At 62.5% G+C, this 55,419-nt stretch carries 58 protein-coding genes and 3 tRNA genes (1 of these 61 only partly in view); 21 read left to right on the forward strand and 40 right to left on the reverse strand.

Going from position 1 to position 55,419, the window contains the following annotated elements; all coding sequences use genetic code 11:
• Positions 1-181: 181 nt before the first annotated feature.
• The 5 genes from F561_RS0106090 to F561_RS0106110 all read right to left on the reverse strand — a co-directional run bounded on the left by F561_RS0106090 (position 182) and on the right by F561_RS0106110 (position 3,407).
• Positions 182-1,057, reverse strand: coding sequence for a menaquinone biosynthetic enzyme MqnA/MqnD family protein (locus F561_RS0106090; protein ID WP_019009064.1), 876 nt, complete (start codon positions 1,055-1,057; stop codon positions 182-184).
• A gap of 106 nt (positions 1,058-1,163) precedes the next feature.
• Positions 1,164-1,520 carry a nuclear transport factor 2 family protein gene (locus F561_RS0106095; protein ID WP_157451612.1) on the reverse strand — a complete coding sequence of 119 codons (357 nt, stop codon included), beginning with the start codon at positions 1,518-1,520 and terminating at the stop codon, positions 1,164-1,166.
• Positions 1,507-1,674 carry a hypothetical protein gene (locus tag F561_RS28695; protein WP_157451613.1) on the reverse strand — a complete coding sequence of 56 codons (168 nt, stop codon included), beginning with the start codon at positions 1,672-1,674 and terminating at the stop codon, positions 1,507-1,509. Before F561_RS28695 ends, F561_RS0106095 begins: the two co-directional genes overlap by 14 nt.
• Before the next feature lie 59 nt (positions 1,675-1,733).
• Entirely contained in the window at positions 1,734-2,870 is a 1,137-nt protein-coding gene (mqnE, locus tag F561_RS0106105; RefSeq protein WP_019009067.1) for an aminofutalosine synthase MqnE, read from the reverse strand.
• Positions 2,871-2,909: 39 nt separating this feature from the next.
• Entirely contained in the window at positions 2,910-3,407 is a 498-nt protein-coding gene (locus tag F561_RS0106110; RefSeq protein ID WP_157451614.1) for a hypothetical protein, read from the reverse strand.
• Positions 3,408-3,457: 50 nt separating this feature from the next.
• On the opposite strand from F561_RS0106110, the gene F561_RS0106115 reads away from it, so the two are divergent.
• Positions 3,458-5,884: a glycoside hydrolase family 31 protein gene (locus F561_RS0106115; protein ID WP_019009069.1), complete on the forward strand. Its 2,427-nt coding sequence runs from the start codon at positions 3,458-3,460 to the stop codon at positions 5,882-5,884.
• 15 nt (positions 5,885-5,899) lie between these two features.
• Here the strand turns inward: F561_RS0106115 and F561_RS0106120 are convergent, their stop codons facing one another.
• Both F561_RS0106120 and F561_RS0106125 read right to left on the reverse strand, forming a co-directional pair.
• The gene (locus tag F561_RS0106120; RefSeq protein WP_019009070.1) at positions 5,900-6,868 is read right to left on the reverse strand and encodes a ParA family protein; all 969 of its coding nucleotides are present in this window, start codon (positions 6,866-6,868) and stop codon (positions 5,900-5,902) included.
• The gene (locus F561_RS0106125; protein WP_019009071.1) at positions 6,868-7,329 is read right to left on the reverse strand and encodes a peroxiredoxin; all 462 of its coding nucleotides are present in this window, start codon (positions 7,327-7,329) and stop codon (positions 6,868-6,870) included. The genes F561_RS0106120 and F561_RS0106125 overlap by 1 nt, the downstream gene beginning before the upstream one ends.
• A 234-nt stretch (positions 7,330-7,563) precedes the next feature.
• On the opposite strand from F561_RS0106125, the gene F561_RS0106130 reads away from it, so the two are divergent.
• From F561_RS0106130 to chrA, 3 genes are all read left to right on the forward strand, one after another.
• The gene (locus F561_RS0106130; protein ID WP_019009072.1) at positions 7,564-8,658 is read left to right on the forward strand and encodes an acyl-ACP desaturase; all 1,095 of its coding nucleotides are present in this window, start codon (positions 7,564-7,566) and stop codon (positions 8,656-8,658) included.
• Between the two features lie 97 nt (positions 8,659-8,755).
• The gene (locus F561_RS0106135; protein ID WP_019009073.1) at positions 8,756-9,433 is read left to right on the forward strand and encodes a DUF4291 domain-containing protein; all 678 of its coding nucleotides are present in this window, start codon (positions 8,756-8,758) and stop codon (positions 9,431-9,433) included.
• Between the two features lie 121 nt (positions 9,434-9,554).
• On the forward strand, positions 9,555-10,751 hold the full coding sequence (chrA, locus tag F561_RS0106140; protein ID WP_019009074.1) for a chromate efflux transporter: 1,197 nt from the start codon (positions 9,555-9,557) through the stop codon (positions 10,749-10,751).
• A 42-nt stretch (positions 10,752-10,793) separates the two neighbouring features.
• Here the strand turns inward: chrA and F561_RS0106145 are convergent, their stop codons facing one another.
• The 5 genes from F561_RS0106145 to F561_RS27790 form a co-directional block, all read right to left on the reverse strand.
• Positions 10,794-11,675, reverse strand: a complete 882-nt coding sequence (locus F561_RS0106145) for an acyltransferase (RefSeq protein ID WP_040380002.1) — start codon at positions 11,673-11,675, stop codon at positions 10,794-10,796.
• Positions 11,676-11,838: 163 nt separating this feature from the next.
• Positions 11,839-14,043 carry a hypothetical protein gene (locus F561_RS0106150; RefSeq protein ID WP_019009076.1) on the reverse strand — a complete coding sequence of 735 codons (2,205 nt, stop codon included), beginning with the start codon at positions 14,041-14,043 and terminating at the stop codon, positions 11,839-11,841.
• Positions 14,044-14,089: 46 nt separating this feature from the next.
• The gene (locus F561_RS0106155; RefSeq protein ID WP_019009077.1) at positions 14,090-15,043 is read right to left on the reverse strand and encodes a prepilin-type N-terminal cleavage/methylation domain-containing protein; all 954 of its coding nucleotides are present in this window, start codon (positions 15,041-15,043) and stop codon (positions 14,090-14,092) included.
• Positions 15,036-15,434, reverse strand: coding sequence for a type IV pilus modification PilV family protein (locus F561_RS0106160; protein ID WP_019009078.1), 399 nt, complete (start codon positions 15,432-15,434; stop codon positions 15,036-15,038). The genes F561_RS0106155 and F561_RS0106160 overlap by 8 nt, the downstream gene beginning before the upstream one ends.
• The gene (locus tag F561_RS27790; protein ID WP_040379988.1) at positions 15,424-15,924 is read right to left on the reverse strand and encodes a pilus assembly FimT family protein; all 501 of its coding nucleotides are present in this window, start codon (positions 15,922-15,924) and stop codon (positions 15,424-15,426) included. Before F561_RS27790 ends, F561_RS0106160 begins: the two co-directional genes overlap by 11 nt.
• A gap of 475 nt (positions 15,925-16,399) precedes the next feature.
• Here F561_RS27790 and F561_RS24910 point away from each other — a divergent pair, with 475 nt between their 5' ends.
• From F561_RS24910 to F561_RS0106180, 3 genes are all read left to right on the forward strand, one after another.
• A complete protein-coding gene (locus F561_RS24910; protein ID WP_019009080.1) occupies positions 16,400-16,996 on the forward strand; it encodes a glycerol-3-phosphate acyltransferase in 597 nt (198 codons plus the stop codon).
• Complete coding sequence (locus F561_RS0106175; RefSeq protein WP_245556443.1) at positions 16,993-19,131, forward strand: tetratricopeptide repeat protein; 2,139 nt, start codon at positions 16,993-16,995, stop codon at positions 19,129-19,131. Before F561_RS24910 ends, F561_RS0106175 begins: the two co-directional genes overlap by 4 nt.
• A gap of 160 nt (positions 19,132-19,291) precedes the next feature.
• Entirely contained in the window at positions 19,292-21,076 is a 1,785-nt protein-coding gene (locus F561_RS0106180; protein ID WP_019009082.1) for a hypothetical protein, read from the forward strand.
• Between the two features lie 99 nt (positions 21,077-21,175).
• Here the strand turns inward: F561_RS0106180 and F561_RS0106185 are convergent, their stop codons facing one another.
• From F561_RS0106185 to F561_RS0106195, 3 genes are all read right to left on the reverse strand, one after another.
• A complete protein-coding gene (locus tag F561_RS0106185; protein ID WP_157451615.1) occupies positions 21,176-22,033 on the reverse strand; it encodes a 4-(cytidine 5'-diphospho)-2-C-methyl-D-erythritol kinase in 858 nt (285 codons plus the stop codon).
• A 131-nt stretch (positions 22,034-22,164) separates the two neighbouring features.
• The gene (locus tag F561_RS0106190; RefSeq protein WP_019009084.1) at positions 22,165-22,905 is read right to left on the reverse strand and encodes a ribonuclease HI; all 741 of its coding nucleotides are present in this window, start codon (positions 22,903-22,905) and stop codon (positions 22,165-22,167) included.
• A gap of 363 nt (positions 22,906-23,268) precedes the next feature.
• Positions 23,269-23,475, reverse strand: a complete 207-nt coding sequence (locus F561_RS0106195) for a helix-turn-helix domain-containing protein (RefSeq protein ID WP_019009085.1) — start codon at positions 23,473-23,475, stop codon at positions 23,269-23,271.
• 50 nt (positions 23,476-23,525) lie between these two features.
• Between F561_RS0106195 and pyrE the strand changes: the two genes are divergently transcribed.
• From pyrE to F561_RS0106220, 5 genes are all read left to right on the forward strand, one after another.
• Positions 23,526-24,098 carry an orotate phosphoribosyltransferase gene (gene pyrE / locus F561_RS0106200; protein ID WP_019009086.1) on the forward strand — a complete coding sequence of 191 codons (573 nt, stop codon included), beginning with the start codon at positions 23,526-23,528 and terminating at the stop codon, positions 24,096-24,098.
• 411 nt (positions 24,099-24,509) lie between these two features.
• Positions 24,510-25,541: a LacI family DNA-binding transcriptional regulator gene (locus tag F561_RS0106205; protein WP_026298633.1), complete on the forward strand. Its 1,032-nt coding sequence runs from the start codon at positions 24,510-24,512 to the stop codon at positions 25,539-25,541.
• 68 nt (positions 25,542-25,609) lie between these two features.
• Positions 25,610-26,623, forward strand: coding sequence for a sugar ABC transporter substrate-binding protein (locus tag F561_RS0106210; RefSeq protein ID WP_019009088.1), 1,014 nt, complete (start codon positions 25,610-25,612; stop codon positions 26,621-26,623).
• A gap of 145 nt (positions 26,624-26,768) precedes the next feature.
• Positions 26,769-27,749 carry an ABC transporter permease gene (locus F561_RS0106215; protein WP_019009089.1) on the forward strand — a complete coding sequence of 327 codons (981 nt, stop codon included), beginning with the start codon at positions 26,769-26,771 and terminating at the stop codon, positions 27,747-27,749.
• A gap of 3 nt (positions 27,750-27,752) precedes the next feature.
• Complete coding sequence (locus F561_RS0106220; protein WP_026298634.1) at positions 27,753-28,580, forward strand: ATP-binding cassette domain-containing protein; 828 nt, start codon at positions 27,753-27,755, stop codon at positions 28,578-28,580.
• Positions 28,581-29,199: 619 nt separating this feature from the next.
• Here F561_RS0106220 and F561_RS0106225 read toward each other — a convergent pair.
• From F561_RS0106225 to F561_RS0106250, 6 genes are all read right to left on the reverse strand, one after another.
• A tRNA-Thr gene (locus F561_RS0106225) sits at positions 29,200-29,274 on the reverse strand.
• 42 nt (positions 29,275-29,316) lie between these two features.
• Positions 29,317-29,392: transfer RNA gene (locus F561_RS0106230), tRNA-Phe, on the reverse strand.
• Between the two features lie 23 nt (positions 29,393-29,415).
• Positions 29,416-29,491: transfer RNA gene (locus F561_RS0106235), tRNA-Asp, on the reverse strand.
• Between the two features lie 135 nt (positions 29,492-29,626).
• Positions 29,627-30,400: a metallophosphoesterase gene (locus F561_RS0106240; protein ID WP_026298635.1), complete on the reverse strand. Its 774-nt coding sequence runs from the start codon at positions 30,398-30,400 to the stop codon at positions 29,627-29,629.
• 82 nt (positions 30,401-30,482) lie between these two features.
• Positions 30,483-31,088 carry a hypothetical protein gene (locus F561_RS0106245; RefSeq protein WP_019009092.1) on the reverse strand — a complete coding sequence of 202 codons (606 nt, stop codon included), beginning with the start codon at positions 31,086-31,088 and terminating at the stop codon, positions 30,483-30,485.
• 159 nt (positions 31,089-31,247) lie between these two features.
• Positions 31,248-32,165, reverse strand: coding sequence for an alpha/beta fold hydrolase (locus F561_RS0106250; RefSeq protein ID WP_019009093.1), 918 nt, complete (start codon positions 32,163-32,165; stop codon positions 31,248-31,250).
• A 161-nt stretch (positions 32,166-32,326) separates the two neighbouring features.
• On the opposite strand from F561_RS0106250, the gene F561_RS0106255 reads away from it, so the two are divergent.
• Entirely contained in the window at positions 32,327-32,572 is a 246-nt protein-coding gene (locus tag F561_RS0106255; RefSeq protein ID WP_019009094.1) for a hypothetical protein, read from the forward strand.
• Between the two features lie 12 nt (positions 32,573-32,584).
• Here the strand turns inward: F561_RS0106255 and F561_RS0106260 are convergent, their stop codons facing one another.
• On the reverse strand, positions 32,585-33,160 hold the full coding sequence (locus F561_RS0106260) for a hypothetical protein (RefSeq protein ID WP_019009095.1): 576 nt from the start codon (positions 33,158-33,160) through the stop codon (positions 32,585-32,587).
• A 181-nt stretch (positions 33,161-33,341) separates the two neighbouring features.
• On the reverse strand, positions 33,342-33,887 hold the full coding sequence (locus F561_RS0106265) for a hypothetical protein (protein ID WP_019009096.1): 546 nt from the start codon (positions 33,885-33,887) through the stop codon (positions 33,342-33,344).
• A gap of 267 nt (positions 33,888-34,154) precedes the next feature.
• Between F561_RS0106265 and F561_RS0106275 the strand changes: the two genes are divergently transcribed.
• The 3 genes from F561_RS0106275 to F561_RS0106285 all read left to right on the forward strand — a co-directional run bounded on the left by F561_RS0106275 (position 34,155) and on the right by F561_RS0106285 (position 37,304).
• Positions 34,155-34,397 (forward strand): hypothetical protein, encoded by a 243-nt coding sequence (locus F561_RS0106275; protein ID WP_019009098.1) that lies wholly within the window; start codon positions 34,155-34,157, stop codon positions 34,395-34,397.
• Positions 34,398-34,926: 529 nt separating this feature from the next.
• Positions 34,927-36,423 (forward strand): APC family permease, encoded by a 1,497-nt coding sequence (locus tag F561_RS0106280; RefSeq protein WP_026298636.1) that lies wholly within the window; start codon positions 34,927-34,929, stop codon positions 36,421-36,423.
• A complete protein-coding gene (locus F561_RS0106285) occupies positions 36,420-37,304 on the forward strand; it encodes a universal stress protein (RefSeq protein WP_019009100.1) in 885 nt (294 codons plus the stop codon). The genes F561_RS0106280 and F561_RS0106285 overlap by 4 nt, the downstream gene beginning before the upstream one ends.
• A gap of 86 nt (positions 37,305-37,390) precedes the next feature.
• Here F561_RS0106285 and purF read toward each other — a convergent pair whose 3' ends face one another.
• The 6 genes from purF to purC form a co-directional block, all read right to left on the reverse strand.
• Positions 37,391-38,848 (reverse strand): amidophosphoribosyltransferase, encoded by a 1,458-nt coding sequence (gene purF, locus F561_RS0106290; protein ID WP_019009101.1) that lies wholly within the window; start codon positions 38,846-38,848, stop codon positions 37,391-37,393.
• Positions 38,848-41,094, reverse strand: coding sequence for a phosphoribosylformylglycinamidine synthase subunit PurL (gene purL, locus F561_RS0106295; RefSeq protein WP_019009102.1), 2,247 nt, complete (start codon positions 41,092-41,094; stop codon positions 38,848-38,850). Before purL ends, purF begins: the two co-directional genes overlap by 1 nt.
• The gene (locus F561_RS0106300) at positions 41,091-41,582 is read right to left on the reverse strand and encodes a DinB family protein (protein WP_019009103.1); all 492 of its coding nucleotides are present in this window, start codon (positions 41,580-41,582) and stop codon (positions 41,091-41,093) included. The genes purL and F561_RS0106300 overlap by 4 nt, the downstream gene beginning before the upstream one ends.
• Complete coding sequence (gene purQ, locus F561_RS0106305) at positions 41,579-42,262, reverse strand: phosphoribosylformylglycinamidine synthase subunit PurQ (protein ID WP_019009104.1); 684 nt, start codon at positions 42,260-42,262, stop codon at positions 41,579-41,581. Before purQ ends, F561_RS0106300 begins: the two co-directional genes overlap by 4 nt.
• Entirely contained in the window at positions 42,259-42,561 is a 303-nt protein-coding gene (gene purS, locus F561_RS0106310) for a phosphoribosylformylglycinamidine synthase subunit PurS (RefSeq protein WP_019009105.1), read from the reverse strand. Before purS ends, purQ begins: the two co-directional genes overlap by 4 nt.
• 120 nt (positions 42,562-42,681) lie before the next feature.
• Entirely contained in the window at positions 42,682-43,425 is a 744-nt protein-coding gene (gene purC, locus F561_RS0106315; protein WP_019009106.1) for a phosphoribosylaminoimidazolesuccinocarboxamide synthase, read from the reverse strand.
• 453 nt (positions 43,426-43,878) lie between these two features.
• Here purC and F561_RS0106320 point away from each other — a divergent pair, with 453 nt between their 5' ends.
• Positions 43,879-44,835, forward strand: coding sequence for a DUF1152 domain-containing protein (locus F561_RS0106320; RefSeq protein WP_211214796.1), 957 nt, complete (start codon positions 43,879-43,881; stop codon positions 44,833-44,835).
• Positions 44,836-44,838: 3 nt separating this feature from the next.
• On the opposite strand, the gene F561_RS0106325 is transcribed toward F561_RS0106320, so the two are convergent.
• From F561_RS0106325 to F561_RS0106375, 11 genes are all read right to left on the reverse strand, one after another.
• A complete protein-coding gene (locus tag F561_RS0106325) occupies positions 44,839-45,081 on the reverse strand; it encodes a hypothetical protein (RefSeq protein ID WP_019009108.1) in 243 nt (80 codons plus the stop codon).
• Positions 45,082-45,125: 44 nt separating this feature from the next.
• A complete protein-coding gene (gene prmC / locus F561_RS0106330) occupies positions 45,126-46,004 on the reverse strand; it encodes a peptide chain release factor N(5)-glutamine methyltransferase (protein WP_019009109.1) in 879 nt (292 codons plus the stop codon).
• A 5-nt stretch (positions 46,005-46,009) separates the two neighbouring features.
• Positions 46,010-46,600, reverse strand: coding sequence for a Jag family protein (locus tag F561_RS0106335; RefSeq protein WP_019009110.1), 591 nt, complete (start codon positions 46,598-46,600; stop codon positions 46,010-46,012).
• A gap of 43 nt (positions 46,601-46,643) precedes the next feature.
• Positions 46,644-47,147 carry a low molecular weight protein-tyrosine-phosphatase gene (locus F561_RS0106340; protein WP_157451617.1) on the reverse strand — a complete coding sequence of 168 codons (504 nt, stop codon included), beginning with the start codon at positions 47,145-47,147 and terminating at the stop codon, positions 46,644-46,646.
• A gap of 287 nt (positions 47,148-47,434) precedes the next feature.
• The gene (locus tag F561_RS0106345) at positions 47,435-48,016 is read right to left on the reverse strand and encodes a peptidylprolyl isomerase (RefSeq protein ID WP_019009112.1); all 582 of its coding nucleotides are present in this window, start codon (positions 48,014-48,016) and stop codon (positions 47,435-47,437) included.
• Between the two features lie 94 nt (positions 48,017-48,110).
• Positions 48,111-49,376, reverse strand: coding sequence for an aminopeptidase (locus F561_RS0106350; RefSeq protein WP_019009113.1), 1,266 nt, complete (start codon positions 49,374-49,376; stop codon positions 48,111-48,113).
• A gap of 109 nt (positions 49,377-49,485) precedes the next feature.
• The gene (locus F561_RS0106355) at positions 49,486-49,962 is read right to left on the reverse strand and encodes a tRNA (cytidine(34)-2'-O)-methyltransferase (protein ID WP_019009114.1); all 477 of its coding nucleotides are present in this window, start codon (positions 49,960-49,962) and stop codon (positions 49,486-49,488) included.
• Complete coding sequence (ispF, locus tag F561_RS0106360; protein WP_019009115.1) at positions 49,959-50,450, reverse strand: 2-C-methyl-D-erythritol 2,4-cyclodiphosphate synthase; 492 nt, start codon at positions 50,448-50,450, stop codon at positions 49,959-49,961. The genes F561_RS0106355 and ispF overlap by 4 nt, the downstream gene beginning before the upstream one ends.
• 149 nt (positions 50,451-50,599) lie before the next feature.
• Entirely contained in the window at positions 50,600-51,244 is a 645-nt protein-coding gene (locus F561_RS0106365; RefSeq protein WP_019009116.1) for an IMPACT family protein, read from the reverse strand.
• Positions 51,241-51,864, reverse strand: coding sequence for an NUDIX domain-containing protein (locus F561_RS0106370; protein WP_019009117.1), 624 nt, complete (start codon positions 51,862-51,864; stop codon positions 51,241-51,243). The genes F561_RS0106365 and F561_RS0106370 overlap by 4 nt, the downstream gene beginning before the upstream one ends.
• Before the next feature lie 104 nt (positions 51,865-51,968).
• Entirely contained in the window at positions 51,969-53,669 is a 1,701-nt protein-coding gene (locus tag F561_RS0106375) for an AfsR/SARP family transcriptional regulator (RefSeq protein WP_019009118.1), read from the reverse strand.
• Between the two features lie 282 nt (positions 53,670-53,951).
• On the opposite strand from F561_RS0106375, the gene F561_RS0106380 reads away from it, so the two are divergent.
• From F561_RS0106380 to fmt, 4 genes are all read left to right on the forward strand, one after another.
• The gene (locus F561_RS0106380; RefSeq protein ID WP_157451618.1) at positions 53,952-54,188 is read left to right on the forward strand and encodes a hypothetical protein; all 237 of its coding nucleotides are present in this window, start codon (positions 53,952-53,954) and stop codon (positions 54,186-54,188) included.
• A 1-nt stretch (position 54,189) separates the two neighbouring features.
• Complete coding sequence (locus F561_RS29465) at positions 54,190-54,327, forward strand: hypothetical protein (RefSeq protein WP_019009120.1); 138 nt, start codon at positions 54,190-54,192, stop codon at positions 54,325-54,327.
• A gap of 245 nt (positions 54,328-54,572) precedes the next feature.
• A complete protein-coding gene (gene def, locus F561_RS0106390; protein ID WP_019009121.1) occupies positions 54,573-55,199 on the forward strand; it encodes a peptide deformylase in 627 nt (208 codons plus the stop codon).
• Positions 55,196-55,419, forward strand: the beginning of a protein-coding gene (gene fmt / locus F561_RS0106395; protein ID WP_019009122.1) for a methionyl-tRNA formyltransferase. 739 nt of this gene lie beyond the right edge of the window; the window shows 224 of its 963 coding nt (coding positions 1-224); its start codon is at positions 55,196-55,198; the stop codon falls past the right edge of the window. The genes def and fmt overlap by 4 nt, the downstream gene beginning before the upstream one ends.

Here is a 55,419-nt window from a genome sequence, read left to right on the forward strand (position 1 = left end):
TGGATCGTGGATCGTGGATCGTGGATCGTGGATCGTGGATCGTGGATCGTGGATCGTGGATCGTGGATCGTGGATCGTGGATCGTGGATCGTGGAGATGTGAAATTAGTCTTTAGGTCTGTTGCCAAAGTTCTAAGGTCAATATCTCTAGCGGCCTTGCCCACCTGCGCTTTTCCCACGTTCTACGATCCACCCACCACGTTCATCACCCTCCCCGGCTTCGGCCCAAAGCGCAGCGGCGCGTGTCCCGGCACCGCCTTCAGCGCAAATTCGGTGAGGCCCAGCCGGTCAGGTTCTTCGAGGTGATACCGGAAATTCCAGAGGTAATGCTGCACCACCCGTTCGGGCAGGCCCAATTTCTGGGCGTGTCGGCGGGCCACCTCTGCCAGATGCCCCAGCCCTTCCCGCCGCGCCTCGCGCATGGCCTGCACCAGCTCTGGCGGGGGCGGATAGCCTTTGCGGTAGGCCCACACCGCAAACACGAACGGGTGTCCGGTGATGGCAAACCATTCCTCAGCCAGATCGGTGACGTGTACCGTTTGCCCGCCTGCGCGTCCGGTGTGCGGCAGAGAAGTCATGGTGGTTTTGGGCGTCAGCGGCCCCACGGCGGCGTACCACTCGCGCAGGGCGCTGTCCCCGATTCTCAGCACGCCGTCGAAGCCCGTTGCCAGCAGCGTTTCTGGTGTGCCCTCGGCCCGCTCCAGCACAGGCGTCAGCCCATGCTCCTTCAACACCACTTCCAGCAGCGCCACACTGGTCGCGCTCTGGCTGGTCAGGGCAATTCGCTTCAGCGCATGCAGCGGCGCAGTATGAAATAAATTCACCGAATACACCGGCCCCAGCACACTCACCGAAAAATCGGGCAGGGCTTCGAGGGTATCGGCGTTACGGATAAATTCCACCACGCTGATATTGGCGATGTCTACTGTGCCGTCCAGCAGCGCAGCGTTCATCTCGGTGGGTACGCCCGTGATGGCCGTTACGCCATCTGGCAACTGCAACGAATCCAGAATCGGCGCAACGTTGGTGAAGTGAATCCAGCCTGCGCGGTAGGTCATAGACGCCTCCGGCGGGGGGAAGGTTGTGGGTTGTGGGTTGTCGGAAGGTCAAGGGCATGGGGCTGCGCTTTTCCCACCCCCCACATCCCACCGCCCACAGCCCCTGTCACGGCACCACCTGCACACTCACCGCTTGCCATTCTCCATCCCTCCGGGCATACACGCGCAGAAAACTTTGTACCCGCTGGCCGCCCGCGTACAGCGTGCCACGCGTGATGGCCGCGTCGCCGTACACCCGCGAGGCGTGGCGCTCGAACACCAGTGCCGCCGCTGGGTTATTCACCATTTCGCGCAGCAGGTCGGCCCGGAACACCACCTGTCCATCCGGGAAGAACGCCATCCAATCATGGGCCAGCACGCGGGCCATCCGCTCGGGGTCGCGGTGATGATAGGCCGCGTTCCACAGGTCGTCGAGCCGCAGCACGGTGTCTAGGTCTGATGCTGTCTGGTCAGTAGGCGGCACGGTAGCTCTTTTGCTTCCAGATCAGATCGGCCAGAATCAAGCCCGCGCAAATCAGGAGCCATGCCCAACGCAGGGCCGCCAAGCCTGCCAGCCAACGTTCAGGAAGCCCCACAGCTATCACCTGCCGCAGCCCGAGCCACAGAAGCAGGGGCACCAGCAATAGCCCCCAGCCCCAGTATCCCCATCGGCTCAGGCTTTGTCGGCGCGGTCTGTTCAATCGGCGGCCTCTGGGTTCAGCCCCACTTTGGGAAAGACTTCCAGTTCGTTGTAGTAGGCGTCGCGCAGCACGGGCGTCCGGCCCGCGTGCTGGATCATCCTGACCATTCCGGCCTGACTGAGCGCCATGGGGCTGGTCGCGCCCGCTGCGTGGGCAATGTGCTCTTCCTGAATCGTGCCGTCGATGTCCGACACGCCCCAGTCGAGGCTGACCTGCGTCAGTTCCGAGCCGATCATGACCCAGTAGCCCTTGATGTGCGGGAAATTGTCGAGGTAGATGCGGGCCACGGCCAGATTTCGCAAATCATCCAGGCCCGTGGTGAAGTCGGTTTTGCCCAGATTCTGCGCCAACGTGTTGCCCAGCGGCTGAAACGCCAGCGGAATAAAGGCGTGGAAGCCGCCCGTCTCGGATTGCAGGTCGCGCAGGCGGTGCATATGGTCCAGCCGTTCTTCCAGCGTTTCGATGTGGCCGTACAGCATGGTCGCGTTGGTTCGCATGCCCAGCGTGTGGGCCTCGCGGTGAATTTGCAGCCACTTGTCGGCCTTCACCTTGTTTTTGGCAACTTGCAGGCGCACCCGGTCTGCAAAAATCTCCGCGCCGCCCCCCGGCATGGCGGCCAGCCCAGCGGCCTGCAATTCGCGCAGGATATCCAGCGTGGGCCGCTTGCCAATTTTGCTGAGGTGCTCGATTTCTGCCGCCGTGAACGCCTTCACCTGAAGGTCGGGAAACGACTCGCGCAGTTGCCGTACCATCGCCGGGTAATACTCCCACTTGTGGTTGGGGTGGTGGCCGCTGCTCATGTGCAGTTCGGTAATACCGGGCAGGTAGCGCCGCCGCACCTGCTCTACCACCTGTTCGGGCGAGTAATCCCACGCCCGCTCCTCGTTTTTGTGCGCGGCAAAGGCGCAGAAGGTGCAGCCCACATAGCAGATGTTGGTAAATTCCAGCCGCATGGAATGCACAAAATAGGTTTTGTCGCCGTGCAACTGCTCGCGCCGGGTGTTGGCAAGGCGCATCAAGGCGTTCAGGTCGCGGGTGTGGTAAAGCCGCAGCCCCTCATCAAACGACAGCCGCTCGCCCGCGTCCACCTTTTCCACAATGGGCGCGAGGAGTTGGTCACGAAGCCACTTCATGGAGATAGCGTAGCGCGGGGCGGGGTGGTGAAGTGTCCCTTATTGCTTCTGGACGGGAGACCAAACAGAAAGAAGATCGGCTGTGGTCTCAGAAATGGGCAGACCAAGCTCCACAACACGTTGAGTCTCGGTCAAGAGGGCATCAATCAGGGCATGTACCGAAAGCTCGTGACCAGCACGCACGTACGGCGTCATGCTGATCATGACAACGACGTAGGCATGTCCCAAACCCACTTCGCGCAGAATTCCAGAGCTATCTCCGGGTCTGAGCAGGTGGCTGGAGTAAGTCCCAGATTGGCTGGGACTTCTGCTGCCGTCCCGTGAACTGAAGGTGAAGCCCCCAGTCTGAGGCCAGAAACAAGCATTGACATTCCAGACATCGTTGCGGTCTGCCTGATCATATTCAGCCAATCCTTCTTGTAGCGCACTCATAAGAGTTTTTTGGGCTTCAGGCATTTGCTTTTCAAGCCATGTCACAATTTTAGAGGAATGCTTGACAAGACGTGAATCAAGTGCGTCCATTGCTTTTTTTAGCACGGCAACAATTTTTCTCTTTGCCCCACCGACGCGCTACCCTGAATCTCAGCATGAGACTTGATCATTTTGCCGCAGAGGGTTCAACCGTTCGCGTATGGGGAGAAACCGATGTGGTGGTGATCAGCGTTCCCTTCCCCGGTGTGTTGCGGCTGCGGCTGGCCCCCGAAGCGCGGGCGGGCACCTATACCTTTCCGAGGCTGCCGCCCAAGCCTTCGTTCGCGGTGCGGCCCGATCTGGTGGCCCCCGAAGCCGTGCAGGTCTGGGAAGCGGGCGCAGAAGTGGTCGTTCAGGGCGGCGGCCTGACCTGTCTGCTGAACCGCGAGACCGGAGCCTGGCGAGTGCTGGACGGCGGCGCAGACAGTGAACGGGTGTTGGCTCAGGCGCAGCTCTGGTCCGGAGAGGCCCCCAATGCCCGCGCCGCACTGGACGCCGAGGTCTTCGATCTGCACCGCACCCGCCTCACGCTGAATGCCCCGCACGGCGCGGCCTATCTGGGCTTTGGCGAGCGCGTCGGCCCCATCGACAAGCGCGGCATGCACCTGACCTTCTGGAATACCGACTGTTTTCCCCACCACACCGATACCGATCCGCTGTATGTGTCGGTGCCGTTTACCACCGTCGTGGACACGGCGGGGCAGGCGCACGGCGTGTTTGTGGATGAGCCGTGGCGCATGGAAGCCGATGTGGCCCGCAGGCGTCCAGACGCGCTGACCTTCGCCTCGGCGGGGCCGGAACTGGACGTGTATGTGCTGGCAGGCCCGCGCCCCGCCGATGTGCTGCGCCGCTACGCCGACCTGACCGGGTACGCGCCCATGCCGCCGCTGTGGGCGCTGGGGGCCGCCCAGAGCCGCTGGGGCTACAAAACCGCCGACGAACTGCGGGCCATCGTGGCAGGCTACCGGGAGCGCAATTTGCCGCTGGACGCCCTGTACGTGGACATCGACTACATGGACGCCTACAAGGTCTGGACGGTAGACCGCCACCGCTTTCCCGATATGAAGGGGTTGGTGGCCGAGATGCTGGAACAGGGCGTTCATCTCGTGCCCATCGTCGATCCGGGCGTGAAGGCTGAACCCGGCTACGATGTGTACGAGGAAGCCCTGGCCGGAGATCATCTGGTTCGCACGGCACGCGGCGACACCTTGGTCGGGGAAGTCTGGCCCGATCCCGCCGTGTTTCCCGATTTCACGCGCTCCGAGGTGGTGAACTGGTGGGCAGGCCGCCACAGGCTGTTTGCCCAACTGGGAATTTCCGGGCAGTGGAACGACATGAACGAACCCGCCTGCTTTTCGCTGAAGCAGCCGCGCACCACCGAGGGCAAAACCCTGCCCTACGACGCTCGGCACGGCAACCGCCCCCATATCGAGGTTCACAACGCCTACGCCAACGGCATGAGCGAGGCTTCGCGGGCCGGATACGCCAGATTCAGCCCCCACCTGCGTCCGTGGATTCTGACCCGCGCCGGATACGCCGGAATTCAGCGGCACGCCACCGTCTGGACCGGAGACAACACCGCCACCTGGAGCCACCTCGCCCTCAGTCTGCCCATGATTCAGGGCCTCGGCCTCAGCGGGATTCCGCTGGCCGCCGCCGATGTGGGCGGCTTTGCGGGCGATACCACCGGGGAACTGATGGCCCGCTGGTATCAGGCGGCAGTGGGCTACCCATTTTTACGAAACCACGCGGCCAGCGGCACGGCGGATCAGGAACCCTGGCGGTTTGGCGAGTCCTTCCTGAACGCCATTCGCACCGCCCTGCACCTGCGGATGCAACTGCTGCCGCACCTGTACACGCTGGCGCACGAGGCCACCCGCAGCGCCCTGCCCGTGATGCGCCCGCTGGCCCTGCACCACGCCGCCGACGAGGACGCCCTGCGCGAGGACACCCAGTATCTGCTGGGCGAGGGATTGTTGGTGGCTCCGGTGCTGCGGGCCGCCCACAACCGCCGCCTCGTGTATCTGCCGGCGGGCAGCGAATGGGCCGAGGTCTTCAATCTGGCCGAATTCGGCCCGGTTCATGCGGGCGGCACCTACACGGTGGCCGACGCGCCCCTGAACGTGCTGCCGCTGTACCTCAAGGCGGGGCACGCCATTCCCCTGGCCGAGGCCGCGATTCATACCACCGGTGCCCAGTGGCCGCGCCTGTCGTGGTTGGCCTTCGCGGGCGCGGACGGCTTTGTCGGTCAGGTCTATGAGGATGCCGGAAACGGCCCCGCCGATGCCGCCTCCCGCCTGACCCGGATCGTGGGCGAGCGGGAAGGCCACACCCTCACCATTCGCCGCCAGAGCGCAGGCGACCTGCCCAACTTCGAGCAGCGCGAAACCCTGCACCTGATGGGCCTGAAGTCGGTCAGCAGCGTGCATGGCGCGGCCAGCCACACCTATGAAGATGGCCTGTTGCGCCTGTCGTTGCCCGCCCAGTGGACAGAAATCCAGATCAAGGAAGAAGACAGCAGTGAACGACTCAGCACGCCCTGAAGTGACCGCAGCGGGCTAGGTCAACTGTTCCAGGCTGTCCTGTAGATCGTTAAATTGCAGTAATTCCTCGATTTCATCGGCCAGGTCGGTGCCGTACTTGTAGGCCGCCTGCCCGCCCACCTGCCCGGTCCCGTATTTGTCCCGGTAGGTGGGCACGACGCGGTCATAAATAACGGCCTCGGCGGTGTTGTTGCTCTGCGGAAGCCGGGTGTTGAGGATCGGCGGTGTGGGTTCGCCGCGCCGCGCAAAGGCGGTTTCCAGATCGGCGGGCAGGCGTTCCAGGCCCTCCTTGTGGGTTCGGCTGTTGCTCTGGTACTTGGTCACGATCACGCCCAGGCAGCTGATTTTCAGGTTGCGCTTGGATTTCACTTCCGCAATTCGGTTCACGATCTGCGGCACGCCGTAGGTGCTGAGGCGGTCTGGAATGGTAGGAATCAGATAATGATCGCTGACTTCCAAGCCGTTGAGGGTCACGAAGCCCAGGTTGGGCGGGCAGTCGATCAGCACGTAATCGTAGGCGGCAAACAGCGGCGATACGAAGCGCCGAACCACTTCCATGGGACTCAGGGAAAAAATGCTGCGGTTGCTGATGTCTTGCAGGCGGTCTTGCACGTCGATCAGACGGATGGAACTGGGCAACAGATCCACCCGCCCGTACTGAAGGCCGTCAGGCAACTGATCCATGATGTCGTGATTGATCAGGTTCAGGTTGCTGGCCCCCCGGATCACGGCGCGGGCTGGATCGAAAACCCGCGTATCGTTGAGTTGATCCATAAACAGGTGTGCCAGCGTCTGCCCCGCGTCATCGGCCCTGATCCAGCGTTCCTCACCGATCAGGGCCAGGGTCGCGTTGGTCTGAGGGTCGAGGTCAAGCACCAGCACCCGCTTTTGCCGCATGATCGCCAGCGTATCGGCTAGCATCACGGCGGTGGTGGTCTTGGCAACACCACCTTTCAGGTTGATGAAACTCAGAACTTTGGTCATCAAACAGAGAGGGCTTTGATCTGGTTCAGGACCACTTCGGGCCGTACCGTGTACTCTCCGGTGGCCTTTTCTACGTGTTCAAAGCGCACCACGCCTTCTTTATCGATCAGAAACACGGCGCGGGCGCTGATGCCGCGTTCGTCGATCGCCACACCGTACAGGCGGGCCACGGCCAGGGTCATATCGGCCAGCAGCGGCACTTCTATGCCGTATTCGGCGGCCCAGGCGCGGTGGGCATGCACGCTGTCTCGGTTCACGCCCAGAATCACGGCTCCGGCATCGGCAAAATCATCTTGCCGCCCGCTGTATTCCGGCAGTTGCATGGAGCAGACCGGGCTGAAGTCCAGCGGATAGAACACCAGCACGACGTGCTTCTGGCCCCGGTAGCTGCTGAGGGTCACGGGGTCACCGACCGACGACGGCAGGGTGAAATCGGGGGCAGATTGTCCAAGCAGGCTCATGGCTCCGAGTCTAGCGGGCGGGGGCGGCGGGCGGTGCGGGAATCTGCCCAATCAGGAGTTCAATCAGCAGTCCGGCCACCCGGCAGGCGGCCCAATAGTACGCGTTCCCCCTTTGAACTGCGTCCCATTTTCCCGTTGTGTTCGCGGCGCTGGCTTAGGATGAACCAGTACCGTCCCCACGATGTCAGCACGATATCCGGTCAGTTTCCGGTGGGCGGCGCAGGAGGATTCCCGATGGCTGAAGTGATGCCCCCCAATATGCTGAACGACCGCCCGCGTACCCCCGCCGGGCTGCTCAGCAATGCCGAAAAAGACCGCTTGATCGAACGTGGATTCCTGGGGCTGTACCGCTGGTACACCGCCCGCAGCCAGGAAACGCGCAACTGGAACGCCGACCGCAGCTTTGACTGGCGCTCCATGAACCAGAACCTGCCCCCCGAACTCATCACGGTTATTCAGGGCTTTTTTGCCGTGGAGCAGTACGCCCCCGACTTCACCTCCAGCCTGATTCATCTGGTTCGGCGCTCGCATGGCCGCAGCCACTTTCAGATGCGCTGGGGCAGCGAAGAGGAAAAGCACGCCGACGCGTGGGAAAATGCCGTGCTGTTCAGCGGTCAGCGCTCTCCTGCATGGATCGAGGACTACAAGCACCGCCTGAAGTCTCAGACCTGGGAACTGCCTTTCCCCGACGCCATCCATAACCTCGTGTACACCGTGTTTCAGGAGCGGGCCACCCAGCTCAACTACCTGAACATGATGAAAATCGCGCAGGGCAAGAGCGAAAAACCGCACCTGAGGGGCATCGTCGATCCGGTGCTGGCCAAGGTCGCGCAGACCATCGCCGTGGATGAGGCCGCCCACTACAACTTCTTCCTCGAAGGCGCACGGATGTACCTGTATTACTACCCGGAACGCACCCTGGAAGCCATCCGGAACGTCATCGGCATGTTCTCGATGCCCGCCGCCACCCTGATTCCCGACTGGCGCGAATTCTCGGAAACGGTGTACCGCGCAGGCATCTACGGCCCCCGCGACTTTAACCGCGACGTGATGCAGGTGGCCTTCCGCAACCTCGGTATCGAGAGCCGCAAGTCGCTGGAAGAAGGCATCCGCAAAACGCGTGAGGTGCCGGATTTCGAGGGCGGCAACTTTGCCACCACCGCCATCTGGGACACCTTCGATTACGGTCAGGTCGAGGGCGACGTGAAGCGCCTGCACGTCAAGATCGAGGAATACGAGAAGGGCATTGGCTTTGACCTGTACGACCCGACCACGTTTATCGAGAATCCTGCCGTGCCCAAAAAGGACGGACAGGCCGCCGACGACTGATCTGGGGTTGTAGGGCGTAGGAAAAACTTAAATACATTGGATGGCCTGCGGCAGAGTTCGCGGGCCATCTTGTTTTGGCAGGCCGCACAATACGGGGATGCAACTGACCATTGCTCCTTACCTTGAACAGTCCCCGCGTTGGCCCCAGACAGGCCGCCCGATTCTGGCGCAGTGGGACGAATCTACGGTATGGGTGTATCAGGCGTTCCGGCCCGCCATCGGGCAGTTTGCGGCAGCACACGGCAAATTTGGCGGCGAATACAGCTTTGGCCGCATGAGCTGGATCAAACCCAATTTTTTGTGGATGATGTACCGCTCGGGCTGGGGCACCAAAGCCGATCAGGAGGTCACGCTGGCCCTGCGCCTGAAGCGGGAAGGCTTTGAAACGCTGCTGGCCGGGGCGGTGGCGTCGTCTTTTGCAGGGTCGGGCTATGGCGTGCAGGCCGACTGGCAGGCAGCGGTGGCAGATTCGGACGTGCGCTTGCAGTGGGATCCGGACCATGACCCACACGGGCGGCTTCTGCCCCGGCGTGCGCTGCAACTGGGCATCCGGGGGCCAACCTTGCGGCGGCTGAATGAAGAATGGCTGGTAGAGGTGCAGGACATCACCGCCTTCGTAGAGCAGCAGCGGGGGCTTTTGCAGGACTGGGCGCGGCTCCAGACCCCACTGGAAACGCCTTATCCCCTGCCCGATTCAGAATTGGCCCGCAGAATCGGTGCCGACCATCAGGATGCGGTTTGGAGAGGAACAGAGCCGCCCACTGCTGGCTCATGAGGGCGTGTCATCAGGGCTGGGCAGGGAAGATGAGGCAGAGTTCGCAGGCCAGCTTTTCTGCTGCTTCCACCCTCTACGGTCCACACTCCACCACCCTCCCCACCCGCTACCCTGAATCCAGATGCCGCCCCGCGCACCCAACACCCCGGCCCAAATTTTCCGCGTCTTCCTGCGCCTCGGCCTGACCTCTTTCGGCGGGCCGGTGGCACACCTGGGCTACTACCGCGCCGAATTCGTGACCCGGCGTGGCTGGCTCACCGAGGCGCAATACGCCGATCTGGTGGCGCTGGCGCAGTTTTTGCCGGGGCCTGCCAGCAGTCAGGTGGGCCTCAGCGTGGGCTTGCTGCGCGGTGGCGGGTGGGGGCTCTTGGCCGCGTGGCTGGCCTTCACCGGGCCAAGTGCGGCGCTGATGTTCGCCTTTGCACTGGGCCTCAGCCGCGTGGGTGACGTATCCGGCGCGGGCTGGCTGCTGGGCCTGAAGGTGGCGGCAGTAGCGGTGGTGGCGCAGGCGGTGGCGGGCATGTGGAGCAGTCTGGTGGCAGAACAAGGCAGGCCCGGACAGATCAAGGCGGGGTTGGCCCTCGGCGCAGCGGCGTTGGTGTTGATCTGGCCGGGGGCAGCGGCGCAGATGCTGGCGCTGTTGCTGGCGGGATTGGTAGGTTGGCGCGGGTTGGTGGGCAACGGGGCCGTGCAGGTGGGCCAAGCCCTGAGCCTCCCCCTGACCCGGCGCGTGGGGGCGGCGCTGCTGGGCCTGTGCGCCGCGCTCCTGCTGCTGTTGCCGCTGCTGTCTGTTCTGGGGCCAGCCTGGGCCTTGGCCGATACCGTGTACCGCGCTGGCGCACTGGTCTTTGGCGGCGGCCATGTGGTGCTGCCGCTGCTTGAGGCAGGTCTGGTGCCCACCTTTTTGCCCGCCGAAACCTTCGTGGCTGGATACGGCGCGGCCAATGCGGTGCCGGGGCCGCTGTTTACCTTTGCCACCTATCTGGGCGCGGCCCAAACGGTGCTGCCCGCGTGGGCTGGGGCGCTGATCGCCACGGTGTTTATCTTCCTGCCCGGTGCGCTGCTGATGGTCGGCGCGTTGCCCTTCTGGGCCACTCTTTCTGCCCGCCCTGCCGCCCGTGCTGCCCTGTCGGGCGTGAATGCCGGGGTCGTGGGCCTGCTGCTGGCCGCCCTCTACGATCCGCTGTTTACCTCGGCCATCACGGGGCCGCGCCCGTTGGCCCTGGCACTGCTGGCCTACGCCGCCCTGACCGCTGCCCGCCTTCCCGCGTGGGCGGTGGTGGGCGGGTGCGCGGTGCTGGGGGCGGCGGCGTTGTAGGGGCGAGGTGCAAGAGGCAACCCCTCAGTCCTGTTTAGACCCTCAGACTTTTTCGCCACTCCCCGGAATTCGCGTCTGGTTTGGCGTCGGTTCGGGAAACTGCGGGTTGGCCTTGCGCCCGGCGTCGCGGGGATGGGTGCGGGCGTCTATACCGTATTCCTGCCCGTCTGGGCGCACCTTGAAGCGCGTGACTTTGGCGGGCACGCCCATCGCGATGCCGTGCGGCGGAATATCGGCCCGCAGCAGGGCGTGGGTGGCAAGCATGGCGTCATCACTGACGATGCTGCCCGCCAGCACGGTGGAATGGTAGGTAATTCGCGCCCCACGACCGATGATGGTGCGGCGCAGGGTCACGTCAGGGCCGTCCAGCACGCTATGAGTGTGGCTGTAGATATTCACGTAATCGCTGACCGAAGCCCCGTCGTGCAGTTCGATGCCACCAATATCGTCAAGCAGGACATGGCGGTGAACGACCACATCGTCGCCCACTTCCATGTTGTAGCCCACGCTGAATTCCACGTTTTGCCAGCATTTGAAATCGCGGCCCACACGCCTGAAGATGTGGCCTGCCAGCACCCGCCGCACCGGAATGCCCAGCACCGGGTTTTGTCCGATGGGCGTCAGATCAAGGTTCTTCCAGAGCCACAGCAGCGGCTTGACCGCCTCAAATTTGGAGCTGTCGGTCGCCATGTAGTACTCGGCCTCGAAGGTGATGTTGCGCGAATCCAGATTCAGGGCGGCCAGCGGCGCGTCCGAGAGAAGTTGCCCGTAATCGCGTCCGTACATGGCCTGCGCCAGTACCTCGCGGACTAGCACCGGGCGCTCGGTGGCGGGGTCGGCCAGCTTCGCCTCCAGATCCCCAATGAAGGCGTTGAACGTGTCCTGCGCGTTCGATTCTATGTTTACCGGCTTGAGCCACGTCACGTCTGCCACTGTACCGCGCAAACCGCTTTAAGAAGAAGGGTGGAAACGTGAATCTATCGCAGGGAGCGTGACTGACTGAGGAACGCCGGGAAGCATGACCCATCAAAAGTGGCCCCAGCGACATCCAGAGTCACGGGGCCACGATCAAAGAGAATTTAAGGTGTCAGGGCTGCTCGAACGACCGAGAGAAGTTGTCTTGCTTCAGGTACACGAACCGGGGGGAAAGGGGAGGAAGCTTGGCCGCGTCACGGAAGTTGTCTTCAAAGCTCCACTGGCGCAGGGGCGGGTTGTAGAAGACGTAGAGGTCGCCGTCGTTCAGAGTGTTTGTACCGTTTTTGAATGTAGCCAGTTGGAAGGCGCCGATGGCGTGGAGCGGCTGGTTCAAACTGACCAGAGAGCCACGGTAGGTATAAGGGATGATACCGGCGGGGTTATAGCCGTTGCCTCCCCATTCCTCGTGAAAACGCATCATATTGTGTACGCCGCCGCTGTTGGGGGCCACATCCAGTGAACCCTCACCATTGAAGGTAGTGGAGGTACCGCTGGAACTGGTATTTGCCAGAATAGCTGCGTTGATGGTAGTAGGTGCAGCGTTTCGGCACCACAGAGGTAAACTGGACTTATCGTCTCCACTGTAGGTGTCTATCTGGGCCAGTGTCGCTGCTGAACTGGTATCCGGGTAGTAATACCACCGTGTAGTGTTGACGGTGGTCGGTGCGCCGCTGGGTGTACTCACATACAACTGCGTCCCTGTATTGTTAGTGGTCGTTGTGTCTATAACACTGCCATTGATATTGCGTAGGCGTTTATGACTCACGAAGTAGTCCGTACCGCCAATGTCTACTTTGCACTGGGTGGGTGTCGCCCAGCCCTGAGACAATACGTTGATCGTATCGGACATGACCGCAGTAGGAATCCAGGTATTGGCAACAGAATTGAAATTGCCCTGAATAAAGGCGGCCTGATCGGTCACGAAAGTAATGCCTCTGGGAATGCGGCTCGAAGGATTGTTGGAGCGTAATGTGTCGCCGTTCTTTAAGCGAACCGCGTAATTGTTGGGACGCCCCGGAGTCGTCTGAGAGATAGCTCCATTATTTCCATTGCCCCAAGTAGGATTCATATTGTTCATGGTGCTGGTCGCCGTGGTGTCGTCTATGGTCATGAAGATCACCAGACCGCCCTGTGAGGTATCGGCCAGACCGTTTGGTAGGCCCAGTGAGACTGGGTTCAGATCCATACAGGTCAGCAACTGGCGCACATCTACGTCGAGCATCACTCGCTTCACACGAGTTGGATCTACTCCAGTCCAGTACTGCGCTTCACGGTTATCTTTAAAGTTGATGGCAGGACTCAGCCCCGTTCCCAACGGACAGGTGACCGTAATAGGCAGGCCAGACTGGGTAACAAACTTGGCCTCCCAGCCAGCGCTCACACGCTTGAGCACAATGCGAACATCAGCTTGATCCCAGTATTGTGCCCCAATTCTAGGCTGTAACTGTTCTATGGAGGGAACTTCAAGTTCTCCCAATCTGTCTTTGACCTGACCACCGTAAATGTTCAGGGCTGTACCCGTTCTTTGGGTGCGTGACGTGCCAGTGCAGGCCATCGTCTGGAGTACGGTGCTTGCATCGGCAATCTTGACTGTACCGCCGCAACTGTTGGCGTGCTTCCAACCCCGGTAGATGTTGTTGGCCGCCGTCACCTGACCCTGAATGGTCAGTGCCGTGCCGCTGCCCGCGCCTGAATCCAGGAACAGATTGCCGTTGGTATGCACGGGGCCGCTCAGGTTCAGGGTGGCAGTGTTGGTAAACTCCAGATCCTTGTCGAAAAAGACGGCGAACTGAAACAAAGGCACGAGACGGCTGTGAAAGGTCAGGCTGGTAATGGCCTCGGGGGTATTGTTGGGGCCGATGGCCTGACCTGACACCGTGAAGTTGGTTTCCTCGGCGATCAGATTCTCAAACAGTTCCCCAGCAGGAATTTTTTTAGTCTCGGAATCGCCCTCAGTCACGTAGCTGACCGTTTTACGTTCTCCCACAATGTCTGTTTTGCAGGCATAGTCTCCTGATCCAGAAGTCACGTTGGGCAAGCAGGTCGTGGGCGTCGTGCCGCTCGGCGTTTCAAACCCTTTAAACTTGGCCCGGATCTGCTCGGCGCGGGCATTGAGCGCAGCTTCGGCGGCATAAAAGCCTGCGCTGGAGTTGGCACTGCTGCGGCTGGTTCTGGTATTGCCGACCGTCACCAGAGAATAGGTGGTCAGGACGACAGCCAGAATAGCCACCAGGCTCAGGGCGACCACCAGTGCGTAGCCGGAATCGCGGCCCTGCATGGCGCGGGGTCGGGCGTATAAGGAAGCAGGTTGGTTCATGCGGCTCCTAAATTTCTGAGTGGTCCGGAGGGTGAGGGTGAGTGAATCACGGCGTACCTGTACCTGCGCTACGAGCCTGTTCAATGTTGCGAGGAAACACTGTTGCAGTCAGTGCGCGTGGCTTATTGGTGCCCTGCCCGGCACTGCCAGAGGTCAGGGTTACATCAACAGAGCGGATGCGTGCCCAAGGGCCGTCTGCAGCTAAGCTGTTCACCGTGGCAGGAGGGTTGACCAAAGTGGCGACTGCACTTAGATCTGTGATGCCGTAAGCCACCGCCTGTGCTTCTGTAGCGGTCTGAAGGTTGAGAGCCAACATTAAATCGCTGCCCACTACCTTGTACTGGCGTTGTTCGATAGGGACCAGCAGGCTGCCATTGCCGCTATAGCCGGAGGGGGGTGCTCCGCTGAGACTGACACTCACTCTGTAGCTCGACCCAGTACCGGAAGAACTCAGTACGGTAGTAATACCGACCACATCGATTTTCACAGGCGTGCTGCCACTGGCCGGTCGGTAGAGGAGGGCCATCTGGGGCTGCCCGTTCAAAGCTGTGAAATAAGACCGCCAGGCCACGATATTTACAGGGTCGGTTCCGGTGGGTGGGGTTGCATAGGTGCAGGCATTCGTACTGACTGTGGAACCGACTGGAGGGCCAACTATCTGAATATTATTTCCGCTGATCGCGCAGACTGGGACGCGGTTCAGAGCTGCGATGCCTCGGCGTACACTCAATGTCTTGGTTGCACTATCGAATGTCAGACCCGACACACCTATGTTCAGCGACAGATCTTCACCCGCCTGCCTGATATCGGCGTTCAGGATATCGAGTGCCGATTGTACGTTCTGGCTTGCCATCACGCGCCCGGTATCAGCCTCAACCAGTTTGTTGCTGCTGGAAAAGGCATTGAAAGCAATGGTCAGGACCACCAAAAACAGTCCCATTGCTACCAACAGTTCCACCAGGGTAAAGCCAGCAGTCCTGGCCGTCTGAAAATTATTCACTGCCGAACGACGTGTAATAGGTGTCTGCCCGGTGCAAAACCTTGTTGCCATATTTCACCTCCACGCGGATATAGACGGCGCTGCCGCTGCACACCATGCTGCTAGGAGCGTCATTGGGACAGAAGGTAGAGACGGTGTTGAAGGTGGTACCGCCACTGGTGACGGTGCTGGTTTGCATGGTTCTGAGAGATCCGTAATCGCCCGATTGCCGGTAGCCTTCCAGTACGGCTTCGCTGACCTTGACAGCCTCGGCACGGCGGCTGACATCAGTGTTCAGCGCAGTATTGGAGAGCATGGCGCTCAGCAAGGCGGTCAGAGCGATCCCCAGCACGACGAAGGCCACCAAGACCTCAAGCAGGGTCAGGCCCGCCGTGCGCGAATCAGGAACCACTGGTCTTCACCCCGCCGCCGAGTGCCACGTCCACGTTAAAAGTCCGCGTACCCTCTTTCAATATCAGGCGTCCGGTCGCCGCTGCCAACCCACGAGAGTTGAAACAAACCACCACAGGATTGGTTCCCGGCGTGGTTGTCGACAACTGGACTGTCCGGCCATAGGCGTTCAGAGTCAGGGGAATCGTACCCAGATCTGTCCACTTGCTGGCATTGGTCTCGCTGCACCGCACGGCACTTTGCATCACAAGCTGCTGGCTGCTGTTGAGGATCATGCGGCGTGCCTGCGTGTTTGATATTGCATTGCTGCGTAACTGGAAGAGAGTGGAATGAACTGTACGAGCAGCGTCGCGGGCAGGGTTACGGGTCGAGAGATAGCTTTGAACGCCCAATGCGGTCAATATTCCAACAATAGCCATAACAATCAGGAGTTCGATGGCGGTAAATCCTGCTGCCTTTCTAACCGGGTGGGATTTTAATTGTAATTCCATTACTTTTCTCCCCAGGCGCTGCAAATTCTTCGATAAGCTATCCTTTGGGTACTAGCTCGACTTGATGTCGTAGCATCGCGTATAACCTCTTACAGATATCTGCTGTGGCCATCTCAGGACATCACCTTGCGTGAACTACTCTTCCTGACAACGTAGAGTGAGAGAAAGGCAATAAAAAGCACCCAGATGGGTGGATTCAGATTCTTCATTAATAAGTGATTAACGCAAGCAGCCAACATGGATCGAAACTTGACATTTTGTGTGTGAGATATTCTACAGGTACATGGATGTATGCTTTTATGAGAATCCTAGATAGATAATGACAGACATGTCATTTAAATAGCTGCCAACTCTTAATCCAGATGACAGATACAAGGCCAGCGAGGAACTGAAGCGACTAAGGCAGGTCTGGTCAGGCGGGCAAGGGACACCGCCGCATCAGCCTTCTCCGCGCTTGTTCTAGAATGCAGGCGTTATGCCCGTCCTTATTGCCGCCGTCGCCTATCTGCTGGGGTCGCTGGTGGCCGGAATTCTGTATTCGCGTGCCCTCGGGCAGGACATCCGTGACCGTGATCTGCCGGGCGGGAGCGGCACGGTGCGGCAATATGGGCGCTTGGCGGGCCTCGCTGTCACGTTGGCCGATATGTTCAAGGCAATTCTGGCTGTCTGGCTGACCAGTCTGGTGGCCCCCGACTGGACCTGGCTGGCCGCCTTTTTCGTAGTGCTGGGACACTGTTATCCCGTGTTTTTCCGCTTTCGGGGCGGAGTGGGTATCGCGCCGTTTATGGGAGCGCTGTTGGTGGTGGCCCCGATCACTATTCTGGGTATTTTCGGCATGGGTCTGGTCATCATCCCGCTGTACAAAGCCACGTTGCAGGCCCGTATCAAGCTGAATGCCGTGCCGGTGGCGACCGTGGTGGTCGTGCCGCTGGGAGTGCTGCTGGCGCTACGCTACGGCGGCCTCCCCGAACTGCTGGCGGGTGCGGCGGCCATGACCATTCGCACCGTTCATCTGATGATCGCGCCGCCTGTGCGCCCCGGCGGAGCCGTAGCCAGCGAGACCAAAGCGTGACCCGACGCCGTTTGCGCCTCGCGCCTCTATATGGGCTGCTTGCCCTTCTCACGTTGCCCGGTCTGGCCGGAGCCGACGCCGTGCTGGAAGGGCGTACCCTGCGTTATGAAGATGGACCGCGCCTGTTGTGGCAGCGCACCTATCCGGCAAGCCTGGGCGACCTGACCGGGCCACTGAACGTGGGCAACCTGACCTACCTCGGCGTGGGGCCAGAGGTGTACGTGCTGAATGCAGACAGCACAGTGCAGGCCCGCATAGACCTGCCCGGCACGGTCACGTCGCTGGATTCCAGCAGCGGCACGGTGCGCGTGACCACGCAGGGCGACGGCTACACCGAGAGATTCACGTTGGGCGACCCCGCGCAGGGTGCACCGCTGCAGGAGCGGGCGGTCCCCCCACCCAATCCGGAAATAACCGGTTGGCTGGCCCGTGCCGCCGACGTGGTGCCTCAATCCGAACTGGCACAGGCGGGTACACAGGACCCCACCAACCCCTTTATTGCGCTGCGTCAGGCCAAGCTCGCCAACATTCAGGGCGATACCTTTTCGGCGCTGAGTGCGGTGCGGCGTGCCCTGAGTGTTCAGATGCCCTTTCCGGCATGGGTGATGCTGGCGGCCCGGCTGGACAGCGCGGGTTTTCCGGCGGCGGCCAATCTGGCCCTCGACCGGGCGCGGCGTGACGCTGCCGAGCGCGGCTTCGATCCTGAAGTCAGCGTGAGCCGCAGCACCCTGAGCGCCTACGGGAATCCCAGCGGCTACGTGGGCACCTTGCTGGCCCAGAACCGTCTTACACGGGCGGGCGCGTGGCTGGCCTACCTGCGCGAACTGCATCCCCGCTTCGAGGGCGGCCCGGCCCTGTACCTGCGCTACGCCAACCTGCTGGAATCCCAGGGGCGCGGCGGAGAGGCCGAGGAGTGGCGGCAATTTACCCGCACCCTGCGGGCAGGCACGCTGTACAACCTGGGGCCGGACGGCACGGGGCAGGTGCGGGACGCGGCCCGGTTGGTCACGCTGGCGCTGCTGCTGGCGTTGGCAGCCTCTTTTGTAGCGCTGGTGGCGCGGGCGTGGCGGGTTCAGGGCGAAGATACCCGCCCGTTGGGGGGCCGCTGGCGTTCCCTGCTGCGCCGTCCGTTGTCTCGGGCGCGGCGCACCACGCTGGCCTACGCCTCGTTCGGAGAGCGGCTGGCGCTGGTTGCGCTGTCACTGGGGCTGGTGGCCGCAGTGGGCGGCTGGCAGTGGACGAACCACACCGGGCAGGGGCTGAGGGCGGCGGCGCTCACCTCGGGCACCTACGGCGGCGGCTGGGTCACGGCCCGCCTGAGCGACCTGAACCTGCGCCCCAGTTCCGACGCGGCGCTGTTGGCGGGCCTGTCTGCCCAACTGGACGGAGACGACAGCGTGGCCCGCGCCCAGTACACCCGCGCTCAATCGATCGGCGCTGGGCCAGATGCCTGTGCCCTGAACAATCTGGGCGTGATTGCGGCCCAGCGCGGCGACGTACCCCAATCCCGCGAAAGCTACCGCGCAGCGCTGGCGATCCGGCCTGATCTGGCCGCCGCCGCCTTCAATCTGGGCCTGAATCCGGGCACCCCTGGCACGGCCTTTCAGCAGCAGTACCGCCCCGGCCAGCCCCGGCTGTGTTACCCCGACCAGCGCAGCCTGGCCCGCGCCGTCAGCGGCGACCTGAGCGTCACCCTGCGCCAGGATCTCGCGCAGCCCCTGGCGCTGCTCGGCGATAGCCCCGGCCAGAGCGCCCGCCTCGGCGCGGCACTTCTGGGGGCGCTGGCCCTGCTGGCCGCCATTGCCTTTACCCTGCTCATTCCCCGCGCCGCCACCGATGCCCGCCTGCGCCGCCCCGCCGCTTACCGCGTGCTGGCGCTGCTGTTGCCCGGCGCTGCGCTGCTGGAAGGTGCCTGGGGCGGCGTGTTGCTGCTGGCCTGGGGAGCCACATTGGCGGCGCTGGCTCCGCTCACCGGACTGATTTCCTATGCCCAACTGCTCAACCCTGCCCAGGTGACGACCCGGAATCTGCTGCTGGCCGTCCTGATCGGTGTCTATGCCCTGAACACGCTGGCCTTTGCCCTGATCGAACTGCGCCACGCCCGTATCAAGCGCAGCGAGCGGGCAGAGCGGTAGAAACCAGCTCCGGGCGTCTGGGCTGAGCGTCCGGGCGACTGCATTTCCGGCCCTGCCCTGCACCTGCTCTCCTGACCGGCCTTCACCATTTCTCCAGTGATTGGGGGCAGCCGGGACACCTCGGCAGATACGCGTCAGCTTGGGCGGGCATACTCGCGTGATGCCTGTGGTCACCCTGCCTTTTCTCCGTCTCGTTCCGCCACACCGCCGACGAACCCACACCCTGCTGGCCGCCCTGACGCTGTCGCTTGCGCCGCTGGCCTCGCCCGCTTTTGCGCCCGTTTCCGCCGCCTCGGTGGGAGCCGCACAGTTGACCGTAACCACCGACCAGACCGCCGCCTACCTGAACGGCGAAAGCACCAGACTGGTCAATTCTCCGCGCCTGATCGGGGGGCGCACCATGCTGCCCCTGCGCGAAACGGCGGCGCTGTTGGGGCAACCGCTGACCATCGGCACCGGGCAACTGCAACTGGGCAGATTGGTCATCGATACCCGCAGCAACGCGGCAACCCTGGGGGGGCAGCTTCAGCCCGAAGGCAACGTGGTCAGCTCGGCAGGCACGCTGTATGTCACGGCCCGCCTCATTTCGGATGCCCTCAATGCCAATATGAGCGTGGACGATTCGGGCCGCACCCTGACCCTGACCGCGCTGCGGGGCGGCGGGAATCCACTGGCCCCTCAAGCCCGCTTTTCGACCGACAAGAACGTGTACGCGCCCGGCGAACGGGTCGTGTTTACCGAGTATCCCTTTGATCCAGATGGCTCCGATATCGTTGCGCGGCGCTGGACCGGGCGGCAGGAAGCCTATTTTCAGCCCGGTACGTACACGGTGGGCCTGCAGGTGACCAATGCGCGGGGGCTACAAAGTACGGCCTTTACCCGCACCATCCGGGTCGAGGGGCTGCCGATAGATTCGCCCCTTACCTACGCCCTGAAATATGCCGATCCCGGCGAGGCTTTTCCCGATCCGGGAGTGGTGAACTACCCGGTGGTGACGCCGCAGGTCGTGGACGGCCCCAGCATTCCGCTGCTGTTCAGTGACAGTCCCGAAGCCCCCACCCAGAGCGGCGTGCTGTACCAGGACAGCGTGGCAGGCCGTGCCCGCCTGCTGGCCTACCACCTGAACGCGCTGGGCAAACCCGCCCGCCTGTACGTGCTGGCCCGCAACACCGAAAACCGCCCGGTCGAGGTAAGAACCGAGCGGCTGGGCGAAACTGCGCCGACCCGCATCGAGGGTCTGCTCGGACAGGTCACGCTGCTGGATTACTTTGCCCACACGGGCAGTCAGACCCTCACGCTGTCCCCCGGTCAGAGCGCGGCGGTCTACGCCAGCCCCACGCTGGGCATGGGCAGCGGCGTGAACCTGATGCAAGACGTCGTGACCACAGGCCGCGTAGAACTGACGTTCCTGATGGTCGAGGACACCCTGCCGGTCAGCGGCCAACTGGTGCAGCAGCTTCCGTATCTGCCCAGCGATGGCCGCCATGTGCGCGGCACTTTCCCCGAAGCGGTGCGAACCCTGCGGGTCAACCTGACCAGCCTGCCCGCCCGCATCGTGATCGGTGACGGCATGCTTGATCCAGCCATCACCGGCACCGACATGCTGACCGGCCAATCGGTGCGCCTGATGGGCAATTACGGCGTGCTGTACGACCTGGAAGTCAACGGCGCGGCGGGAACGGCAGTGGCCCTCAGCCCACGCGGGGGCCTGTACCGTGGGGCCATGAACGTGACCGACGGCCCGCTGGTGCAGACCATCAAGTTGCCGCGCACCGGGGCGGCCCTCATGCCCAACCAACCCGTGATGCTGTGGCGGCCCCAGACAGACCGCCTGAATATTGATTTCGTGCCCGCCAGTGGCAGCAATCTACCCATCAGCCTGGTGTTTTACAACGCGAAAGTGCAGGGCGGCTTCGGGGGGATTATCAAGACGTATCAGCCGTAAAACTGTAAGTGGTCAGTAGGGAGTGGGAAAAGCGGGGCGTGCCTGGAAACTGTCCGGCCTGCTCCGCTTTTCTCTTTTTCCACTGACCACTGACTTCTTTTACAGCGTTCCCGTCGTCTGCACCCACCACCCCGGCTGCCGCTTTGCAATGGCCCGCGCCGCGTCGTGCGCCTGATCATCGCTGGCAGCGAGGGCAAAACAGGTGCTGCCCGACCCGCTCATCAGCGGCGAGTGCAGGCCCGAGTCGGCCAGCAGAGTCAGCGCTTCCCGAATGGGGGAATGGCGCAGGGCCACGTGGGGTTGCAGGGCGTTCAGGTACGGCACGGGGCGTCCGGTGGTCAGGGCGTCCAGAATGGCCTCCACGTCCAGGGCAGGCGAGAATTCCTCCTCGTCATCCAGCCAGCGGTAGGCGTCGGCGGCACTGACCTCCACGCCCGGATTGACCAGCACCAGCGGCACACGCGGCACGGGCAGCGGCGTCAGGATCTCTCCCACGCCCCCGGCAATGGCGGCCTGTCCGATCAAAAAGAACGGCACGTCGGCCCCCAGTTTCAGTGCCAGGGCGGGCAGATCCACTCCCGCCGGATAGAGCCGCGCCAACGCCATCAGCGTGGTGGCCGCGTCGCTGCTGCCTCCGCCCAGGCCCGAGGCGAGGGGCAGCCGTTTGGTCAGGGTAATCTGCGCTCCTGTGTGCAGGCCCGCCGCATCCAGGTAGGCGCGGGCAGCCCGGTACACCAGGTTTCTGGAATCGGTGGGTAGGTTCGCACCCTCGACCGACAGTGTCAGTGTCGGCGCGGGCTGAATCTGGAGGTCATCGCCCACGTTCAGCGGCACCATGATGGTGTGCAGTTCGTGGTAGCCGTCGGCCCGCAGCCCGCGCACGCTGAGGCCCAGATTCACCTTCGCCGGGGCGAAATAGGTGGTGGGCTGGGTGCGGGTGGGGGCAACTTGGGTCATCAGGGGCAGCATCCCATACCGGGGCGGGCGTTGAAAGGGGAGGGTTAGAGGGGTTGCTTCATGAGGATTGAGGGAGGATTGAGGGCCGGGCATTCATCCTGCGGCCACCCCAGTCCTGTTCATTCCTGGCCCTAGCCCACCCCCTGAAACTGCACCGACACCCCCTGCCCGTCTGCGGTCTGCCGCGCCTGGGTCAGTTGGGTGTGTGCGCCCACCAGCAGGGCGCGTTCGGGCCGTTGCCACAGCGCCTGAGCGATCTTGCTGGCCCGGCGGACCAGCAGCGTTTCGCCGGGCAGGGCCAGGGTCACGGCGGCCAGGAGTGCCTGTGCGCTGGGCGGTACATCCGACAGGAGATCGAGATTGACGTGAGCGGTCACGCGCTCATGCCCCCGGCGCAGGCTGACGCGGGCTTCGGGCACGCTGTGACGCTGTTCGATCAGCACGTCGGCGTGCGGCGAATCCAGCCCCGGCGTATTCAGGCCGCGCCGGGCATCGTTGGCGAGGTGGTGGGCGTCTTGCATGTGCCGCCGCGTGCGGGTCACGTAGTCCACGCGCAGAGAAATCGCACGTGCTTCGGCCTCGTCCTGCACTTCCCGGGCGGCGTCGGCCAGCAGCCACGGCCCCCGCCCCCGCGCCACAGAGGCGATGACGGCTTCGTTGTCGGTGTGTACGCTGAGAGGTTGACCCTCCGGGGCATGCCGCAGGGCTTCCAGCACGGCCCGCAGTTCGGCGGCGTTGTTGTCGGGCGCTTCCAGTTGTCCCTGAAATCGGGCGGGCAGATCGCCGGGCCTCAGCAGCACCAGGCCCCAGCCGCCCACACCGCGCCCATCAGGTAATTCGTGCCAGCTGGCATCCACGAACGCATGGTTCATCAGGGTTGTCCTTTGGGGAAGAAAATGAAAAACAACTTGAGTGGGCCGAAATTTATCTGGAGATGAAGTGGGCAAAGCGGATTTCCTGAACAGGACGCAGGATCGGGAATGAACTCGTAGACCTGCGGAGCAGAGCAGTTTCGGTGCCCTTCCACAATGCAGATACACAACGTAAACGGGTGAATTCTTCTTGCTTAGAACTCGAAGTTTAGAGCGTGCGATGCGGCCCGGTGGCGTATCCCGCCTTCATCATGATCCCGAGTCAGACAGTCCCGAGTGTTGAAGAACATCGGAGTGGCTGTTCCAGCGCCCCTTCTTCATACTCGCTCCGCTCAGGTCATCTCAGAATCAACTGCAACCGACTTAAAAGCTCAGGTCCAATACCCGTCCCAGGACGTGTTGGGCCTGGAGGTGCAGACTACGGGGATCGTATTCGCCGCGCTCGACTGCGGCCAGCAGATCGGGCGACAGGCCCGCTTCCTGCGCCATCGTGGTCAGGGGGATGCCCAGCAGACGGCGGCGCACACCGATGGCATGGGGGGGTGTAGTGGGTGTGCCGGGAATGTCCATAGACCATTTTGCCTTGCCCTCCTCGCCCGGAATGCGATACTGCTTTCATCATGGATGTTCTCGCGCTTTACAAGGAAGCGGGCGCCTATCACGAGGGGCATTTTTTGCTGGCCTCGGGTCGCCATTCACCCAAGTTCTTGCAGTCCACCACGGTCTTACAGTACCCCCACCTGACCGAGCGAATCGGGCAGGCCATCGCAGAAAAACTGCGTGAGGCCCACATCGGGGCGCGGTTGGTCGTCGGCCCCGCGATGGGCGGCGTGGTCCTGGCCTACGAGGTGGCCCGCCATACTGGAGGCCGCGCCATCTTCTCGGAAAAGGTGCAGATGGAAGGCGGCAGCAACGCCATGAAAATCCGCGAGGCGTTTACCCTCTCGCCCGGTGAGCCGTTTGTGGCCGTTGAGGACGTGCTGACCACAGGCGGCAGCGTCATGAAAGCGGTGCGGGCCACCGAAGCGGCAGGCGGGCGCTGCGTGGGTATTGCCTGCATCGTGGACCGTCGCAAGGAAGACGGCCCGTTGGAAGGCTATCCCCTGATCGCTCTCACGCGCCTGACCTTCGATACCTACGCGCCCGCCGATGTGCCGGACTGGTTGGCAGAACGGCCCCTGCAAGAAATCTAAGGACGTCCTGGCTGCCGTTTCGGGACTCCGCAAAACAACACTCCATCCCTCCACTCTCGCCAAGTTGTGTGGCCCAGCCTTCCAGCTGTTGCCAACCTCCGCAAGAATCCATAACTGCCATCCTTCGCCTCTCAACTCGGTACAAAAATTTAACCGAATCGCCGCACCTGCCGGATGGGTGCGGTTTTTTGGCGTGCTGCTGCGGCATGTTCAGAATCGGCCTCTGTGTTTGGAGGGAAGTTCTCCAGTTTTCAGCAGAATTCTGAAGCAGCGGCCTTCATGAAGTCTTGACAGCACAGGGGGAGAGGGCGCACACTTCGGCTACTTCAATGTAATCGTTTGCAACCACCGCTTCTCGTCTGGATGCGGCTCCCGGCTTCAAATTCACGCATAAAGGTGTAATCGTTTGCAATGTCAAGTATCCAAGATGTCGCCACCCTTGCCAATGTGTCTGCCGCCACTGCCTCCCGCGCACTCAGTCGCCCGGATATGGTGGCCCAGACCACCCGCGAACGCGTGCTGAACGCGGCGCAACAGTTGGGCTATCAGCCAAATATGTTGGCCCGCAGCCTGCGCCAACGTGAAACCCGCACCATCGGCGTCATCGTGACCGATATCCTGAATCCCTTTCATGCCATGCTGGCTAAAGGCGTGCAGGACGCTGCTGACCGCCACGGTTACACTGCCTTTCTGTTCAATACCGATGAAGATGCAGGCAAAGAGCGCCGGGCACTGGATACCCTGCGTGGGCATCTGCCGCAGGGCCTGATCGTGGTGCCCACGCCGCACACCCACGAGAACCTGAAACTGGTGCCCAATCTACCCATCGTGGAGCTTGACCGGGTGACGGGCAATACTGGCGTGACCACCGTGACCGTAGATAACATCGGCGGGGCGCGGGCGGCCACGGCACACCTGATCGGGCTGGGCCATACGCGTATCGGCATGATCGTGGGCAAGCTGGACATCACCACGGCAGTCGAGCGCCATGCGGGATTCCGGCAGATGCTGGAGGAATCGGGCCAGACCTACTTTCCTGAACTGGTCTTGCCCGGCCAACACCGCGAGAAAGACGGACGGGAAGCGGCGCTGCGCCTGCTGAGTCTGCCCCCGGCTGTGCGCCCCACCGCCCTGTTTGTCGGCAACAACGAAATGACCGTGGGTGCGGTATTGGCTGCCCGCGAACTGGGCCTCAAGATTCCTGAAGAACTTTCCATCGTAGGGTTTGACGACTCGCGCTGGGCACAAACCATGACCCCGCCTCTCACAGTGGTGGCGCAGCCCGCTTACGACCTCGGCGTATTGGCTTGCGACCACCTCGTGACCCAGTTGGGCCATATGCAATCGGGCCGTGCCCGCGCTTCTCCAGCCCGCGTGCAACTGCCCACAGAACTGATTTTGCGGCAATCCACGGCCCCGCCCGCTTGCGTTCCAACCGCGTAGTTTTGTTTTCTTCTGCTTTCTCTGTCTGCCCCCGCCCCGCCGCCCTCTCACCCCACAGGAGAACCACCATGCGCCACTCCAAGCTTGCCGCCGTTGCCGCCACCCTCGCCCTCACCGCCACCGCCGCCGTCAGTGTGGCCCTCGCCCAGAGCAGCGCCCAGCCCATCATCGGCCTGATTACCAAGACCGAAACCAACCCATTTTTCGTGAAGATGAAAGAGGGTGCACAGAAAGAAGCCACCCGTCTGGGGGCCAAGCTGCTGACCGGCGCAGGCAAGGCCGACGGTGACAACGCCGGACAGGTCACGGCCATCGAGAACATGGTGGCCGCCGGAGCCAAAACCATCCTGATCACGCCCAGCGACGCCAAGGCCATCGTGCCCGCGATTGCCAAAGCCCGCGCCGCTGGCGTCATGGTCATCGCGCTCGACAGCCCCACCGAACCCACCAGCGCTGTAGACGCCCTGTTTGCCACCAACAACTACCAGGCGGGCATCCTGATCGGCCAGTGGGCCAAGAAAGCGATGGGCAACAAGACCGCCGTCATCGCCGCGCTTGACCTGTTCCCCGGCCACCCGGTGGGCATTGCCCGCCACAACGGATTCCTGGCAGGCTTCGGCAAGTCGGGCATCACGGCCAGCACCAAAAATCAGGTGAATACGGGCGTCGCCTGCGCTCAGGATTCCTTCGGGGATCAGGCCAAAGGTCAGACGGCCATGGAAAACTGCCTCCAGCGCAACCCCAACATCAACCTCGTGTACACCATCAATGAACCCGCCGCCGCAGGTGCCTATCAGGCCCTGAAAGCCATCGGCAAAGAAAAAGACGTGTTGATCGTGTCGGTCGACGGCGGCTGCGCGGGCGTACGCAACGTGGTCGGCGGTGTGATCGCGGCCACCAGCCAGCAGTACCCCCTCAAGATGGCCGCGATGGGCGTGGCTGCGGGCGTGAACTACGCCAAAACCGGCAAGAAAGTCAGCGGCTACACCGATACCGGCGTGACCCTGATCACCAACAAGGCGCAGGCGGGCGTGAAGAGCAGCGACAGCAAGTTCGGCCTCGCCAACTGCTGGGGCCAGTAACCTTCAGCGCTTCGGGCGAAGCCTGATCGTTCGTTCCCTCTAGGAAGGAAGCCAACACAGATCCATTTCTGAAGCTGGCTTCCTTCTTTTCTCTCGCACTTTCTCTCCCCTCACGCTCTTTCTGTTTTTTCCAGAGGTTCCCGCTATGACTCAGCCTGCCACCGCTCCGCCCGCTGCCAAACGTCCGGCGCTGCCCAGTCTCTCTACGTTGGGGCCCTTGATCGCCCTGCTGCTGGCCTGCATCTTTTTTGCCACGCAGTCCGACCGCTTCCTGACGGCTACCACGCTGTCTCTGGTCCTGAAACAGATTTCTTTTGTGGCCGTGATTGCCATCGGCCAGACGCTGGTGATCCTGACTTCGGGCATTGACCTGAGCTGCGGTGTGATCATGGCTCTGGGCAGTGTGGTCATGACCAAATTCGCCGTCGAACTGGGGATGCCGCCCATTCTGGCGATTCTGTGCGGATTGATCATCACCACGGCCATCGGTGCCCTGAACGGCGTGCTGATTACCCGCCTGCGGCTTCCGCCCTTTATTGCCACGCTGGGCATGTACGGCATCGTCTTTGCCGCCACCCAGATCTATTCCAACGCCCAGACCGTCACCAATCTGCCCCCCGCGCTCAACTTTCTGGGCCAGACCTTCAACATTCTGGGCACGCCCTTTACCTTCGGCGCAGTGCTGATGCTGCTGCTGTTCGGGCTGGCGTGGTTCTTCCTGACGCAAACCGCGCCGGGCCGTCACGTCTACGCGGTGGGCAACAACCCCGAAGCCGTGCGCCTCAGCGGGATTCCTACCACGCGCCTGCTGATCAGCGTGTATGCAGTGGCGGGCCTGCTGTACGGCATTGCCGCCCTGATTCTGGTGGGGCGCGTGGGTGCAGGCGACCCCAACGCCGGACAGACCGAAAACCTGGAGAGCATCACTGCTGTAGTGCTGGGCGGTACCAGCCTCTTCGGTGGGCGCGGCAACGTACTGGGCACCTTTCTGGGGGCGCTGATCGTGGGCGTGTTCCGTGTGGGCCTCACGCTCAGCGGCGTCAACAGCGTGTACCAGATCCTCATTACAGGCGTGCTGATTATTCTGGCCGTCGCCACCGATCAGTTTTCCAGAAGGAAGGCGTAACTCATGACCCTTCAATCCACTCCTACCCAGACCTCTTCCCGCTCCTCGGTGCCACTGGTGATGGAAGCACGCGGCCTGGTCAAACGCTACGGCCAGGTTACCGCCATCAACGGAGCCGACTTTGAACTGCGCCCCGGCGAGATTCTGGCCGTGATCGGAGACAACGGCGCGGGCAAAAGCAGCATGATCAAGGCGCTTTCGGGCGCAGTGGTTCCCGATGAAGGCCAGATTTTTCTGGACGGCCAGCTCGTCTCCTTCCGCAGCCCCATCGATGCGCGGCGGCAGGGCATCGAAACCGTGTATCAGGATTTGGCGGTGGCTCCGGCCATGACCATTGCTGAAAATCTGTTTCTGGGCCGCGAGATTCTGAAATCCGGCCCGATTGCCAAGTTGCTGCGGATCGTGGACAAGAAAAAGATGCACGAAGAAGCCGTGCGCCACATGCAAGGCCTGCAATTTGCCATCAAGAGCATGAGCCAGCCGGTAGAAACCCTCTCGGGTGGACAGCGGCAGGGCGTGGCGGTGGCCCGCAGCGCGGCCTTTGCGCGGCATGTGGTCATCATGGACGAACCCACGGCGGCCCTCGGTGTGCGTGAGGGCAACATGGTGCTGGACCTGATCCGCAAAGTGCGCGACGGTGGCCTGCCCGTGATCCTCATCAGCCACAACATGCCCCACGTGTTCGAAATTGCCGACCGGATTCATGTCCACCGCATGGGCCAGCGGGCCGCCCTGCTGAATCCCAAAAAGATCAGCATGGCCGACACCGTATCGGTGATGACCGGAGCGCTGAAGCCTGAGCAACTGAGCGCGGACGTCTTGGCCCACTGATGGCCTGTTGCTGACCCTGCAACTCCAGGAATATGACCCCACTGGCAAAGCGTCGGTGGGGTCACGTTCTGTTTGGACGCAGCTCTCCGGCCTACAGGACATATCAGTGGGAAAACCGTTGTAGACGGATTTTTGCGGTGGCACGTCAGCCCCGGACTTTCCTGATCAGTAGGGTGCCCTGAGTGATTGGCAACCTTGATGGCTGTCGGTGGGGAAGTCCTTTCTCTCGGCGCGGTGCGCTGATCGGGAACGCTATGCGGGTCATTCAGGTGCAGTTGGACGTGTTGGTGCTGGGTGCGGCGGGTTGGGGCGTGCATTCTGCGGGGCCTGGAGACGACCCGAAAAGCGGTAGGGCATCGGCTGAGAAAATAGACCAAAGAAAGAACAGCGATGCGCGGCTCTGGGTGAGGACGGGGCCGCGTCAGCAGGCGGTATGGCGTGGGTCAACTCGGTATCTGTGTCCTCGGCCCCGTCCTGTTTGCCACTCGCTCTGCTTCGCCGCTTTGCCAGTCCGCTCCGATAATTCTCGCGCAGTCTCGCCATTTGGGATCAGAGATCTCAGAACATTCAGGAAGAAAATTTCGACAGCAAAAACCCCGCGCGAGGCGGGGCATTTCCTTGGAGCCAGTGATCCGGGTCGAACGGACGACCTACTGATTACGAATCAGTTGCTCTACCACTGAGCTACACTGGCCCGCTGTCCTACTTTCCCCATTGACCTGCTCAGGTGAAGCCTTGGTGGCAAAGGCCGGATTTGAACCGGCGACCCAACGATTTTCAGTCGTTTGCTCTACCAGCTGAGCTACTTTGCCGAAATTCCCCGAAGGGAAAGGGATGGCGGTCCGGACGGGATTTGAACCCGCGACCTTCTGCGTGACAGGCAGATATGCTAACCGCTACACTACCGGACCAATCCTTAAACTGTATGCCGCTTCAGGCTTCCCGAAAGAATGCACTGAAAAGCAGCGGGGTTAAGGATAGCCGCGCTCCCGCGCCTTGTCAACCGGATGATAAATCGCGCGGCTGAAATACAGAAGCGGCCCCAACTAAAAAGGCACGGCTCGCACGCTCTGAACAGGACTGAGAGCATCAGCATCGAGCATCAGCTCCAGGTATTCGCGGCTGTGCAGGGCGTCAATCATGGCAAAGTCTGGGCGTCCTTCCTCGTCTTCATGAATGTAGATGCCGTGTTCGAGTTGGGTGTGGCCGTACACGCCGAAGGCCAGGCCAGCCATCTGCACGTATTCCGGCGACTCGTGGAACCAGCGTTTGGTAGAGGGGTCGGCATAGAAGAGGTCGTCGTAATAGGTGTGAGCAGGCATGGGGCTGACATGTGCGAACTGAACTCCAGCCAGACGTATTTCCCGGATAAAACCCTGAATCCACCCGCTCAGGTGGGGCGGAAGATGCAGGCCGCCATGCGCCGGGTCAAATTCCACATGCACCATGCCGCCCGTCGTACCCAACACATACGACGTGTTCAGTACGGCGTCGTCGTGGTTGCCCAGAATGATATGGACCGCGTGTGGAGCGGCTTCCTGATAGGTTTTCAGGCGTTCCAGATGCTTCACCTGTTCGCGGGCAGCCAAAAACAGGTGGTCAGGATCTCGGGGATCGAAGTCCAGCAGTCCGGTCAGGCGGGCGTATTCGTGCACATTCTTGGGATGCACGAGGTCGCCAATTAAAACGACCTGGTACAGTCCTGCCCGCACGGGCAAGGTCGGCAGCCCCTCCACATCCACACAACTGGCTGCCCGAAGTGCCCCCCACAGGCCTTCCCAGTCGGCGTGAACGTCCCCTATGGCAATAAACTTCTGCACGCCCCTGGCCTCCTGTGTGCTGGCTCTCGCCGCGGCCTCCATTCTGCCTCAAGGCCGCTTGCTCCGCTGGAGAAATACTGTATTAGCCCTTCAGAATCCCCTGAAGTTCCTTATAGATGGCCCGGCTTTCATCTACGGTTTCTCCGTAACCGCGCAGGACCACCCGCGCCGCCGCACCACCCTTGCCCGCCGCTTTCAACTGCTCCATCAGGTCCTCAATGTGTCGCCGGGCTTTTTCCATCTGGGGATCGCGGGGTGTCTCGGGCGGCAGCGGCACGGTTGCGGTCAGCGACACAGTCTCGCTGTCGGCGTCTACGTCCAGATCTGAAGTATTGGCCCCGTCTTCGGCGTCATATTCCACCCACTGCCCTTCACTGTTGCTGCCCACCCCAAACAGGCGGCCAGCGTCGGCAAGGGCAGCCAGCTTTGCGTCGGTCAGCGAGTGCGCCTGCGCCAGCCCCTCGCGCTGCACGCCCAGCACAGTCAGGCGGGCACGCACCACAGGCGGCGTCATGGAGTCGCAGCCCCAGCCGATGCCCCAGGTGGGGTCCACGCGGTCAAGCAGTGCGGCCAGGGAATCGGGATCGGGGGCGGGCGTCACGCGGGCCTGATCGCCCCGGACTTCCAACGTTGCCCAAGCGGTCATGCTGGCACGCAGCGCCTCACGTACACGGTCTAGGTCGGCCATATCTCCGAGTCTAGCGGGTGGGGTCGGCTCCGGGGAGGGGAGGAGGCCTCAGCTGGCACTACGTTGGGGGAGCCATAAGGGTTGTGAATTGTGGCGACACATTTTTCCCAGAGGTCCGGGAACCGCCCCCCCTCCTGCACTCCACTGCCCAGCTCCTCTTTAGCGGGTCAGCGCCTCTTCCAGCGCCTCGGCAAAGGCGTCCTCGTCATCGATCCACGGGTAATGTCCGGCGTCCAGCACCGTCACGTCGGCATCGGCCAGATCGGCCAGCCAGCCCACCTGCTCGGGGTAACTGGTACGGTCATGTGCACCCGCGATCACGAAAATGGGGCGGCGAACCTCTTGCAGATAGGGCGTGTACTCAAATTCCCACATGCCCTGATTGACCAGGGCTTCCTGCACCTCGCCGCCGCCTGCCAACTGTCCTCCGGCGTCGGCAAATTCCAGATGCATCCGGCTGGGCGCGTCTCTAAACTGCATGGCGTTCAGCAGGTCGCGCCCGTTCAGCAGTTCAAAGGCGGCCTCGACGCGGGCGCTCCCCACCATCGGATGCTGGCCCTCGGCTGCCTTGGCGATCACGTCGGGGGCAGGGTCTGCAAGGGCTACCTTGCGGCTGGCACTGGCCTCCGCCAGCAGGGTCAGGGCCAGTTCGGGAAAATGCACCCACGGATTGACCACCACCACCCGCGCCGTGGTCAGGGGATGCCGCCGCGCATATTCCAGCGCCACCAATGCCCCGAAACCGTGTCCCAGCGGCACGATCTTGCCCAGATCCAGATGATCGCGCAGGGCTTCCACATCGGCCACCAGCGTATCCAGATCCAGCGCGGCGTCGCCCTGTTCGGTGTCTTCCAGCGGCCCACTGCGGCCCGATCCCCGCTGATCCAGATACACGACCCGGCGGTCTTCCAGCCGTTCTCCAAACAGTGCCCGGAAGGAATAGCTGTTATAGCCGGGGCCGCCATGCAAATAGATGATGGCGGGTTCGTCGGCGTCGGTCTGCTCTGGCCCGGTCACCTCGAAATACAGATCCGCACCGTTCAGGCGCTCTTCAAAGGCATCATCAGACCACGTCATACGGGCATTCTAGGGCAGGGGCCAGGGTTCAACAGGGAACAGTGTGTCGAATCAGGAGTCCTGACCCGCAGGGAGAAGGCCGATTCCCAGTGCCTCTTTAGTCTGCCGTCACGCACAGGCCAGAAGTGGACGCTATGAATGAGACACACGGAGGAACAGAGATGACCAAAAACGATGACAGCACCCTGGGCGGCCTTCCCAACGATGCAGGCAACGGCATGAGCGAGCGGGCCGAGTACACCGGCGAGTCGGAAAGCGGGATGACCGATACCCCTACCGTCACGGGTGGCCCCACCCATACCCGTGACCCCGATGGAGCCGTGCCCCAGCAACCCGGCCAGAGCGACAGCGCTGCCAGCACGGGCACCAGCTTCGGCACCACTCCGGGCGACGACAAAGGGCTGTAATAGTCCTCTGTCTTAACGCGTATACACCTTGTACCGCGCCGTGATGTCAAACGTGACACACGGCGTTTCTCCTGACCTGACAGGAGCCACACACACGGTCAATTTGCCGCCTGCACTGACGGTATCGGCCCGATTCTGGCCGGCCACATCGCTGAGCTTCTTGAAGTGTCCAGTCAGTTCTACCGCTTCGTAGGTGGCCGAGTCCACGGCGCGGTGTAGGGCGTCGGTCCCCGGATTCACCAGCGGCGACAGTGGCAGCCATTTGCCGTTGCCCCGGCTATCTTTGGCATACAACGTAGCGGACACCCGTGGAATCAAATAGAAAGTACGCGCTCCGGGCCACCGTTGCCGTAAGGCCAGCGGCAGACGCAAGGTACACAGCGAGTAACTTTCGTCTATCAACAGGTAGTTCTGACGGGGCGATTTGAAATAGGTATCGGTGCAGGTCAGGCCAATTTTTTGGCGCGGTACTACCACAGGTTGGGCGGCAGTGGACGGGGCAGGCGCTGTGGCCGCAGGGGGCACAGGTGCGGTGGCCGAAACAAAACCGAGGGTTACGAGGGCCAGCAAGCTGAGGGTACGGTTCATGGGGTGCCTCCTGCGGCGGAGTGAGGTCGGCGGGGCCGCGTCTCAAAGGTCGAAGTTGATCCGAGATGAACTGAGCAAGGCGGGTATTGAAAAAGTACGTTTCCGTGGGAAGAAAGCTTCCCTCCGCTGTTTTGGGTCAGGCAGAACGTCAACTTCTGAGTGGTCAATAACTTCTAGGTGGTCAATTGGCCTGAATCAGTTGAGCCACCACACTCTGGTCGGCCAGCGTAAAACTGCAACTGAAATCGGTGCGGGTGTTGCCCTGCCTGACCCAACCGTCCCAGCGTTTGCCATCGGCGTTGGCGCTGAATTGCTCCGATGCCTCCTGCCAACTGGGAAAAGACAGGTCGTCTGAAGACAGAGTCGTGCCTGAATATTCGGCACCCTGTATCTGCTCACCCTGCAAAAGTTGACCGCTGACTTCCGCTTGGCAACGGTTCATCAGGGCAGAGCTGGCTATGCCGCCCGCCGTATCGTCGGCAGGGGCCGTGTGGGGCACGAGATTGGGAAACAGGAGCAGGGTGGCCGCGATGATGGGTACGGCAGGCAGCACCCAGCGCAGTGACCACCACCAGGGCGTGGGCTTGGGCCGCAACTGGGCGCGAACTTCCTGACGGTAGGCCTGCACTGCCTCCTGATGACGCAACTGGGCTGCACTGTGCGCCAGCGCCTCGGCTGCCGCTACCTCCTCGGCCTCTATACGCTGCCGATCTTCGTTGCTCAGCATGCTCATCAGAGTGCACCACTCATAGTGCTCTGGGCATCAATCAAAAGATGTCAGGCAAAAGGTGGAGGTCAGCCCCACCTTTGACGGGAAGGAGAAGTTAAGTGATGTCCAAAAATCGCTTGGGCCTGCTGTGCTGATATTGGCGCTCATCTTTGTTGCTCCAGACATCTGGCATTCTCTGATCTTCCTGACTGCCGCCGTAATCCCCGCCCAATGAAGGGCCGTGAGGATGCCCCGCAGCGGGCTTGAGCGGCCTATCATGACGGCATGAATATCTTCCCGCGCTTGATGGGTGTGCTGGGCGTCTTGCTGATCGTGGGCGCACTGGTGCTGCTGTTCGCCAACGTGATCGCCATCAACCAGCTTCACGCCGTGGCTTCGGCTCTCCGCAACAACACCACTGCCAACCCCGGTCTCAGCGTGATGCTGACGGTGGGTCTGGCGGCGATTGGGGGCCTGATGGCGGGTGCGGGCGGCGTGCTGGCCATGCGCCGGAGGCCAAGGGCCTGAGCTGACGCTCCCACTTTGATCTTCATCAGGCAGGCCGGACTCTGTATGGGTCTGGCCTGCTTCTGTCGATTCCTGTGCGGGTGGTCAAAGTGATGAAGCCCCAGGGTGCTGCCAATTCAAGAGTCAGAACAGGGCCAGTGCATTTTATATTGGCCTCTACTTTACTTACCGTCTGTCTACATAAGCAGCTCATCTTTAAATGTAATCTGGATACACTTCTTTATCGATTTATTCACAGTCGATTGTTGGAGGCAGAAGCTCTGGTCGGCAGCCTGATGGGGCTGGACAGCACGCCACGCCTACCTTCTGATGCAGTTCTTGCCGGGCTTCAGGGCGGCTCATCCAGACGGCTTTGAGGAGGTCTTCCTTTCCAATCTCTCGGCTCATTTCTTGGCAAATGTTGGAGCGGTGACTTTCAAACTTTACGAGTTTGTTCGGGCGGTTGATCTGTGCCGAACCCTACCCCCTGGGTTGCTGAGCGCTGGGTCGCCTGAGCAACGTCATGGCTGTTGATTGGAGGAGAAACCGAATGAATCCAACTATCTGGCAAAGGCTGATGCTGACCAAGGCTGCGGATGCAGAAGCGGGGAGTGGGCACGGAGGACACGGCGAATTGGGCCGCTCTCTGAATCTGTTTTCGCTGGTGATGCTGGGAGTCGGGGCCACCATCGGCACCGGCATCTTTTTTGCGATGGCCGAAGCTGTGCCCAAAGCAGGCCCCGCCGTGATCTGGTCGTTTATTCTGGCGGGCGTGGCGGCGGCCCTGACCGCGCTGTGTTATGCCGAACTGGCCTCCAGTATTCCGGCGTCCGGGTCGGCCTATTCGTACACCTACGTGACTATCGGAGAATTCGCGGCCTACATCGTGGGGGCGTGCCTGCTGCTGGAATATGCACTGGCGGCCAGCGCCACTTCTATCGGCTGGTCGGAGTACCTGAACAATTTTCTGACCAATGCCACCGGATGGAGCATTCCCGAAGCCCTGCGCTCGCCCATGCTGGTGCGCGGCGACGCTGGCCTGGAGATTCACGCCGGACACTTCAATTTGCCTCCCGTCATTCTGGTCACGATGTGCTGCGTGTTGCTGCTGCGCGGCGCACGCGAGTCGGCGGCCATCAACGCCATCATGGTCATGATCAAGGTTTCTATTCTGCTGTTTTTCGCGGCGGTGGCGTTGGCGGCTTTCAAGTCCAGCAATTTCGTGCCCTTCAACCCCTTCGGCCTCAGCGGCACCGATGTCGCGGGCAACAAGGTCGGCATCGTGGCAGCGGCGGGCACCATTTTCTTCTCGTTTATCGGTCTGGACACGGTGGCAACGGCGGGCGCAGAGGTCAAGAATCCCAAGCGCAATGTGCCGCTGGGCATCATTCTGGCTCTCGTGATTGTGGTGGCCGCCTATATCATCGTGTGTGTGGCCGCGATGGGGGCGCAGCCTGCCTCGGCCTTCAAGGATCAGGAAGCGGGCCTGGCGGTCATTTTGCAGAACGTGCTGCATGCCAAGTGGCCTGCGGTGTTGCTGTCGGCGGGCGCGGTCATCTCGGTGTTCAGCGTCACGCTGGTCACGATCTACGGCCAGACGCGCATCCTGTTTGCCATTGGCCGCGACGGTCTGATTCCCAAAGCCTTCCATTCGGTCAATCCGCGCACCCTGGCTCCGGTGTTCAATACGGTGGTCGTGTGCGTGCTGGTGGGTCTGGTCGGTGGGTTCGTGGACTCGGGATACCTCTGGGATATGGTCAGCATGGGCACGCTGGTGGCCTTTTCGCTGGTGTCTGTCGGCGTGATCGTCATGCGCTACAAAGCTCCCCATCTGGAGCGCGGCTTCAAGCTGCCCTTTGGCCCGTGGCCCATTCCGCTGCTCAGCGTGGCGGTCTGCCTGTTCATCGTCAAAGACCTGCCCACCACCACCTATCAGGTGTTCTTTATCTGGATGGCCATCGCGCTGGTGGGTTACTTCGCTTACGGCATGCGTCATTCCAAGCTGGGTCAGGCCAAGCGGATGCCGCAGCGGCAAGGTCAACCATGACCACCGTGTTGGTGGGCTACGCCGCCGATCAGGCCGGAGCTGAAGCGCTGGCGCTGGGCCGCCTGCTGACGGCACGCCCTCAGGGTCAACTGATCGTGTGTACCGTTGTCCCGGAAGTCTGGAACCACCCGGCCCTCAGCCCAGTGGATCAGGAATACGCCGATTACCTGGCAGAGCACGCCCAGGAAACGCTGGCAGGCGCACAGGCCCTGCTGGGTGAGGCCGAAGGCGTGCAGTACCTCAAGCACGCGGCCAAATCGGCCACTGTGGGCCTCAGCGAAGCGGCGGCGCAGGCCGGGGCCGACGTGCTGGTGGTGGGGTCGGCGCGGGCCGGAGTCAGCGGACGCCTCAGCCTCGGCAGCGTCTCCAGCGAGATTTTGCATCTGTCCAGCCTGCCGGTGGCGCTGGCTCCACAGGGCTTTGAGGCACTGCCGGGGCAACAGCTCACCCGCCTGAGCTGCGCGTATGCCGGAACCGAGATTTCCAACAGCACGGTGCTGGAAGCGTTGCGGCTGGCGGGGCGTCTGGGCGTGCCGCTGCGGGTGGTGGCCTTCGCGGTGCGAGACCGCCAGATGTATCCCTCGTTGGCGGGTTACAAAGCCGAAAACATGATCGTCGACGCCTGGCGCGAACGCACGCAGGCCGCGCTGGAACGCCTCCAGGAGCAGTTGGCGGGGCACTCGCCGCCCATCAGCGTGGCGATGGCCGACGGCGAATCCTGGGAGGAAGCGCTGGGGCAGGTGGAGTGGCAACCCGGCGAGGTCTTGGCGCTGGGATCGAGTCGCATGGGGATGCTGGCCCGCGTGTTTCTGGGTTCCAACGCCAGCAAGATCATTCGCGCCTCACCCGTGCCGGTGCTGGTGCTGCCCAAAGTGGGGTAGGTCGGGACAGAGTTTGGAAAGAACATCTCCCAGTCGAATTGAATGACTGGGAGATGTTCTTTGGGCCGCTTGTTCAGGACAGAAGCTTAAACTTCCAGAGCCAGCTTATCCACGTCGTTCAGCAGGGGCGTGCCTGCCGGGTAGTGGCCATTGAAGCACGCGAGGCACAGGCCGGGGCCGCTGACCGCCTCGGCCAAACCGCGCTCGCTGATGAAGGCCAGCGTATCGGCTCCGATCAGTTCCCGAATCTGCTCCAGACTGTGCGTGCTGGCAACGAGTTCCTTGCGGGCCGCCGTATCGATGCCGTAAAAGCAGGGGTGTTTGATGGGCGGGCTGGACACCCGGAAATGCACCTCGGTGGCCCCGGCGTCGCGCAGCAGGTTCACGATCAGGCTGGAAGTCGTGCCGCGCACAATCGAGTCATCGACCAGAATTACCCGTTTGCCGCGCACGGCGCTGGTGGGCGAGAGCTTCATCCGCACTTTCAGGTCACGGGCTTCCTGTGTGGGCGCAATAAAGGTGCGGCCCGCATAAGGATTTTTGGAGAGGCCGAACTCGAAGGGCAGGCCACTTTCACGGGCATAACCGATGGCCGCGCCGATGCCGGAATCGGGCACAGGTACCACCACATCGGCCTCTACAGGATGTTCGCGGGCCAGTTGAATGCCCATGCGGATGCGGCTGGCGTAGGTATCCACACCGTCCAGTTCTCCGTCGCTGCGGGCAAAATAAATCCACTCGAAGGCGCAGGGGGTCGGCGCGGCGGGGTGCACCATCAGGCTGTGCAGGCCGCCCTCATCGACCCACACGAGTTCTCCGGGCAACACGTCGCGCAGCAACCTCGCGCCCACCGTGTACAGGGCGCAGGGTTCGGAAGCGATCACGTATGCGCCGTCGTCGCGCTGCCCGATCACGAGGGGCCGCACGCCGTTGGGGTCGCGGAATCCGATCAGGGCCGTGCGGCTCATCAGCACGCAGGCGTAGCCGCCCTTCAGTTGCTGCATGGCCCCGGCGGTGGCCTCCACCAGATCCATATGACTTTCGCGGGCGATCAGGTTCAGCATCACCTCGGAGTCGTTGGTGGTGGCAAACAGTGCGCCTTCCATCAACATCTGGTTGCGAACCTCGCGGGCATTCACAAAGTTGCCGTTGTGTGCGAGGCCCAGAATGCCCTTGTTGGTGCGGGTCGTGAGGGGCTGGGCATTGAAGCGCAGGTTGCTGCCGGTGGTGGAGTAGCGCACATGCCCGATGCTGACGCGGGCATTAGGCAGCCGTACCCGCTCCAGCCGCCGCTCGTCAAAGACCTGCGTGACCAATCCGAGGTCTTTTTCCACATGGAACTTGTCGCCGTCGGACACGCACATGCCCGCCGCTTCCTGCCCCCGGTGTTGCAGGGCAAAAATACCGAGGTAGGTGAGCCACGCCAGGTCGAGCGCGTGGGGCGAATACATGCCGAACACGCCGCATTCCTCACGCGGCTTGTCGAGGGCGGGGTCAAATTCGGCGTCCACGTCTCCAGCGTCCGTCCAGTTGTCCCCGATCATCATCCCAGAATCTCCCGCAGGGGCGCGTCATAGGCGGCTTTCAGTTCCGTCAGTTTCACGCTCAACTGTATGTCCTGCTCGGGCAACGAAATGGTCACGCTGTCACCGCCGCTGAGGCCGAGACGCACGAAAGGCACGTTCAGGCCCGTCAGGGTGCGTTCGGTGGCCTCGGTGTCGGTCACGGCCACCACCACGCGGCTGTGGGCTTCCCCGTACAGCAGGGCGTCGGCGCGGGCAGTTCCGGGCAGGCTGACCTGAAGGCCCACGCCGCTTGCCATGCCCATTTCGGCCAGAGCCACCGCCAGGCCACCTTCGGCGCAGTCGTGGGCGGTGTCGGTGAGGTGCGTGCGGATCAGGGCCAGCGTTCCGGCGATCACGCGGGCTTCCAGATCGAGGTCCAGGGCAGGCACGCGGCCCGCTTCCAGCCCATGCACAGTTTCGAGGTACTGGCTCGCCCCGATAGAGTCGCCATCATTCTCGGCCAATGCAGTGCCCAGCAGATACAGCGTCTGGCCCGCTGCCTTGAGATTCAGGGTGGCCCGCACCGCCACATCAGGCAGCACGCCCACCATGCCAATCGTGGGGGTGGGGTGAATCGCCACGGTGCGGCCCGTGGTCTGGTCTACGTACTGGTTGTACAGGCTCACGTTACCGCCCGTGACCGGGGTATTCAGGGCGCGGCAGGCGTCGGCAATGCCCTGCACCGCCTGCTGAAGCTGGTAGTACACCTCGGGGCGGTGCGGGTTGCCAAAGTTCAGGTTGTCGGTGATGGCAAGTGGGGTCGCGCCCACGCAGGCGAGGTTGCGGGCGGCCTCGGCCACGGCGGCGGCGGCCCCGGTGTACGGGTCAAGCTGCACAAAACGCGGGTTGCAGTCCGACGTGGCCGCCACGCCCTTGCTTGATCCCTTCACGCGCAGCACGGCGGCGTCAGCGGCTCCGGGCACGACCACCGTATTGGTCATCACCTGATGGTCGAATCGCTCGTAAATGGGCCGTTTGCTGGCAATGGTGGGGTGTGCCAGCAGTTGCAGCAGCACGCTGCCCAGATCGGCGGGCACAGGCAGGCCGCTCAGGTCGCGCTCGCGGGCGGCCCTGATCTCTTCGGATTCCACGCCCTCGCGGGTGTATTTCGGCGCTTCGTTCAGCAGGGCCACGGGAAGATCACAGACCACCTCGCCGCGCCAGGTCAGGCGGTAGCGGTCATGGGCTTCCACCTGACCAATGTCGATCACGTCCAGTTCCCACTTGTCCAGCAGGGCGTGCATTTCATCCTCACGCCCCGGCACCGGCACCAGAATCATGCGTTCCTGAGATTCCGAGAGGCACAGTTCCATCGGCACCATGCCCGATTCGCGGGTGGGCACGCGGTCCAGGTCCATCGTGATGCCGAGGCCCGCACGGTAGGCCATCTCGCAGGTGCTGGACACCAATCCAGCCGCGCCCATGTCCTGTACGCCTGCCACCACGCCCGCGTTGATCACGTCCAGCGTGGCTTCCAGCAGCAGTTTTTCCATAAACGGATCGCCCACCTGCACGGCGGGGCGGTCAGCTTGGCTGGCGTCGCTCAGGTCGGCAGAGGCGAACACCGCGCCGCCCAGTCCATCGCGCCCGGTTTTGCTGCCCACATACACGATCCGGTTGCCTACCTCGCCCATCGTGCCTTTGGCAAGGTCTTCGTGGCGCAGCAGGCCGAGGGCCATCACGTTCACCAGTGGGTTTTCCTGATAGCTGGGGTGAAAGGTGACTTCGCCGCCCACCGTGGGCACGCCGATTGCGTTGCCGTAATGGGCGATGCCGTCTACCACACCGTTGACCAGAAAGCGGGTGCGGGGGCTGTCGGGGTCGCCAAAGCGCAGGCTGTCCAGCACCGCAAAGGGCCGTGCGCCCATCGCAAAGATGTCGCGCAGGATGCCGCCCACGCCCGTGGCCGCGCCCTGCACGGGTTCCACGGCGCTGGGATGGTTGTGAGATTCCATCTTGAAGGCCACGCCCCAGCCGTCGCCAATGTCCACCACGCCCGCATTTTCGCCGGGGCCTTGCAAAACCTGCGGCCCGGTGGTGGGGAAGGCGCTGAACAGGGGCCGGGAGTTCTTGTACCCGCAGTGCTCCGACCACATCGCGCCCACGATGGCGGCTTCCAGCGCGTTCGGCTCGCGGCCAATGCCTTCTACAAGCAGGTCGTATTCGCCTTCACTGAGGCCAAAAGTTCCGGCGCGGTCACGGAGAGATGGAACGCTTGCGGTCATGCTTGCTCCTTGCGGCTGAGGGCCACTTGCCCTCGGTGGTACGCGATGTGCCGCACATGCAGTCCCAGCGCGGCGAGGCGGGGGCGCTCTCCGGTGGGGGCGCTGGGAGAAAAGGTCATGCCTGCCAGATCGGCGTCACTGGCGGCGGCCAGATAGGCCACGGCTGCTGCGCCGATTTCATCCAACTGGGCCAGAATCGCGGCCTTGTCTGCCTGTTCGTTCAGCGGCGCGGCTTCGGTGCCCATTGGCCCCACCCACGGCTTGTCTTCCCAGCCCAGATGGTGATAATTCGGCGTGCGGTCTTGCAGCACGGTCAGGCGCACCCATTCCGAGATGTGCAGGGCGTGCCACGCGGGGCTGTGGCCCAAGTTGGCGGCGGCAAAAGCTTCTGCCGGAACAGCGTCCAACACGGCGCGGAATGCCTGAAGCTCGGCGGTGTACTGCTCGGCCAGGAAGTGCTGTAGGGAGGGGAGTTGTAGGCCCGTCATTTGACCAAAACTCCCTTGCCCAGTACCCCTTTCAGAGACTCGAACAGCCCGCGCCCGTCTTCGCTGCCCAGCAGGGCTTCCACGGCCCGCTCGGGGTGCGGCATCATGCCCAGCACATTGCCGCGCTCGCTCACAATCCCGGCGATGTCGTTCAGGCTGCCGTTGGGGTTGTCCACGTACCGGAAAATGACCTGTCCGTTGCCTTCCAGCCGCGCCACGGTTTCGGCGTCGGCGTAGTAGTTGCCCTCGCCGTGGGCAATCGGAATTTCGATGATCTGGCCCGCCGTGTACGCGCCCGTGAAGGCAGTATCGGTGGTTTCTACCCGCAGATGCACCGGGCGGCACAGGAAGTGCAGGTCGGTATTGCGGCTCAGTGCCCCCGGCAACAGGCCCGATTCTGTCAGCACCTGAAAGCCGTTGCACACGCCCAGCACGTAGCCGCCGCGTTCGGCGTGGGCCTTGACCGCGTTCATGATCGGGCTACGGGCGGCAATCGCGCCGCTTCGCAGGTGGTCGCCGTAGGAGAATCCGCCGGGCAAAAAGACCAGATCGGTTCCGGCGGGCAGCCCATCGTCGGTGTGCCACACGAACTGGGCGTCGGGATCAAGCGTCAGGCGGGCCGCGTGCAGGGCGTCGCCGTCGCAGTTGGAACCGGGAAACTGGATGACGGCGACGTTCACGCGCCCGCCACCGCCTGCACGGGGGCTTCTTCCAGCTCCCAGCGCACGTCTTCCATCACGGGGTTGCTCAGCACGTTCACGGCCATGTCTTGCAGGCGGGTTTCCACCTCTCCGCGCTCGCCTTCCAGTTGCAGTTCGATCAGTTTGCCCACGCGCACACCGCTGGCCTGCTGTCCCAGATGAGACAGGGCACGTTCGACGGTGCGCCCCTGCGGATCAAGAATGGACGGCTTAAGGGTGACGAAGACTTTGGCTTGAAACACTGTGGCTTGGTAGGTCTTGGTGGGTTCGGGGGACATGGTGGCTCCTAGGAGATTCAGCTGGCGAGGGGCGAAGAAAGGCAAAGAAGGGATGTAGACAGGTTTTTGGAGAGGCAAGAGGCAAAGGCAGCAGCGTACCCTTCCATCTCCCCCCGACTCTTAAACGTCCTGCGTCACGCGCCTGAGCATCTCGGCATACGCGTCTTCTACGCCGCCCAGATCACGGCGGAAGCGGTCTTTGTCCATCTTCTCGTTCGTTTCGGCATCCCAGAAGCGGCAGGTATCGGGGCTGATTTCGTCGGCCAGCACGATAGAGCCGTCGGCCAGCTTGCCGAATTCCAGCTTGAAATCGATCAGTTTGATGCCGCGTTTCAGGAAAAACGGCGTCAGGAACCCCTGCACCTGAAGGGCCAGTTCACGAATGCGGGCCAGTTCTGTTTCGGTGGCCCAGCCCAGGCTGACGGCGGTATCGGTATTGATCAGGGGATCACCCAGCGCGTCGGATTTGTAGCAGTACTCCACCACAGGCCGGGACAGGGGCGTGCCTTCCTCGATGTTCAGCCGCTTGGAAAAGCTGCCCGCCGCCACGTTCCGCACGATCACTTCGACGGGCACGATCTCCACGGCCTTGACCCGCTGCTCGCGCTCGCTCAGCTTTTCTATGAAGTGCGTGGGAATGCCTGCCGCCTCCAGTTGCGGATAGATGGCCGCCGTGATCGCGTTGTTGATGGCTCCCTTGCCGCCGATCTGGGCCTTTTTCACGCCGTTGAAGGCGGTGGCGTCGTCCTTGTATTCCACGATGTACACGGCGGGGTCGGGGGTGGCATACACGCGCTTGGCCTTGCCTTCGTAGCGCAGTTCACCGAGGTCGGGGTGGGGCTGAAAGTCGGCGGGCTGGGTCATGGTTGCTCTCCTGATGTGGCGGCTTCGGCGTTGCTGGCGGTCTGTCGAGCAGCACCTTCTTGAGTAACACTTTGTTTGGCGACTAAGCACCGGGGCATCAAAGTAGAACGGGCGTCTCCCCAGGTCTGACCGGGGCAACGCTCGAAGGTTGCGGTGCTGAACATGTGTGGAACCTCCATCACCGTCTCTCGGACAGGCTCACCAACCTGGGTGTCAGGTCGGGGCGTCTCACGGGACGCAACTGGAAGAACTGCCTGGGGCAGCGGAGATGTACAGAAACGCGCCAACTTGGCACGCACTGCCGTACACCACCTTAACACCCTCAGCCGGGGCCGGGGCGGGGTTGTTCATGCGGGCTGGACGGGGGTGGGGGGACAGACAATTGGGGGGCATCAACAGATTGGGGTGTATGAGATCCAAGAATGTGAGAGCATTCCGCCTATGCTGAATAGCTTGCAGCCCCCATTTTTCTCGGCCATCAAGGATTCCCGCCGGGTCTTGATTGCTGGAATGGGGGGCGGATTTGACGTGTTCTGCGGCTTGCCACTGTATTTCGCGTTGCGGTCCGAAGGGATGGAAGTCACCCTGTGCAATCTGTCTTTTACGTCGTTTTCCCCACTGGCTCCGCATCCTTTGGCCCCAGCACTCACCGAAGTCACGCCAGAGTTCCGGGTATCCGAGGGCGCGTATTTTCCGGAATATTATCTGTCTTGCTGGCTGGGATCTCAGGGCGAAATACCGCGTGTCTTTGCGCTGAGCAAAACTGGTGTACAGCCTCTCCTGGCTGCTTACCGGGCTTTGGCCGAGCATTTGAGCCTAGACACCATCATTCTGGTCGATGGCGGTACAGACGCCCTGATGCGCGGCGATGAGGTGGATTTGGGCACGCCTCACGAGGATGCCGTGAGCCTATGCGCGGTGAACGAGTTGTTACATGAACGACCAGAACTGAAAACATACATGGTGTCTTTGGGCTTTGGCATAGACCACTTTCATGGGGTCAGCCACTGGAATGTGCTGGAAGCAACGGCGGAACTGACCCGCGCTGGGGCTTATCTGGGGTCGTTCAGCCTGACGCCAGAGCAAAAGCCGGTGCAACTTTACCGGGCGGCCTGCGAAGCGGTTTTTCGGCAGATGCCGCGTCATGTCAGCATCGTCAACAGCAGCATTCTGAGTGCGGTGGACGGTCAATATGGTGATTATCACGCGACAGGTCGTACGCATGGTTCAGAACTGTGGATCAATCCGTTGATGGCGCAGTATTGGTGCTACGAACTTGGTCCAGTGGCCCGCCGATTGCAATATCGAGAAGCCTTGATGGACACATTGACCATGTCGGAGGTTGATCAGGTGATTCGGACTCACCGTGAGTCGGTCAACATCCGGCCTCACCATGCGCTTCCTCTCTGAGCTTCACGCCCCCTGAAGCCGCCGCACCCAGTCCACGCGCCAATCGTGTTCCCGGTGGCCCCGGCTGATCTGCACGGTCTGGCCCTGTGGCAGGCGCCAACGCTCGGTTTCGCGCTTGTCCACTTCGATCAGCAGCCACCGTCGGCGCGTAATAAACCGTTCCAGCCTCTCCCGGCTGATATACACGCCGGGGCCGTGGTGCAGCGTCAGTTCGCTGCCGGAGACGCGAACGTAGATGCGGGCCATGACTCAGAATAGAGCTTTTAGAAGAACGCCTGTTCAGATAGAGGTCAGTTTGTGGAAGTTATGGGCGGCCAAATGATTCGCACGAAGCGTTCACGGCCTGCCAGATCAGGCAACACGTCGGCCACTGCACCCAGATCGCGGGCTTCGGCAGCCAGTGTAGGAGCGTTGCGGGGGTCAAGTTCCAGCAGGAGCACGCCGCCCCCAGCCCTTGTTGATCCGGTCAGGGCCGCCCGTGCCTGCGCCAAGAGAGGCCGCGCCACGCTCAGGCCGTCTGCTCCGGCGTACAGGGCCAGGGCCGGATCGTGCCGGACTTCCGGGTCGGCGCTGTGCTGGTCGGCGTCGGGCAGGTAGGGCGGATTGCTGACGATCAGGTCGAAGGGGCCAGAGATGCCTCGGAGCAAATCAGTCTGTGCAAATTGCACGTCCAGCCCGTTCAGTGCGGCGTTTTCCTGTGCCAAGGCCAAAGCGTCGGAGCTGAGGTCGGAGGCGGTCACGGCGGCGTCGGGGCGAGCGAATTTGAGGCCCAGTGCCAGAGCGCCCGTGCCCGTGCCCACATCCAGCACGCGGGGAGTGGGGAGGCCGCGCAGGGCTTCCAGTGCCAGATGCAGCAGCCATTCGGTTTCGGGGCGAGGAATCAGCGCCCGCCGATCTGATTTCAGGCGCACGCCGCCCCATTCCACCTCACCCAGGAGGTGTTGTAAGGGAATCCGGGCGGCTCTGGCCTCAATCAGGGCCGGGAGCTGCCCGGCCTGAACAGCCGAAACTTCCCGGTCGGAAGACAGGAACAGGGCCGTGTCATCCAGTCCCAGCACAAATTTCAGCAGTTCCCGCGCATCGGTCTTGGGGGAAGGCAGGCCCGCCTCCGCAAGGCGCGAGGTGGCCCGAATCTGCCAGGTTTTGATGCTTTCGGAAGGCAATTCCAATCGCTCTAACCGTGCCGGGGCCGAATCATCAGGCGGCGGGAAGCGCCTTCGCCCACCGATTCGCTCATCACGTCCGGGTGTTCCTTGAGGGCAATATGAATCACGCGGCGCTCACTGGCAGGCATCGGCTGAAGCTCGTGCGGCTCGCCGCTCTTGGCAACCTGAATGGCGAGGCGCTCGGCCAGTTTGGTCAGGGTATCGGCCTGCCGCTTGCGGAAGCCGCCCACATCGATTCGCACGCGCAGATCACTGCGGCCTGCCTGCTTTGCCAGCACCGTATAGGCGATGATCTCGATGGCCCCCAGCAGCCGCCCGTCGCGTCCGGCGAGTTTGGCGGCGTTCTCACCCGTGATCTCGGCTTCCAGCGCGTCTTCGGTCTGCTGCACCGATACGGCGAGGGTGGCGTCCATCCGGCTGGTCAGGGCGTTCAGGAAGCGTTCCAAGACCTCTCTGGGGTCTTCGTTCAGGGTGCCTTCAGCGGGTAAAGCGTCTGCGGGGGCGTCACTCGCAGGCGGCGGCGGCGTGACCTCGTCCTCGTCGGCCTCGCTGATCCCTAAGCCCGCGAGATAGTCGTCGAGGTTCGTGCGGTTGTCCATGATCCACACTTTACCGCGTAATTCTCACGCTTCTCTCTCAGATTCAGATTCGGTCAGCGTGAACGGCGCTCTGCGGTCGGGCGGCCTGCCTCGCAAACTCTCTTGCGCTGCGTTCCAGCATCTCGTACATGCTCTCGAAGCTTTCCTTCCCCCCCAGATAGGGGTCGGGCACATCCGCGCCGGGGGCGAGGGGGTCAAAGTCGCGCATCAGGCGCACGCGGGCGGCGGCTCCAGGTGATCCGGCCAGAGCGCGGGCCTCGGCTGCATTCTGCGAATCCATTGCCAGAATCAGGTCGTAGTCGGCAAAATCGCGCCGGAGCAACTGCCGCGCCCTGCCGCTCAGCCGGACTCCATGCCGCCGCGCCACCTCGATGCTGCGCGGATCGGCGGGTCTGCCCACATGCCAGTCACCCGTGCCTGCGCTGTCCACCACAGCTTCCACGCCCTGTGCAGCCAACTCGCGCCGCAGCAGGGCCTCGGCCACCGGAGAACGGCAGATGTTGCCGAGGCAGAGGGCCAGCACGCGCATCGGAAGAACAGGGGTCATGTGGATATTGTGGGACGGTGGGGATTGGCACGCAACGTCAACCCAAACGCAAAACGCAGAAGGTGGATCGCAGCCGCAGTTGCCCACGACCCACGATCCACCCTCCACAATCCATCTTTTATCCGCTCCCACTCACCATGAGCGGTTTTCCTGCTCTGTTATACGGATTCCGGCCATTCCGTTATCTTTTGGAACACCACCAAAAGCTAACTCCATTCTGGAATCCGTCCTTTTTCCTGCTCGTCGGGTTTCGCAGTTCTGTCAGAACTGTTCAACCGGAATCTGTATTACTGGTTACGCTCGATCAAAAATGCCTTCTCGATCACGTCGGGCGTGCCGGGGTAGCCGGGCTGAATGCGGGTGAGGCGGTCCAGCACGTCCAGCCCTTCCACGATGCGGCCGAAGACGGTGTGCTTGCCGTTCAGGTGCGGCGTGGCGGTAAAGGTGATGAAGAACTGAGAGCCGTTGGTGCCGGGGCCACGGTTCGCCATGCTCAGCACGCCTTTTCCGTCGTGGCGGTGGTCGCTGCCGAACTCGTCTTCAAAATCGTAGCCGGGGCCGCCGCTGCCGGTGCCGGTGGGGTCGCCCGCCTGCGCCATGAAGCCGTCGATGACGCGGTGGAACTTGATGCCGTCGTAGTAGTGGTGGCGCAGCAGGTAGGCAAAAGAGTTGACCGTCACGGGCGCGTCGTCGGCAAACAGATCGACGATCAGGCGGCCTTTGCTGGTGTCCAGCACGGCGCGGTAATCCTTGCCGGGTTCGATGCCGTCGCCCAGTTCGGGGGCAGCGGTGAAACGAATCTGGCGCTCTGCGCTGAGTTCGGGCGTAACGGCAAAGCCTTGAGGCAGGTCGGTGTAAGTGTCGCTCATAGTGGCATTGTAGCGGGCCAAGTCACACAGTCAGCTTTCAGGATGATGAAGAGAACTGAGGTTTGACCTTGGGGGGTGCCGGGGTGATCGGCTCTCAGATCACCCATTCGCCGCCGCGCATCAGGGCTTCGCGGCTGCCGTCTTCCCGCACGCCGTCCACATTCATGCCGGGGCTGCCAATCATCCAGTCCACGTGAATCAGGCTGTGGTTGCCGCCCAGGTCGGCAAAAGAGGTCTCAGATTCGGTGGCCCCGATCAGGTCGGGCCGGACAGTGGTCGGGTAGGCGCGGCCCAGTGCAATATGGCTGGCCGCGTTTTCGTCGAACAGCGTGTTCAGAAACAGGGTTCCGGTGCGGGCCACGGGTGCGCTCGCGGGCACCAGCGCCACCTCGCCCAGGCGGGCCGCGCCCTCGTCGGTGGCGATCAGTTGGCGCAGGGTGTCTTCGCCGCGAGTGGCGTTGACCTCCACGGCGCGGCCTCCTTCAAAGCGGACCCGGATGCCTTCCACCAGTTGCCCGCGCACGCTGAGGGGCTTGCTGGCAACGGCCACGCCGTCTACCCGGTCACGGTGCGGGGCCGTAAACACCTCGTCGGTGGGAAAGTTGGGCACGCCCAGCACACCGTTTTTGGCCCGCTCTGCGCCGCCCTGCCAGAAGTGTCCTTCGGCCAGCCCTACCGTCAGGTCAGTGCCCAGTTCGCCCTGAAAGTGCAGGGCCGTGAAGCGCTGCTCGTTCAGGCGGTCCGTGCGGGCTTGCAGGCCCTCAAGGTGCGTCTGCCATGCGCCCACCGGATCAGGCAGATCCACGCGGGTCACGGCAAAAATATCGTCCCAGAGGCGGGCCACGGCGTCGGCTTCCGGCAGCTCGGGAAAGATGGCCTGCGCCCAGGCGGGAGTGGCGATGGCGGCCACTGTCCAGCTCACCTCAAAGTTTCCGGTGGCCTCGCTGACCTTCTGGAATGCCTGCGCCATCGCCTTGCTGCGCCGTGCTACACGGCCTCCGTCCACGCCTGCCAGCAGCGAGGGATCTTCGCCCACAATGCCGATAAAGGCGTAGCCGTCGGCCACCATCGCTTCCCGCTCCTGCGCCTGCCAGGTTGGAAGGAAGGCCACAGCCTCATCGCTGCCGTCTTCGTACAGGGCCAGATCAGTGTGCGCATCGGCGTAGACCACGCGGGCGTCCAGCGCTCCAGCTCGGTAGGCGGCCCGCTGCACCAGGCGGGCAAACGGGGCGGCGTCCACCGGTGCGGTAATGCGGACTTTGCCGCCAGCCGTCAGACCCACGCCCACGCGCACCAGCAGGTCGGCGTAGCGGGCAAGCTTGGCTTCAAAGTCGGAAGATTGAGGATTTGGAGAAGACATACCCAGACTGTAGGCGTTTTGGGCTATCTGGGCCTTAAGGGTCTAAGGGTCCAATAAGGCTGATGTGGTCAGGCTCCGGCAAGCATTCAATGCCTTTACCACACTTCCCTCACCACCCCTCAATCTGCCGCCCTGCCTCGAACGCTGCCACGCCCGCTGCCACCGCCAGATTCAGGCTGCGGCCCCCGCCGGGTTGCGGCAGCTTCAGCCGGGGCAGGGCGTCGCGCAGCCAAGCGGGAAGGCCACGCGATTCGGGACCGAACAGCAGGTAGTCGCCGCGCTGAAAGCCTGCCCGCGTGTGCAGTTGCGTGCCGTGCGTGCTGAAGGCCCAGACCCGCGCCGTGGGCGGCAGGGTGGCCGCGAATGCCGTCCAGCTCGCGTGTTCGTGCAGGGTTACGCCCTCCATGTAGTCCATCACGGCCCGCCGAAATTCGCGGTCATGCAGGTGGAAACCAAAAGGCCGAATCAGGTGCAGCTCTGCCCCCAACACCGAGCAGGTGCGGGCCACGTTGCCCACGTTTCCGGCCTTCTCCGGCTCGAACAGGACGACGTGCAGGAGGGGGGCGGCAGGAAGTTCAGTGGTCATGCAGAGCGCACCAGCAGCAGCGTGACCCGCGTCTGCACATGCTCGGGGGCCAGTCCCTCGGAGGTCTTGAAGCTCACGCCCACCTCCGACTCAGGCAGGCCCAGCAACGTCGCCACATTCTGGGCAATCTGATCCCGCAGCGGCCCCAGCTTGGGCCTATCCAGCGTGACCACCAACGCCACGTTTGCAGGCGTGTAGCCGCGTTCCTGCACCAGCTCCAGCGCCCGCGCCACGATCACCGCCGAATCCATCCCCTTGTACGCCGAGTCGGTGTCGGGAAAATACTGGCCGATGTCGCCCAGTGCCAGCGCAGACAGCAGCGCGTCGGCCACCGCGTGCAGCACGGCGTCTCCGTCGCTGTGGGCTACCGCGCCCTTTTCGGCGTTGGGAATCGGTATACCGCCCAGAATCAGTGGGCGGCCCCCGGAAAGGCGGTGGGCATCTTCTCCAAATCCGATGCGGTAGGGCAGGGTGGGGGAGTGGGTCATTCGGGGAGTCTAAAGCGTGCCGGATCAGAGTCAGAGCGACGCCGTGTGTCAACCCCCCAGTCTGCTTCGCAGCCATCCCCCCTTAAAGGGGAGCGAAAGTTCTTTTGTCCTCCCCTTTAAGGGGGGCGTTGCGTCAGCAACGGGGGGGTTCACCTTTCAACTCCATCCTCCACCACCTCCACCGTCGCCCCCCCGCTTGTCGCGTCCGTGAGGGCCTGTGCAAAGGCGGGCGCGTCTTCCGGGTACAGGGCCACGGGCAGCAGCACGCCCGCCGCCGTGAATTCTTCCTCGCCGCGCACGGCGTCCACGCTGCCCAGCAGGTGATACAGGGCGCTGAGATGCCCAAAGCCCACGCCCACGCGCAGGGTCACGCGCCCCCGCACCAGCACACGCGGCGCGGTTCTGAGGCACTCGGCTGCCGCCCCGCCGTAGGCCCGCACCAGCCCGCCCGTGCCCAGTTTGGTGCCACCGTAATAGCGGATAACTACTACCATCGCGTGATCTATGCCCTGCCCACCGATGGCCCGCAGTATGGGTGCGCCCGCCGTGCCGCCCGGTTCGCCGTCATCGCTGAAGCGGTACAGGGGGCCAATCTGGTAGGCCCAGCAGTGATGGGTGGCGTCGGGGTAGCGTGCCCGCAGCGCGGCCAACTGCGCCAACGCCTCCGGCACCGAGTCGGCCCGTTCCGCAAAGGCCAGAAACTCGCTGCCCTCGATCACGGTGCTGTGGCGGTGTGGGGCGGCCAGAGTGGTAAACGGCGGCGGAAGGTCGGGCAGTTCCAGAGTCACGCTCAAAGAAGCCCGCGCTCCTGAAGCAAGCGCCGTGCGTGCCAGAGGGTCAGGCTGCTGGGGCCGTCCAGAATCTGGCCCGCGTCCAGCAGGGCGTAAATGTCGGGTAGCGGCAACACCACGCGCTCAATGACTTCGGTTTCCTCGTGCGCCGTGTCGCCCAGTTCCACGCCCAGAGCCAGCCACGGATAAAAAATCACGCCGCTGATGCTGGGCTGCGGATAAAACCCCGGCAGGGCCACCCATTCGCTTGCCATCCCGCCCACCTCTTCGCGCAGTTCGCGCACGGCTGCCGCGTGCAGTTCCTCGCCGCGCTCCACGCCGCCCGCCACCACTTCCCACACGGTGGCCCGCAGCGGATAGCGGTATTGCCGGATCAGCACGCCCTGCCCCTGCGCCGTGATGGGCAGCACGAAAATGGCGCGGGGACCGCGTGGACGGTACTGATAGTGCCCCTCCAGCCCGCCGCCCATATCCACCCGGTCCAGCACCACCGAACGCGGCCCCGGCACCAGTTCCCGCGATTCCAGCGTTTGCCAGGGCTGAGCCTCATCAGGCACCAGCGTGGGCCAGTTGGCGTGCATGTCGCCGCTGCTTCCGGCGTTCCCGTCTCCGTTGCCCGTCATATGCTCAGGCTACGCGCTTTAAAGCTTTTTTGCCTGCATGGAACGTAGTTTGAGCGGCTCCTGCGTCTTTCCTCCCTCCCACATCCCACAATCCATACCCCAATTCATGATCCCATCCGCTGCATCTCCACCACATACCGCGCAATTTCTTGCGGAGAAGCCACGCCGCGTGCCACTTCCACCCGTTCGGCCAGCACCTCGGGGTCGTAGGGATCGACGCGGAGCAACTGGTTTGCCAGCAGAAGGGCGCGTTTCAGGTCGCCCGCTTCCCGTGCCCGGCGCATCTGGCTGCGAATGGCCCCCGTGACCGCCGTCTGCAGTTGCTCGCGCAGATCGTCGGCCCATTCGCTGTCGGTCACAGTTTTCAGAAACGGCCCCCGGTACAGCGCCAGCATCCGGGCCATATCGCCGCGCTCTAGGGCCAGTTCCACTTCCTGTACGTCCAGCGTGAGGCTGAGGCCCGGCCCCAGCGAGTAGCGCGGCATATTGTGCGGCCCGGCGTGAACGACGGCTCCCTTGCCCAGTGCCTCCCGCAGTTCCCGAATCACGCTGCGGATGTAGTTCGATCCGGCCACCGGGTCTTTATCGGGGTACAGATCCAGCTGAATTTCCTGCCGGGTGCGCCCCGGATGCCGCGCCAGATAGACCAGCATCAGGGCGCTGCCGTGCAGGGTCAGCGATACGGCCTGCCCGCCCACCACCACGCGGGTTCGCCCCAGCGTTTCTACCTGGGCATGCGTCAGGCGTTCCTCGTCCAGCGGCACACTGCCGGTCAGGGTCGCAATTTTTTCAATCACGGCTTCCATAAACGGGGCCACGTCCGGTTCCAGCATGGCGCTGTGGGTCAGTTCCGCCAGTTCCTCCAGGTCGGGCCGGAAGCGGGCCTTGTCCTTGTCCTGTAGCAGGCGCTCCAGCCCCTCGCGCAGCACCTCCACCGATTCCTGATTTCGCCCGGCACGCCGCAGAGAATCGGAGAGGTGCAGCAGCGCCCGCGTCAGCAGATGCGAGTCGCCCGATTCCCGCACACCGGGCAGGGCCGCCTCGAAATCCAGCAGGGCCAGTTCTATCTGCCCGCGCCGCCGGAAGACCACGCCGCGTGTGACCAGCAGAGCGGGAGGCAACTCCTCGCCAGCGTCCACGCCAGCGTGCAGGGCTTCCAGTGCCTGTGCAAATTGCCCCTGCTCGCTGTGAAATTCGGCCAGTCGGGAGGCGACCCAGATGCGCGATTCATATTCTTCAGACCCCTCGACCAGGGCGCGGAGTTCCAGCAGTGCCCTCAGGGTTCGTGGACGGTCTTCCTTCATGCGGTAAATATCTGCCTCATTGGACAGAATCAGGATCATCCATTGGTCTGAATAATATTCCGGGTTGGCCAGAATCTGACGCGCTTCTCTGATATAGATTTCCGCGTCTTCGGGCAGACGGGCCTGTGTATAAATACTGGCAATGCTCTGCAAAGTAGAGAGGCGGGGGTAAGGAATCGGGTCCACGCTTAAAACACGTAGGGCTTCTTTATTAAGTTGCAGGGCGCGGGAGACATTGCCCAGAACGCTGTACATCTGTGCCAACGTCTGGGTTATTCGTCCAGTCAATTCGTCGTCACCCAGAGACATATAGCCGTGCCACGCTTTTTCGCAGCGGGCCAGTCCGGAATCCACCTGTCCCATCTGAAACTCTGTCGTTCCCCACCATCTCTGAAGCCGCAAACTCAGTTCTCCAGCAGGCATTGGTCCCAGATGAGCAAAATGCTGCGCGGCCTCTTCAAAACGGCCCATCAGGCGCATCAGGTTCCCCAACTCGATCATGGCCTCATGGTCACCCAAGATTGAAGCTCGGGTTAACGGTGTCTCAGCCATCTCAAACTCGCGTAGGCGAAGATGTGACAATCCCAACATGCGCCATGTTGCTGCGTCCATCTGTTGTAATTCGGCGGCAAGTGTGATGACAGACCGGTAATTTCCCGATTCAAAAGCAGTTTCTATTTGATTCGGGGGAGTCATCGTGTCACCTCACGGCCTGCTTACTAGTCTCTGGGCATGAACTTCAGCCATAACACAACTGCTCTGACAAACCTCTTACAAGAAATTGTGACTTTTTCTGAATCCAGCCAGATCAATGAATTGCAGATGGGCATTCGGGATTACGGCGTCATGCAGATGGGCATTCGGGACTACGGCGTGATGCAGATGGGCATTCGGGACTACGGCGTGATGCAGATGGGCATTCGGGACTACGGCGTGATGCAGATGGGTATTCGGGACTACGGCGTCATGCAGATGGGCATTCGGGATTACGGCGTCATGACCGCCGGAAAGGCGGCCTGAGATGACACGCGACAAAGTGACGCCTGCTCCTGCTCCCAAGCCTGCCCCCGTGGTCAATACTGCTCCGCGCAACGACAAGCCACGTGAAGTGACCTTGCCTGTGATGCGGGGAGCGGCGGCGGATTTCGGAGTCATCTGAATGCGAACGACTATAGACCACAACGCTTTAAAAGAAGAAGTCACCCAGTCGGTGGCTTTTTTCTTTGTTTAAAATCTCACGTCAGTTGATTTCTGCTGCTTGCTCAGATTGATGGTTGCTGCTTGATCAGAGTGTCGTCAATGGGGAACACAGTCGCCGTTCGGACGCCCTATTTCTGGTAAAACTAACCATTGTGAAGGTGCCCCGATGAAGGTGTTTCTGTGACCGCTCCCCGTATCTATCCCATGCGCCTCTATGGTGATCCGGTTTTGCGGCGCAAGGCCCGTGTGCTGAAACCCGGTGAGCCCCTGACCGTGCCAGGATTCGATCCCCAATCGGTGCGCGAGGTGGCCGACCAGATGCTTGAAACCATGTTCGAGCAGCGGGGCGTGGGACTGGCTGCGCCGCAGGTGGGCCTCCCTGTGCGGATGTTCGTGGCGGTGGAATACGAGGACGACGAGGAAGAAAACGAGGGCGGCGAGGAGAATCTGCGCTCACGGGTGCTGCGTGACTTCGTGATGATCAACCCCGTGATGAGCGTCATCGACAAGAAAAAAGACCGCTCCTATCAGGAAGGTTGCCTGAGCATTCCCGGCATCTATGAAGAGGGCGTGCCGCGTGCCCGTGCTGTACAGGTGCGTTATACCGATCTGGACGGCAAGGACCGCACCATCGAAGCCGACGATTACCTGGCGAGGGTCTTTCAGCACGAAATCGACCATCTGGACGGCGTGCTGTTCCTGGATCACCTGCCTGCCGAGATCATGGAAGACCACCGCAAGGCGCTGACTGCCCTGCAACGCCAGGCCAAAACCTTCCTGAGTGATCTGGCGGAACATGAGCGGCGCAAACAACTGGAGCGCCAGGGTTGAAGGGTTCCGGCACTGATGGCCGCCCCCGCGTGGCCTTCTTCGGCTCACCCGCTTTTGCGCTGCCTGTGCTGGACGCCATTCGCGCTGAATTTGAAGTGGTGCTGGTGGTGGCCCAGCCCGACAAACCCGTGGGGCGTGGCCTGAAACTGACGCCGCCGCCGGTGGCTGCCCACGCTGCGGCCCTGGGCCTGCCGCTGGCGCAACCCCGCAAACTGCGCGG

The organism is Deinococcus aquatilis DSM 23025 (genome assembly GCF_000378445.1).
Lineage (GTDB): Bacteria > Deinococcota > Deinococci > Deinococcales > Deinococcaceae > Deinococcus > Deinococcus aquatilis.

Coding starts and splice junctions, on each gene's coding strand:
- F561_RS0106280 (WP_026298636.1), top strand. CDS start 34,927: ATGAATCCAACTATCTGGCAAAGGCTGATGCTGACCAAGGCTGCGGAT.
- F561_RS0106285 (WP_019009100.1), top strand. CDS start 36,420: ATGACCACCGTGTTGGTGGGCTACGCCGCCGATCAGGCCGGAGCTGAA.
- F561_RS0106340 (WP_157451617.1), bottom strand. CDS start 47,147: ATGACCCCTGTTCTTCCGATGCGCGTGCTGGCCCTCTGCCTCGGCAAC.
- F561_RS0106375 (WP_019009118.1), bottom strand. CDS start 53,669: ATGATCGAGTTGGGGAACCTGATGCGCCTGATGGGCCGTTTTGAAGAG.
- F561_RS0106220 (WP_026298634.1), top strand. CDS start 27,753: ATGACCCTTCAATCCACTCCTACCCAGACCTCTTCCCGCTCCTCGGTG.
- F561_RS0106355 (WP_019009114.1), bottom strand. CDS start 49,962: ATGACCACTGAACTTCCTGCCGCCCCCCTCCTGCACGTCGTCCTGTTC.
- F561_RS0106350 (WP_019009113.1), bottom strand. CDS start 49,376: ATGTCTTCTCCAAATCCTCAATCTTCCGACTTTGAAGCCAAGCTTGCC.
- F561_RS0106195 (WP_019009085.1), bottom strand. CDS start 23,475: ATGGACATTCCCGGCACACCCACTACACCCCCCCATGCCATCGGTGTG.
- chrA (WP_019009074.1), top strand. CDS start 9,555: ATGCCGCCCCGCGCACCCAACACCCCGGCCCAAATTTTCCGCGTCTTC.
- pyrE (WP_019009086.1), top strand. CDS start 23,526: ATGGATGTTCTCGCGCTTTACAAGGAAGCGGGCGCCTATCACGAGGGG.
- F561_RS0106250 (WP_019009093.1), bottom strand. CDS start 32,165: ATGACGTGGTCTGATGATGCCTTTGAAGAGCGCCTGAACGGTGCGGAT.
- F561_RS0106370 (WP_019009117.1), bottom strand. CDS start 51,864: ATGACGGGCAACGGAGACGGGAACGCCGGAAGCAGCGGCGACATGCAC.
- purS (WP_019009105.1), bottom strand. CDS start 42,561: ATGTCCCCCGAACCCACCAAGACCTACCAAGCCACAGTGTTTCAAGCC.
- F561_RS0106335 (WP_019009110.1), bottom strand. CDS start 46,600: ATGGACAACCGCACGAACCTCGACGACTATCTCGCGGGCTTAGGGATC.
- F561_RS0106120 (WP_019009070.1), bottom strand. CDS start 6,868: ATGACCAAAGTTCTGAGTTTCATCAACCTGAAAGGTGGTGTTGCCAAG.
- F561_RS0106135 (WP_019009073.1), top strand. CDS start 8,756: ATGCAACTGACCATTGCTCCTTACCTTGAACAGTCCCCGCGTTGGCCC.
- purC (WP_019009106.1), bottom strand. CDS start 43,425: ATGACCCAGCCCGCCGACTTTCAGCCCCACCCCGACCTCGGTGAACTG.
- F561_RS0106300 (WP_019009103.1), bottom strand. CDS start 41,582: ATGACGGGCCTACAACTCCCCTCCCTACAGCACTTCCTGGCCGAGCAG.
- purF (WP_019009101.1), bottom strand. CDS start 38,848: ATGATCGGGGACAACTGGACGGACGCTGGAGACGTGGACGCCGAATTT.
- F561_RS0106325 (WP_019009108.1), bottom strand. CDS start 45,081: ATGGCCCGCATCTACGTTCGCGTCTCCGGCAGCGAACTGACGCTGCAC.
- F561_RS0106205 (WP_026298633.1), top strand. CDS start 24,510: ATGTCAAGTATCCAAGATGTCGCCACCCTTGCCAATGTGTCTGCCGCC.
- ispF (WP_019009115.1), bottom strand. CDS start 50,450: ATGACCCACTCCCCCACCCTGCCCTACCGCATCGGATTTGGAGAAGAT.
- F561_RS0106125 (WP_019009071.1), bottom strand. CDS start 7,329: ATGAGCCTGCTTGGACAATCTGCCCCCGATTTCACCCTGCCGTCGTCG.
- F561_RS0106185 (WP_157451615.1), bottom strand. CDS start 22,033: ATGACCCAAGTTGCCCCCACCCGCACCCAGCCCACCACCTATTTCGCC.
- F561_RS0106275 (WP_019009098.1), top strand. CDS start 34,155: ATGAATATCTTCCCGCGCTTGATGGGTGTGCTGGGCGTCTTGCTGATC.
- F561_RS24910 (WP_019009080.1), top strand. CDS start 16,400: ATGCCCGTCCTTATTGCCGCCGTCGCCTATCTGCTGGGGTCGCTGGTG.
- F561_RS0106090 (WP_019009064.1), bottom strand. CDS start 1,057: ATGACCTACCGCGCAGGCTGGATTCACTTCACCAACGTTGCGCCGATT.
- F561_RS0106150 (WP_019009076.1), bottom strand. CDS start 14,043: ATGAACCAACCTGCTTCCTTATACGCCCGACCCCGCGCCATGCAGGGC.
- F561_RS27790 (WP_040379988.1), bottom strand. CDS start 15,924: ATGGAATTACAATTAAAATCCCACCCGGTTAGAAAGGCAGCAGGATTT.
- purL (WP_019009102.1), bottom strand. CDS start 41,094: ATGACCGCAAGCGTTCCATCTCTCCGTGACCGCGCCGGAACTTTTGGC.
- mqnE (WP_019009067.1), bottom strand. CDS start 2,870: ATGAAGTGGCTTCGTGACCAACTCCTCGCGCCCATTGTGGAAAAGGTG.
- F561_RS0106260 (WP_019009095.1), bottom strand. CDS start 33,160: ATGAACCGTACCCTCAGCTTGCTGGCCCTCGTAACCCTCGGTTTTGTT.
- F561_RS0106130 (WP_019009072.1), top strand. CDS start 7,564: ATGGCTGAAGTGATGCCCCCCAATATGCTGAACGACCGCCCGCGTACC.
- F561_RS0106210 (WP_019009088.1), top strand. CDS start 25,610: ATGCGCCACTCCAAGCTTGCCGCCGTTGCCGCCACCCTCGCCCTCACC.
- F561_RS0106215 (WP_019009089.1), top strand. CDS start 26,769: ATGACTCAGCCTGCCACCGCTCCGCCCGCTGCCAAACGTCCGGCGCTG.
- F561_RS0106190 (WP_019009084.1), bottom strand. CDS start 22,905: ATGAACCATGCGTTCGTGGATGCCAGCTGGCACGAATTACCTGATGGG.
- F561_RS29465 (WP_019009120.1), top strand. CDS start 54,190: ATGACACGCGACAAAGTGACGCCTGCTCCTGCTCCCAAGCCTGCCCCC.
- F561_RS0106265 (WP_019009096.1), bottom strand. CDS start 33,887: ATGCTGAGCAACGAAGATCGGCAGCGTATAGAGGCCGAGGAGGTAGCG.
- F561_RS0106345 (WP_019009112.1), bottom strand. CDS start 48,016: ATGAGCGACACTTACACCGACCTGCCTCAAGGCTTTGCCGTTACGCCC.
- F561_RS0106115 (WP_019009069.1), top strand. CDS start 3,458: ATGAGACTTGATCATTTTGCCGCAGAGGGTTCAACCGTTCGCGTATGG.
- F561_RS0106245 (WP_019009092.1), bottom strand. CDS start 31,088: ATGGCCGACCTAGACCGTGTACGTGAGGCGCTGCGTGCCAGCATGACC.
- def (WP_019009121.1), top strand. CDS start 54,573: ATGCGCCTCTATGGTGATCCGGTTTTGCGGCGCAAGGCCCGTGTGCTG.
- F561_RS0106255 (WP_019009094.1), top strand. CDS start 32,327: ATGACCAAAAACGATGACAGCACCCTGGGCGGCCTTCCCAACGATGCA.
- F561_RS0106180 (WP_019009082.1), top strand. CDS start 19,292: ATGCCTGTGGTCACCCTGCCTTTTCTCCGTCTCGTTCCGCCACACCGC.